The following is a 45,167-nucleotide window of genomic DNA, read 5'->3' on the forward strand; positions in this document are numbered from 1 at the left end:
CACAGGTCTCCTCGTTCCCTCGGGGACGCGTCGACGTTCCCCCGCGACCAGCGTAACGGCATCCGTTCGTGCGCCTCCGGCCCTCGAATGGGGACTTCTCCCCATGCCCGTCGGATCAGGCGGAGGTGACGGATGCGGCGCGGCGGCGTCCGACCCACACGACGAGGCAGGCGACGCCGATGATGGCGACCGCGATGCCGACGACGTAGCCGGCGACGCCGAGGTACTCGCCCGGGACCTTGTGCGGGTTGAGGAAGGGGTAGGGGTACCACCACTCTTCGCCGGTGGAGGGCGAGATGACCAGGTTGGCGCGGATCATCGTGTACGCGGCCCACACGAGCGGGAAGATCGCCGAGATGAACACGGTGCTCCACGGCAGCGCCCTGCGCCGAGGGGCGAAGAGCACGTCGAGCAGGAGCACCAGCGGGAAGACGACGTGCAGCACCTCGTTCGACCAGGGCACCGTGACGCCCTGGGGCAGCTCGATACCGCGCAGCAGGGTGTTGTAGACGATGCCCGTGACGATCATGTACGTGCTCGCGCAGACGAGCAGGATGGCGAGCCACGAGGGCTCCTTCTCGTCGTCGCGCCGGTGCCGGATGGCCCAGATCGCGGCGATGATGAACGTCACCGCGGCGATCACGTTGGAGTCGATCGTGAAGAAGCTGAAGAAGTTGGCCCAGATCGTGGGCAGGTGGCTTCCCCACGGGGTCGGATCGCTCATCGCGATCTGCAGGGTGAGTGACAGCTGGGCGATGACGGCCGCCAGGCCGAGCGCTGCGGATGCCAACCGGACGTACGGCCACCAGGTCTTCATACTTCCTCCCGCGCACACACTATCGACATGCGGAGAAACCGCGTCTGAGCAGGCAGGCCGCGCTGGCACCGGGGCGACGGATGCCGTTCCCGCGGCCGAACGCACTCCCTTCGGCCGTCTGCGCCGCATCAGGCCGAGCGAAGGGCGATCGGCCGAACGACGTGACGGGTCAACTCCTCGGTCGCCGCCAGCGCATGCGGGTGACGAGCACGCCGAGCAGGCACAGTGCTCCGCCGAGGAACATGAGCGGCGTGGGGACCTCGCCGAGGATCGCCCACGACAGCAGGATCGCGATGGCCGGTACGACGTAGGTCGTGGCCGAGGTCTGCCCCGCGGTGCTGCGCTGCAAGACGTATGCCCAGGTGGTGAAGGCGATCGCCGTCGGGAAGACGCCAAGATACACGACCCACAGCGTCGAGTCGAGGGGAGCCGTCTGCACGGCATCGATGAGACTGCCGGTCCAGGGGAGGAGTGCGAGCGTGCCGGCGACAGCGCCGAGGAACGTCAGCGTCGTCGCATCCGATCCCGCGTTCAGCAGGCGCTTCTGCAGCAGTGTGCACCCCGCGTACATGACCGCCGCGAGCAGGGCGAGCAGCAGCCCCGTGAGGTCAGGTCCGGCGGACGTCGAGGAGTTCATGCCGATCAACACGACCCCGAGGAACGCGACCGGCGCGCCGATCAACAGTGGCTTCGGAAACCCCTCGCGCAGGAAGAGTCCGCTGAAGACGACGACCATGAGCGGTGCGAGGTTCACCACCATTGCCGCGGTGCCCGCGTCGAGCGTGCGCTCGGCCGCGTTGAGAGCGAGGTTGTAGACGCAGAACCAGCCCACGCCCCACACGGCGATCAGCCACCAGTTCCTGCGCGCGGGAAGACGGATGCCGTGGCGCACCGCGATGACAGCCAGCACGAGACTGCCGACGGCCATGCGCAGCAGCGCGAGCGCCCCGGGGTCGAAGTGCGGACCCGCTCCGCGGATGCCGATGAACGCCGACGCCCACAGCACGACCGTGACCAGCGCGGCCGCGAGCACGAGCGGGCCCTGACGGCGCGGTGTCGCGAGCGTCGTGTCGCCCGGGAGATCAGTCTTCGGCATCCTCCGATCGTGGCACCGGCCGCCGACATCGGTCGATGCGCGCGAGCGACAGCATCCGTCGGTTTCCCGCCAGACCAGCCGTGGTCACGCACCGCCGAAACAGCCCCGAAACCACGCTTCGGTAGGATGGGACCGCCCGAAGAGGGCCAGCTCATCAGCCGGTGCGAACCCGGCGTCAGCAAGGGGGACACCCATGCCAGGAATCGTGATCGTCGGCGTCCAGTGGGGCGATGAGGGCAAGGGGAAGGCCACCGACCTGCTCGGTGAGCGCACCGACTGGGTGGTGAAGTTCAACGGCGGCAACAACGCCGGGCACACCGTCGTCGTCGGCAACGAGAAGTACGCGCTGCACCTGCTGCCCTCCGGCATCCTGTCCCCGGGCGTCACGCCCGTGATCGGCAACGGCGTCGTCATCGATCTCGAGGTGCTGTTCAGCGAGCTCGAGGCGCTCGGCGCCCGCGGCATCGACGTCTCACGGCTGAAGGTGAGCGCGAACGCGCACATCATCACCGCCTACCACCGCACGCTCGACAAGGTCACCGAGCGCTTCCTCGGCAAGCGCAACATCGGCACGACCGGCCGCGGCATCGGCCCGGCGTACGCCGACAAGATCAACCGCGTGGGCATCCGCGTGCAGGATCTGTTCGACGAGAACATCCTGCGTCAGAAGGTCGAGGGCGCGCTCGACCAGAAGAACCACCTGCTCGTCAAGGTCTTCAACCGCCGTGCGGTCACGGTCGACGAGATCGTCGAGGAGCTGCTGTCGTACGCCGAGCGCCTGCGCCCGATGGTCGCCGACACCGGCTACCTGATCGCCGAGGCGCTCGACCGCGGCGAGGTCGTCGTGTTCGAGGGCGGCCAGGCCACCATGCTCGACATCGACCACGGCACGTACCCGTTCGTCACCTCGTCGACCGCGACGGCGGCCGGCGCGGCATCCGGTTCGGGTGTCGGCCCCGGCGCACTCGACCGCATCGTCGGCATCGTCAAGGCCTACACGACCCGGGTCGGCTCTGGTCCGTTCCCGACCGAGCTGTTCGACGAGCAGGGCGAGTGGCTGCGCTCGCGCGGCTTCGAGTTCGGCACCACCACCGGGCGCCCGCGCCGTGTGGGCTGGTACGACGCCCCGATCACCCGTTACGCGACGCGCGTCAACGGCATCACCGACCTCGTGCTCACGAAGCTCGACATCCTCACCGGCCTCGAGGAGATTCCGGTGTGCGTCGCCTACGACGTCGACGGCGAGCGCTTCGACGAGGTGCCGGTCAACCAGACCGACTTCCACCACGCGACGCCGATCCTGGAGTACTTCCCCGGCTGGTCGGAGGACATCTCCACCGCGCGCACCTTCGACGACCTGCCGAAGAACGCCCAGGACTACGTGCTCGCCCTGGAGGGCATGAGCAACACCCGCATCTCGGTGATCGGCGTGGGCCCGGAGCGCGACCAGGTCGTCGTCCGCCACGACCTGCTCGACTGATCCGCGCATGACCCGTTTCTGGCTCGGCGGCTACGGTGCCGCGATGGGCGGCTCCGCCGACGGCATCGGCCTCCTCGCCGGCGACGAGCAGACGCCGACGAAACTCTCGTACCGCGGCGCGGTCACCGAGACCCCGTCGCCGTCCTGGCTCGCGCAGCATCCCACCCTCGACGTCGTCTACGCGGCGCTGGAGGGGGATGCCGCGGTGCAGGCGTTCCGCCGCACCGGCGAGTCCACGCTGCAGCCGCTCGGCGAGCCGGTCGAGGCCGGTCAGTACGTCTGCCACGTCGCGGTGTCGCCCTCGGGCGGCTGCCTCGTGGCGAGCTGCTACGGCGACGGCCGCGTGGTGCGCATCGGGATCGCTCCCGACGGGAGCCTGGTCCCGGATGCCGCGAACAAGGCCGCCGAACTCCGCGCCGCCCTGCTCGGCGAACCCGCCGAGACCTCGGCCCCGGCGGGCGTCGCGGCCGCGGCACCCGACCCCTATGCGGGTGCGCTCACGGCGACCGGCGATCCCAGGGTGTCGCATGCCCACGCCGCGGCGTTCCTCGCCGACGGACGCATCGCCACGACCGACCTCGGCTTCGACCTCGTACGCATCTGGCGGGCCACTGGCGGCGGTCTCGTGCTCGACCACGAGATCGCCCTGCCGCAGGGCACCGGTCCGCGGCACATGGTCGTGCACCCGAGCGGGCACCTGCACGTCGTGACCGAGTACTCGTGCGAGGTCTTCACGCTGGCCGCCGGTCCTGACGGCACCTGGAGCGTCGTGTCGTCGGTGCTGTCGAGCCCGATCGCGCAGGTCGGCGTCGACTTCCCCGCCGAGCTCGCTCGCACCCGCGACGGTCAGTTCCTCTACACGGCGCTGCGCGGCAGCAACACGATCGCCGCCCTGCGGGTGCGCGGAGCGGGCGAGAGCCTCGAACCGGTTGCTCTCGCCGACGCGGGGGTCGACTGGCCGCGGCATCACCTCGTGCACGAGGGCAAGGTGCTCGTCGCGGGGCAGCGCTCCGACACGATCGCGCTGCTCGACCTCGACGAGCGCACGGGCGCGCCCCTCGGCATCCGTCATGAGGCGCAGGTCCCGACGCCGACCCACTTCCTGCCCGTTCGCTGACGCTGGCGCCCTCCACTTCGCGTGCCGACCCGCCCGGATCGGCGGCCGCGGAACAAACACCGTGACTCGGCGTTGGTTCTGAGCAAGACTGGCCACGGAGAGGGGCATCGCATGACTGCCGAGAACACCGACGAATACGACCTGATCGTGCTGGGAGGCGGACCGGTGGGCGAGAACGTCGCCGACCGTGCCGTGCAGGGCGGTCTGACCGCGATCATCGTGGAGAGCGAGCTCGTCGGGGGCGAGTGCTCCTACTGGGCGTGCATGCCGTCGAAGGCTCTGCTGCGTCCGGCTCAGGCGCTGCGCGCGGCCAAGAAGGTCGGCGGCGCGGCCGAGGCCGTCACGGGCGAGCTCGACGTGCGCGCGGTCTTCGACCGCCGCGATTCGTTCACGAGCAACTGGTCGGACGACGGACAGGTGAAGTGGCTCGACTCGGCGGGCATCGATCTGGCCCGCGGCCACGGACGGCTCACGGGCGAGCGCGAGGTCACGGTGACGGATGCCGAGGGCGGCACGCGCGTGCTGCGAGCGCGTCATGCGGTCGCGATCAGCACGGGGACGGATGCTGCGGTGCCACCGGTCCCTGGTCTGCGCGAGGCCGAGCCCTGGACGAGCCGGGAGGCGACGAGCGCCGAGGAGCTGCCCGAGTCGCTCGCCGTGATCGGCGGGGGCGTGGTGGCCGTCGAGATGGCGACCGTCTACGCGTCGCTGGGCACGAAGGTGACCGTGATCGCCCGCAGCGGCCTGCTCGGCGCGTTCGAGCCGTTCGCGGGTGAGCGGGTGGCCGCGGGGCTCGCGGAGCTCGGCGTCGACGTGCGCACCGACACGGGCACCGCGAACGTCGCGCGCACCGACGACGGTGTGGTGATCGACCTCTCCGACGGTTCGACGGTCACGACCGCCGAGGTGCTCGTCGCCACCGGACGCACTCCGCGCAGCGGCGACATCGGCCTCGACACCGTCGGCCTCGAGCCCGGCCGGTACATCGAGGTCGACGACACCTTGCGCGTGCCCGGCTCCGACTGGCTGTACGCCGTGGGCGACGTCAACGGCCGCGTGCTGCTGACGCACCAGGGCAAGTACCAGGCGCGGGCGGCGGGCGACGTGATCGCGGCGCGCGCGAAGGGGGATGCCGTCGACGACGCGCCCTGGGGTCGTCACGTCGCGACCGCCGACCACGCCGCTGCGCCTCAGGTCACGTTCTCGTACCCCGAGGTCGCGTCGGTCGGGCTCACCGAGGCCGAGGCCCGCAAGGCCGGGCACGAGGTCGCCGTGGTCGACTACGACCTCGGCGGGATCGCCGGAGCGAGTGTCTACGAGGACGGTTTCGACGGTCACGCGCGCCTCGTGATCGACGCCGAGCGCGACGTCGTGCTCGGTGCCACGTTCGTCGGACCCGAAGTCGCCGAGCTCGTGCAGGCGGCGACCGTGGCGGTCGTCGGCGAGGTGCCGATCTCCCGCCTCTGGCACGCCGTTCCGGCGTATCCGACCATCAGCGAGATCTGGCTGCGCCTGCTCGAGGAGTACGGCAGGCAGTCCGCCTGATCGCGCTGCCGGCGCGGAGCAATCCGTTCCGACCCCCGTGCCGAACAGGCGGGGGGACATTGTTTCCCACATTGACGACCCCTCGCGCAACCCCGAGCAGATGTCGTACACCTCGGTTACGCTCATACCCACATCCCAGGAGGCAGGATCATGAAGGCTGTACTCGCAGGAACCGTCATCGCCGAAGCAGACGAGAGTGACCTCGCGCGCATCGAAGGCAACTGGTACTTCCCGCCCGCATCGATCACCGAGGGCGCGCTCGTCGAGAGCCCGACGCCGTACACATGCCCGTGGAAGGGCGCAGCGCAGTACTTCTCCGTGCAGGCCGGCGGCGAGCTGCACGAGGACTACGCGTGGTCGTACCCGACCCCGTACCCGTCTGCGTTCGACAGGGTGGGCAAGGACTTCTCCGGCTTCGTGGCCTTCGATCCCCGCGTGCAGATCGAAGCATGACCGCCGTGTGCCGGCGCCGGGGCGCCGATGCCCGACTCGTCGATCGACCGACTGGAGTACAGCCATGATCGAATTCCGCAACGTCACGAAGAAGTTCCCCGGTGGCGCCGTCGCCGTGAACGACTTCAGCCTGGTTCTGCCATCGCGTAAGACGACCGTCTTCGTCGGGTCGTCCGGATGCGGCAAGACCACCTTGCTCCGCATGATCAACCGCATGGTGGAGCCGACCTCGGGAGAGGTCGAGATCGACGGAGAGAGCGTTCTGGCGGGCGATCCCGTCGCTCTGCGCCGCAGCATCGGCTACGTGATGCAGAACTCCGGCCTCATGCCGCACTTCACGGTGATCGACAACGTCGCCACGGTCCTCCGCCTCAACGGCGTGAAGAAGGCCGATGCGCACAAGCGCTCGCGCGAGCTGCTCGACACGGTGGGCCTCGATCAGGCGCTCGCCGAGCGCTACCCGAGCCAGCTGTCGGGCGGGCAGCAGCAGCGTGTCGGCGTGGCCCGCGGGCTCGCGGCCGACCCGAACATCCTGCTCATGGACGAGCCTTTCGGCGCCGTCGATCCGATCGTCCGCGCCGACCTGCAGCAGGAGACACTGCGTCTGCAGCACGAGCTCGACAAGACCGTCGTGTTCGTGACTCATGACATTGACGAGGCCTTCCTCCTCGGCGACCAGGTGGTGATCCTCGACAAGGGTGCGCGCATCGTGCAGGTGGGCAGCCCCAGCGAGATCATCGAGAACCCGGCCGACGACTTCGTCGCCTCGTTCATCGGCGCCGACCGGGGCCGCCGCGCGCTGCACCTCAAGCAGACTCCGCACGGCACCGTCGTCGTGGACTCGGAGGGCCGCACGCAGGGTGCGATCGTGGCGGATGCCGAGACGTCCGACGGTCCGCTTTCCGGCCCCGACACCGCCGCCCTCGACGCGGTGCAGGGCGGTCACCCGTGAACTGGGTCGGCGACAACCTCGGGCTGATCCTCGATCTCACCCTGGTGCACCTGCGCCAGAGCATCATCCCGATCGTGCTCGGTTTCGTGCTGTCGCTGCCGCTCGGCTGGGTCGCCTGGCGATTCCGTCTCGTGCGCGGACCGATCATCGTGCTCACGGGCCTGCTGTACACGATCCCCTCCCTGGCGCTGCTGATCCTGCTGCCGGCGACGCTCGGGTACTCGGCGACGGAGGAGCCGAACCTCGTCGTGGCGCTGACGATCTACGCCATCGCGATCCTCGTGCGCGCGGTCTCCGACGGGCTCGATTCCGTCGACGACGACGTGCGCCAGGCGGCGACGGCCACGGGCTTCGCGCCGTTCCGCCGCTTCTGGGCCGTCGAGTTCCCGCTCGCCGGACCCGTGATCCTCGCCGGACTGAGGGTCACTGCCGTGAGCACGATCTCGCTCGCCACGGTGGGCACGCTCATCGGTGTCACGAACCTGGGCTACCTCTTCACGAACGGTCTCGAGCGCCGCATCATCGCCGAGGTGTTCGCCGGGGTCATCGCGGTCGTGATCATCGCGCTCGTGATCGACCTGATCCTGCTGCTGCTCGGACGCGCCCTGATGCCGTGGACCCGCGTCGCGACCAAGACGCCAGCCGCTCGCGCCATCGCCGTGGGGGCTCCCGCATGAACCTCTTCCTCGAAGCCTTCGCCTGGATGTTCGCCCCCGAGCAGTGGACGGGCAATTACGCGCTGCCGAAGCTGCTCGGCCAGCACCTCGCGCTCACCGCGATCTCCGTCCTGATCGCCGCGGCCATCGCGCTGCCGATCGGGTGGCTCATCGGTCACACCGGAAAGGGGCGCGAGATCGCCGTCGCGGTGTCCGGCGCGGCCCGCGCGATCCCCGCTTTCGGACTCCTGATCCTCCTCGTGCTGCTCCTCGGCGTGCTGCGGATCCCCGAGGCCGCCGTCATCACCTTCGTCCTGCTGGCGATCCCGTCGCTCCTCGCCGGGGCCTACACGGGACTCGAAGCCATCGACCGTCGGGTGATCGACGCCGCGAAGTCGATGGGCATGACGGGATGGCAGGTGTTCTGGAAGGTCGAGGTGCCGCTCGGGCTGCCGCTGCTGGTCGGCGGCATCCGATCCGCGCTCCTCCAGGTGATCGCCACCGTGACGATCGCCGCCTACGTCAACCTGGGCGGTCTCGGCTACCCCATCATCCAGGGCATCCCGCTGCGCCGGTTCGACCAGGTGCTCGCGGGCGCTCTCCTCGTCGCCGTGCTCGCTCTCATCGTCGACCTGATCCTCGCCGCCGCGCAGCACGCCGCGGTCCCCGCCGGGCTCCGCGCCGGGCGTCCGACACGGCGACGTGCCCGCGCGGACTCCACCGCGACGGCATCCGCTCCCGCCACCGCCTGATCCGGCGGTTCGACTCACACGAACCCTTCGTCACACAGCAGCAGTACCCAGAGAAGAGGAATCCCATGTTCACAGCACGAGGCAAGCGCTCGGTCTTCGCCGTCGGCCTGGTCGCCGCGGCGGCTCTCGCACTGTCGGCCTGCTCGTCGAGCAACCCGCTCGACGAGCCCAGCGACTCCGGCGACAGCTCGGGCAGCGGCGACACCATCGTCGTCGGCTCGCAGGCGTACTACTCCAACGAGATCATCGCCGAGATCTACGCTCAGGCGCTCGAGGCCAAGGGCTTCGACGTCGAGAAGAAGCTCAACATCGGTCAGCGCGACGCGTACATGCCCGACGTCGAGTCCGGCGCGATCAACGTCTTCCCCGAGTACACGGGCAGCCTGCTCGAGTACCTCTCCGACGACGAGGTCACCGTCACGAGCCCCGAGGACGTCTACACCGCACTCGGCGACGCGCTGCCCGAGGGCCTCACGGCGCTCGACTTCGCCGAGGCCACCGACCAGGACTCCTACACGGTGCTGAAGAGCTTCGCCGAGGAGAACGACCTGAAGACGATCGGCGACCTGAAGAACGTGTCGTCGCAGGTGACGATCGGCGCCGCTCCCGAGTTCGAGCAGCGTCCGTACAGCCCGGCTCGCGCCAAGGAGGTCTACGGCGTCGATCTGACGTTCTCGGCCACCGGCCAGACCACGCTCGAGTCGCTGCTCGCCGGTTCGATCCAGGTGGCCGACATCTACACGGCCGACCCGGCGTTCGAGACCGAGGACATCGTGGCCCTGGAGGACCCCGAGAACCTCATCATCTCGTCGAACGTCGTGCCGATCGTCTCGAGCGACATCGCCGATGAGGTGTCGGATGTCCTGAACGCGATCAGCGCGAAGCTCACCGGTGAGGAGCTCGTCGCCCTCAACGTGCAGAGCACGGTCGACCAGAAGTCGTCGGCCGACATCGCGAAGCAGTGGCTCACCGACAACGACCTCATCTGAGTCGCAGAGCCTGACGGAAGTGCCCGGGTCCCAGGACCCGGGCACTTCTGCGTCCCCGTGCGTGCGCCGCGCGCCGCCCGCGGTCCGTGCGCCTGTGCCGTGCCACCCTGCCTGCGTCGGGACCGGGTCGGCTAGACGCGGGCGTCCTGCCTCGGCACCCACACCTGCTTGATGATGATGAGGATGGATGCCGCGACCGGCACCGCCACGAGCGCTCCGAGCAGGCCGAGCAGCGTGCCGCCTGCGAGCGCCCCGATCACGACGAGCGACCCGGGGATCGAGATCGCGCGGTTCATGACGCGGGGCGTGATGACGTAGGCCTCGATCTGCATGTACACGAGGTAGATGATCGCGAACACGAGCGCGGCGACGGGGTTCGTGAACAGCGCCAGACTGGTTCCGATGATCCAGAACAGCACGGATCCGACGAGCGGGATCAGGGTGATGCAGAACGCGACCGTGGCCATGAGCGGCGGGAACGGCAGACCGAGGAACAGGTACAGCAGGAACGCCAGGATCGCGTTGCAGAACGCGAGGATCACCATTCCCATGACGTAGCCGCCGACCGAGTCGGTGATCTGGTCGGTGATGTCGCTCGCCCGCGCACGGTCGCGCGCCGGGGCCAGGCGCAGCAGACCGGACTTGATGGTCGGCAGGGTGGCGACGAAGTACAGGGTGAGCACGAGCACGACGATGATGCCCGAGATGGCCGAGGCGATGCTCGCACCGACCTGCAGGGCTCCGCCCCCGATCACGGCGATGTTGCCCGGGTCGGTCAGGAACTTCTGCACGTCGGCGACGAGGTCCTCGAACTGGTCGCCGAACTGCCGCTCCAAGGTCGCGTAGATGTCGGACCGGGTGAACTCGGCGATCATGCCGGGCACCGAGCGGACGAAGCCCGCGATCTGGTCGACGACGATCGGCACGACCATCCACAGCAGCAGACCCGCGACGACGATCAGTGCCAGGATCACCGCCACGACCGACAGTGCGCGCGAGAGTCCGCGGCGTTCGAGGAACCGCACCGACGGATCGAGGCCCAGAGCCGCGAAGAGTGCGAGGGCGATGTAGATGAGCACGGTGGAGAGATTCGACAGGGCGAGGCCGAGCAGCACGGCCGCGAGACCGCCGAGCGTGACGAGGAAGCCGAACACGAACGGACGGTCGATGCGTGTCCAGAACGAGCGACTGGGCGTCATCGGCTCGACGACCTCGGCGGGGGCAGCGGTCGGCGCCGTGACGGCGTCGGCGCCGGCATCCTCCGTCGCCGCAGATTCCGTCTCGGCCCTCTCGATCCCGGCGGAAGACGGGGGGATCTCCGTCCGTTCGGATGCCGCGCCCTCCGCGCTCTCGGACCGGGACCGCTCGTCATCGCTCATGTGCTCACGATAGCGGCCGGGGTGGCTGCGCCTTCGGCATCCGTCGTCACCCGCAGGGTGGTTCAGGCCCGTGTTTCCGTAGAGTAGGGGCATGAACGCCGCCGAAGATCCCCGGGCTGAACTCCTCCGACTGCGCTCGAGCATCGACAACATCGATGCCGCTCTCATCTTCATGCTCGCGGAGCGTTTCCGTGCCACGCAGCAGGTCGGCCGACTCAAGGCGGAGCACGAGATGCCGGCATCCGATCCCGGGCGTGAGGAGCAGCAGGTCGCGCGGCTGCGGGCGCTCGCGGAGGAGGCGCATCTCGATCCGGAGTTCGCGGAGAAGTGGTTCAACTTCGTGGTGGCCGAGGTGATCCGCCATCACACGGAAGCCGCCGAAGGGCGGTGACGGGTCTTCCGGGCGAGCGACGGTGTGTGCAGCACTCACTCGCCCGGAACCCGACTTAGTTCATTGACTAAACTATGTAAGAGGTTACGCAGACGGTCCCGAACTGTCAACCGTTCTCCCCCACAGGAATCGCCCCATGCTCAACGCCGATGACGCACTCGACACGCAGGCGGCGGTACGGCGTGCGAACGTGCGCAGGGCGCTGCAGCTCGTGTTCGACGCCCCCGGCGTTCAGACGCGCGCCGGCATCTCGCGCGCCACGGGGCTCACCGCCGCCACGGCGTCGTCGCTCGTCGCCGAGCTCCTCGACGACCGCCTGGTCGTCGAGGGCGCGCAGGCCGCGAGCACCGGCGGGAAACGTGCGACGACGCTCGACATCGACGTCGACCACCACCTCATCCTCGTGGTGATCCTCCGGCCCACGGATGCGAGGATCACCCTGATCTCGCTCGCCGGAGGAGAGGTCGACGCACGGCGCGTGGACTTCACCGACGGCTCGCGCGAGCGGGTGCTGGCGACCGCGCTCTCCGCGGTCGCCGACGACTACGGCGACCGCCTCCTCATCGCCGCAGTGCAGCTGCCGGGCACCACCGACGGACGCACCGTGCTCGAGAGCGTGCAGCTGGACTGGCGCGACGTTCCGCTCGCCGAACGCCTCGAGACGGTGCTCGGCGTACCGGTGCTCCTCGTGAACGACGTGGATGCCGAGGCGATCGCCGAGGCGGGGGCCGACGGTCCGCGCTCGGGTCATCGACTCTTCATCCACGTCGGCGGCGGCATCGGCGCCGCGGTCACGCTCGACGGCGAGCTGGCGCCAGGGCCCCGCCATCGGGCCGGCGAGATCGGCCACGTGCAGGTGGTGTTCGGCGAGGCGGCCCGGGCCTGCCGCTGCGGTCGGACCGGATGCCTGGAATCCGCCGCCGCACTCGGGCCGATGCTCGGACAGGACTTCTCGGACGCGCTCGACGTCGACGAGATCAGGGCGCTCGTGGCCCGCGCCGACCAACGCGATCTCGACGAGGGCGCCCGCGCTCTGGCCAGGGCGATCAAGCTCCTCAGCGCCTTGCTGGATCCCGCCGAGATCGTGATCGGCGGACCGGGGGCCGTGCTCGGCGACCGCTTCCTCGACCTGGTCCGCGCGGAGACCGACTACGCGGCGACGGGCACCGCGCGGGTGCCCGTCCGATACGCCGATCCGGCGATCTCCCTTGCGGCAGGACCCGCGCAGGCCGCCCTCACGGCATCCCTCGGGGTGCGATGGATGCCGCCGCAGCTGCCGCGGCGGGTTCTGCAGTGAAGAGCCCTCTCGGCGGACACCCCGACCCTGCCCGGCCGGAGAGGTGACGAGCCTCGAGCCGCCTACTTGACACTGCCGGCGGTGAGGCCGCCGACGAGGCGCTTCTCGATGAGCATGAACAGGATGACGACGGGCAGGATGGCGACGATGGAGACGCCGAACACGTACTGCCAGCTCGTCTCGTACTGACCGACGAACTTCGTGAGGGCGACGGACAGCGGCTGGTTCTTGTCGGTGGAGAGGATGACGAGAGACGCGGCGAACTCGTTCCAGCAGGCGACGAACGTGAACACGATCGCCGTGACGATGCCGGGCCAGACGAGCGGCAGGTTGATCTTGAACAGCACGGTGAAGCGTCCCGCGCCGTCGATCTGCGCGGCCTCGTCGACCTCTTTGGGGATGCCGGCGAAGAACGAGTGCATGATCCACACCGCGAACGAGAGGTTGAAGGCGGCGTTGATGAAGATCATGGCTGCCCAGGTGTCGCCGAGGCCGAGGGTCGTGAACTGGCGGAAGAGCCCGGAGGTGAGCACGGCCGGCTGCAGCATCTGCGTCACGATCACGAGGAACAGGAACACCATGCGGCCGGGGAACCGGAAGCGTGCCGTGTAGTAGGCGGCGGGGAGCGAGACGAGCAGCACCAGCAGGGTCGCGAAGACGGCGATGATGATCGTCGAGATCAGGTTGTACGGCAGCGGCGTCTCGGGAGTCGACCACATCGTGATGTAGTTCTCCCAGTGCCACTCGACGGGCAGATAGGTCGGGTCGACGGAGCGGATCTGCGGCTTCGTCTTCACGGAGCCGAAGAACATGATCAGGTAGGGCAGCACGAAGATCGCGAGCACGAGGAAGCCGGCGGCCGTGCGCAGGATGACGCGGGGCAGTGTGACCTGGTCCGCGGTGTACCGGCGCCTGCGGCCGGGTATGCGAGGGGCGGGCGTGGAGCCCGAGGTGGTGACGAGGGCGGTCTCGGTCAGGGTCACGATCAGACCTCCTTCATGGGCTTGACGGCCTTGACGTAGATCGCGACGATCACGATCACGATGAGGAAGGCGACGACCGACAGCGCGCTGGCGACATCGACCTTCTTCTGCAGCTCGATGTACTTGAAGATCATCGTCATGATCGTGTCCGCGCCGTAGCCGGGGATCGACCCCGTCATGACCTTGAGGATCGGCAGGGAGTTGAACACGTTGATGATGTTGATGAGCACGGCGACCGCGAGGGCGCTGCGCAGCTGCGGGACGATGATCGTCCAGTAGGTGCGCATGGCTCCGGCGCCGTCCATCTTCGCCGCCTCGAGGGTGTCGGCCGGCACCGTCTGGAGGCCGGCGAGGATCGTGTAGGTCGTGAAGGGCAGCGACACGAAGATGGCGATGACGATCGACCAGGCGAACGCCGTGGCGGGGTTCTTGGTCCACCCGTAGCCCACGGCGTCGTCGGAGAGGCCGATGTCGTAGAGGAACTTGTTGAACACCCCGAAGTACGGCTCCAGGCTGTAGTAGAAGACCATCGTCGTCATGACGACGGACGCCGCCCACGGGACGATCACGGCCATGCGCACGGTCTGTCGTCCGGGGAAGGCCTTGTTGAGGATCTGCGCGAGTCCGAGGGAGATCACGACGGTGAAGCCCACCACGACCACGACCCACACGATCGTGCGGAAGAGGATCGGCCAGAACTCGGCGAAGCCGAACACGGTGACGAAGTTGTCGAGCCCGACGGAGCCCTTGTCGAGACCCGACAGGGAGATGTCGCGCGTGGAGTTGTAGAACATGACGCCGGCCGGGAACAGCACCACGCCGATGATGAGCAGCAGTGCCGGCGCGATCCACGGCAGTGCCTGCAGGAGATCCTTCCCGCCGGGGCGCCCACGTGCGGCGCCCCGGCGGGCGGGGGTGCGGGGGCGGCCGGTGGCCGCCCCCGGGAGGGTCTGGGACTCTGTCGTCTGGCTCATGGGAATCCCCGAACCTCACCTTCCGCGGGGCTCAGCCCGCGTCGACCTGCGCCTGGATCTCGGTCAGCACGTCCTGCGCCGGCTTGGTCTGCAGCTGGCCGAACAGCGACTTGAACGCGCCGTCGGTGGCGGACCACTTCGGGTTCGTCGACGGGTAGAACTGCGCGTCGGGGAGCACGTCGAGGAAGGGCTTGAGGGCCTCCTCGCCGGACAGCTGCTCCGCGCCGGACTTCGTGACGGGCAGGAAGCCCTCGGCCTGCACCCACGGCACGTACACGTCGGCCGAGTAGTAGTAGTCGAAGAACTTGGTGATCGCCTCCTGCTTGTCGCCGTCGTTCTGGAACGCCATCAGCTGGTCCATGACGCCGAGCGTGAACGGCGAGCCGTCCTTCGTCGGGATCGGGACGATGGAGTAGTCCAGCTCGGGGTTGCCCTCCTCGATCTGACCGACCGTGGGCGGCAGGCCCACCTGCATCCCGATCTTGCCCTGGATGAAGATGTCCATCAGCGGCGACCGCTGCGTGGAGCCGGGGTCGGCCTGGGTGGCGCCGGCGTCGATCATCTTCTTGATCTGCTCGGCACCGGCGAGGTTCTCCGGGGTGTCGATCGTGATCTCGGACGCGTCGCCGAACGAACCGCCGCCGCCCCACAGCCACACGGCGGCCTCGGCCTGGGCCTCCTCGGAACCGAGCGGCATGCCGTAGCCGGCGACTCCGCCGCCGAGCGCCGAGACCTTGGTCGCGGCATCCAGCAGCTCGTCCCACGTCTTCGGGGCCTCGGTCACGCCCGCCTGCTGCAGCAGCGTGTTGTTGACGAACAGGGCGCGTGCCGACGCGATCAGCGGCAGCGCGTAGGCGGTGCCGTCGACCTCGGCGTTCGCGATGAACGCGTCCTGGAAGTCGGCGATGGTGTCTTCCGACACGACGTCGGAGACCGGGTAGAGCAGCTCGTCGCCCACGAAGCCGGCGAACGGACCGCCGTTGTAGATGTCGGGTGCCTCGCCGGCCTGGATCTTCGTCGAGATGACCTTCTCGAGGTTGTCCCACGACTGCACCTCGAGGTCGACGGTGATGTCCGGGTTCTCCTTCTCGAACCCTTCGATCACGTCTTCCCACAGACCCTTAGTCGCATCGGAGTAGCTCGGGACGAGCAGGCTCAGGGTGTTCGCGTCGTCTCCGCCGCCGCCCCCTCCCGAAGAACCACCGAAACCGCAGGAGGTGAGCGTGAGTGTGGCGGTTGCCGCGAGTGCGACGGCGCCGAATCGCAGTGACTTCTTCATCTGTGTGGCATTCCTCACTGTGTCAGGAACCGCTCGGATGGAGCGGAGGGTCGCACAGCCGCGAGTACAGCACGCGACAGTGCGTGGTCGCCTCCCCGGAAGGATCGGCGTGGAGTTGTTCGATTATTTGTCAGGCGAATAAACAAATCAAGAGGAATCTTGCAGACCCGCTTGGTTAAGAAATACTATGATCGGAACAACTCCAAAACAATCACAATGTTGCATCGTTCGCCTCACTCGTCCCGGAGGACGCCATGACCGAGAACCTTCCCGGCGCACACATGCGCGCAGAGCTCACCTCGCAGCCCGAGACCTGGGCTCGCGCTGTCGAGCTGCGCGACGAGCAGAAGCGCCTCCCTGCCGCGGGCGAGCGCATCGCCGTCGTCGGATGCGGCACCTCCTGGTTCATGGCGCAGGCCTATGCGGCGCTCCGTGAGGGGTCGGGCCAGGGCGAGACCGATGCGTTCGCGGCATCCGAGGCCTTCGTCGACCGCGGGTACGACGCCGTCGTGGCACTGACCCGGTCCGGCACGACCACCGAGGTGCTCGAACTCGTCGAGCGCGTGCGCGGACGGGCTCGCGTGATCGGCGTCATCGGCGACGAGACGTCGCCGCTCGTGTCGCTCGTCGACGAGGCCGTGCTGCTGCCGTTCGCCGACGAGAAGTCGGTCGTGCAGACGCGCTTCGCGACGACCTCGCTCGCCCTCCTCCGCGCCTCCCTCGGCGAAGACCTCACGTCCGCGATCGACGACGCCGCCGCCGTGCTCGCCGCACCCGACGACGACGGGCTCGGGGATGCCGAGCAGTACACCTTCCTCGGTCGCGGCTGGACCGTCGGCCTCGCGCACGAAGCGGCTCTGAAGATGCGCGAATCGTCGCAATCGTGGACCGAGTCGTACGCGTCGATGGAGTACCGGCACGGTCCGATCGCCATCGCCGCTCCCGGTCGCGTGACCTGGCAGTTCGGCGACGCCCCCGAGGGGCTGGCCGCGCAGGTCGAGGCCACCGGCGCGCGTTTCGTGCAGCATCCGATCGACCCGCTGGCCGATCTCGTGCGTCTGCACCGGGTTGCGCTCGACCGCGCTGTCGCCCGCGGCCTCGAGCCCGACCAGCCGCGCAATCTCACGCGATCCGTCATCCTGGATGCATGACCTCAGCGACACCGGAGCACCCGATGACCACGCCTGATGCCGGGGACGTCGAACGCCCGGGCGCCGCGCGCTCACTGGGCGCGGGTGCTCCGGTGCTCGCCTTCGACGTCGGAGGCACCGACATCAAGTCGGCGCTGTTCGATGCAGACGGCACGGCGCTCGATCTGCGCCGCACCCCGACGCCCGGTGCGACCGGCGACCGCACGGCCGTGGTGATCGAGCGGCTCGGCGCGCTCGCCGCCGAGTACGCATCCGCGCACCCTGACGTGCTCCCGCGAGCCGTCGGGCTCGTGGTGCCTGGCATCGTCGATCCGGATGCCGGTATCGGCGTCTTCGCCAGCAACCTGGGCTGGCGCGACAGCCCGATCCGTGACCTCGCCTCGACCCGTCTCGGGCTGCCCGTCGCGTTCGACCACGACGTGCGGGCGGCGAGCTGGGCCGAGAACGTGCTCGGCGGCGCGCGGGCCTACGACGACTCCGTCGTGCTCGTGATCGGCACCGGCATCGCCGGCGCACTGATCATCGGCGGCGCCCCGTACACCGCGGGTGGATACGCGGGGGAGATCGGGCACTCCCCGATCGCCGACGGCCCCGTCTGCCCGTGCGGCGCGCGCGGATGCCTGGAGGCCGTCGCATCGGCCGGCGCGATCACCCGCCGCTACGCCGAGGCCACCGGCGTCACCCCCGACGGCGCGAAGGACGTCATCGCCCGCGCCGCCGCCGGGGATCCCGTCGCCGTCGAGATCTGGGAGTCGGCGCTCGACGCCCTCGCCCTTTCGCTCGCCCAGCTCACGGCCGTGATCGCCCCGCAGGCCATCGTGATCGGCGGCGGGCTCTCCCGCGCCGGCGCAGCGCTGTTCGACGAACTCCGCGACCGCCTCGCGGCACGACTCAGCTTCCACCGCATCCCCGACCTCGTCCCCGCCGAGCTCTCCGGCAACGCCGGCATCCTCGGTGCCGCCCTCCGCGCACGGGAGCTCGCATGATCCTCACGGTCACCCCGAACCCCGCTCTCGACCTGACCTGGCGCGTCGACCGCCTCACGGTCGGGGCGACCCACAGAGCGGATGCCGGTGCGGCGCGTGCCGGCGGCAAGGGCCTCAACGTCGCGAGAGTCGCCCATGCGCAGGGCGCCTCGACTCTCGCCCTCACGACGGCCGGCGGGCGCAGCGGTATCGCGTTCTCGGCCGAACTCGCTGCGAGCGGTGTGCCGCACCGCGTCGTGCCGGTCTCCGCGGCGACGAGGCAGAGCGTCGCGATCGTCGACGAGGAGCTCGGCGACACCACGATCATCAACGAGCGGGGCGTGAACCCCGCCGACACGGAGTGGGCGGCGCTGTTCGGAGAGGTGGTCGATGCGCTGCCGAGCGCGCGCGTCCTGGTCGTGTCGGGGAGTCTGCCGCCCGGCGCCCCCGAGTCCTTCGTCCCCCTGCTGATCGGCACGGCCCGCGACGCGGGTGTGCCGACGATCGTAGACACCTCGGGGCCGGCGCTGCTGCATGCGGCGGATGCCGGAGCATCCGTCCTCAAGCCGAACGCCGCCGAGCTCGTCGAGGCGACAGGCATCGCCGACCCCGTCGATGGCGCGCGGTCGCTCATCGCGCGCGGCGTCGAGCTGGTGCTGCTGTCGCTCGGAGCCGACGGGATGCTGGCCGTCACCGCATCCGAGGTGCTGCACGCGCGTCTCGACGCCCCGCTCGCCGGGAACCCGACGGGGGCGGGCGACGCCGGCGTCGCCGCGTGCGCCGTGCTCTTCGCGGAGGGCGTGCGCGACCCCGACACCGTGCTGCGCCGTGCCACATCGTGGTCGGCTGCCGCGGTGCTCATGCCCCTCGCCGGCGAGATCTCCGACGACTGGCGTGCTCTCGAAGACCGCCTCGTCGTCGCCTCCTACACCCCCGCCCTCCGAGAGGACTCCCCGTGACACTCGTCTCCGCCCGCGAACTGGTGACGGATGCCGCGACCCGCGGCACCGGGATCGGCGCGTTCAACGTCATCCATCTCGAGACCGGGGAGGGCCTGGTGCGCGCGGCGGAGGCTGCCCGATTGCCGGTGATCCTGCAGATCTCGCAGAACTGCGCCGACTACCACGGCGGTCTCGAACCGATCTCTCTGGCCACACTCGCGCTCGCCCGTCGCGCGAGCGTGCCCGTTGCCGTGCATCTCGATCACGCGGAGCGCCCCGAGCTCGTCGACGAGGCCGTGGAACTCGGCTTCGGCTCGGTCATGTTCGACGGCGGCGCTCTGCCCTACGACGAGAACGTGGCACTCACCGCGGCCGTCGTCGAACGCGCCCACCGCGCCGGTGTGTACGTCGAGGGGGAGCTCGGCGAGGTCGGCGGCAAGGACGGAGCGCACGCCCCCGGCGTCCGCACCGATCCGGAGGAGGCCCGCGCTTTCGTCGCGGCGACCGGAGTCGACGCGCTCGCGGTCGCCGTCGGCTCGTCGCACGCCATGACGGACCGCACGGCATCCCTCGACCTCGACCTGATCTCGCGCCTGAAGGCCGCGCTCGACGTGCCCCTCGTGCTGCACGGCTCGTCGGGCGTCGCCGACGACGTCATCGCCGCCGCCGTGCGCGCCGGCATGACCAAGATCAACGTCTCGACGCACCTCAACGGGTTCTTCACCAGGGCCGTGCGCGAGAAGCTCGCCGCCGATGAGCGGCTCGTCGACTCGCGCAGATACCTCGCGCCCGCGCGCGACGCGCTCGCCGCCGAGGCGGCACGGATGCTGCAGCTCTTCGCGCTCGCCTGACGAGACGAGCCCGGCGGTGGCGCGCGGCGTCGTCGCGGGGCGACCGCGACCCGTAGACTTTCGCTGAATTCGAGCTGCGGCGCGGGCGCCCTCCCGTCGACCGCGAGGTCCGATCCGACTGACCCGGAGGTGTTGTCGCGATGAAGCGTGCGGCGCGCCTCGAGGCGATCCTGGAGATGCTCGCGGGTCAGGGCGAGGTCGGCGTCGACGAGCTGGTCGAGCGGTTCGAAGCGTCTCCCGCGACGATCCGCCGCGACCTCGACAGTCTCGCGGCCCGCCGCCTGCTCACCCGCACGCACGGTGGCGCCGTGGGGCAGTCCGTCGCGTACGAGCTGCCCATCCGGTACAAGAGCCACCAGCAGACCGGTCACAAGGAGCGGATCGCCGCGGCGGCGGCGCGCCTCGTCGAGCCGGGAGCCGTCATCGGTCTCTCCGGCGGCACCACCACCACAGCCATCGCGGGAGCGCTCGCGGCCCGGGACGACCTCTCGGGCGTCGGCGTCACCGTCGTCACGAACGCCGTGAACATCGCTGCTCAGCTGGCGATGCGCCCCGACATCAAGGTCGTGGTGACGGGCGGTGTGATCCACTCGCGCAGCTTCGAGCTCGTGGGCCCGTTCGTCGAGCAGCTTCTCCGCGGAGTGCGCCTCGACATCGCCTTCATCGGGGTGAACGCGATGGATCCCGTCGACGGCGCGCGCACGGATGACGAGCGCGAGGCGGCCGTGAACCGCATGATGGCGGAGCGCGCACAGCGCGCAGTGATCGTCGCCGACTCGTCGAAGGTCGGTCGCGGGTCTTTCGCCTCGATCGGCGGTGCCGACCTCTTCCAGACCCTCATCACGGACAGAGGGCTCTCATCCTCCCTGCGCGAGGAGTTCGCGGCGGCAGGCTATCGCGTGGTCGTCGCTGACTGAGTCGCCGTCACCGCAGCGGCTTCGCCCTCGGTGCTGATCGGCCGGTGCCGCGACGGGTCCCCTCCCGTCGCGGCATCGGGTCGATCCGCACTCCGTCGGCGGATGGTGGGGATGTCGCGACCCCTCTCGCGACATCCCCGAGGTAGATGGTGTCCATGTCGTCTCTCGCACTCCCCAGTGCACGAGGTTCCCCATTTCCGACTGCGCCTCCCTCGCGCTCCGCTTCCGGAGCCCTTCGCGTGGCACCCTCTGCAGATCAGGAGAGGGCGCACCCTCCTCTGATACATCGAGTGGAGAAAATCTCTAGAACCCGTCGCCGTGGCAGTGGAACGGGGCGCGGAGACCCGTGGACTCGGATGCCGCGGCCAGTGCCACTGCCGGAGCATCGCCGCCCGCGAGCCGGAGGTGCAGGGCGGCGAGGAGCTCGCAGGCCACGTCGTCGGCGACCACGACCGGGGCTGCGATGACGCAGCGGGTGCCGGCGTGCAGCCAGACGCGCGTCATGCCCAGTGCCTCCTCACCCCAGTGGACCGATGATCGCCCGAGCTCGCACGCCGACAGCACGACCGTGTCGGGCGGGCGTGGGATCAGGTCGACGTCGTATCCGAACAGCGTGCCGTCGACGAGCTCGAAGCCTGAGAACAGCGGGTTGTCGACGGCGTGACGGCCGTGCGCGGCGATGTGCAGCACGTCGGTGCGCCCGGCGAGCTCGGTGATCGCGTCGACCCGAGCCTCCTCGCCGGCGAACACCTCGGCCGTGCCCCAGGCGCTCGCCGCCGTGCGGACCTCCTCGCCCGCGCGGGCGACGCGAGGCCCGGCTGCGAAGCCTGCACGGGCTCGCCGCCGCGGCGCACGGTCCTCCAAGAGGCGCGACACCGAGGTGGCGATCGTGAACGGGATGCCGGACAGCCCGGGGAGCATGGCCCACGGGATGCCGCCGAGGATGCCGGGGATCGTCAACGCCAGCCGTGACGCCTGCGGGGCGGCGGCGCGCGCGGGCGCGAACAGCGACTCGTCGAGCGCGCGCAGCCGGTCGTCGAGGGATCGGCCGACGGTCGCCGCCATCGGGCCGCCGTGCGTGAGGGCGGCGACGTCGAGGTCGGCGCGCAGTCCGTCGAGGGCCGCACGGATGCGCGGCCAGGGCAGCTCGACGATCGACGCCCCTGCCGCCGTGACGACCGTGCAGAGCAGGTCCGTCCCCGTGTACACGTAGGCGAGGACCGCGGTCTCGTCGTCGAGCCGCGCCCTGGTCGTCGCGAGGTCGAGGCGTCCGCGGTGGGCGCCGGCGCCGGTCGACGACCACTGCCGGTCACGCACCCGGTCGCGCAGCGCTCTCACCCGGGCATCGGCGGTCCAGTCCGAGCCGGCGAGGTCGGCGCGCAGCATCCGCAGTTCCGCGAGGTCGGCCGCGAGATCGGCGTCGTGCGGCGGACGGACCGGGGCGACCCGCTGGCTCAGGTGCCTCGCGCGCTCCGACCACTCGAACAGCACGCCCGGATCTCGCGTGCGAGCGGCCGCCCTGAGCCCCGTGAACATCAGCTCGGTTCCGTGCATCGCCACCGACGCCTGCAGGTCGAGGGCGCCGAACGACTGTTGCCAGGCGGTGAGCAGGTCGAGTCCGGCGGCCGCGGCGCGCAGGGCGGCGGCATCCTTCCCCGCCTTCGCCGCCCGCACCGCCCGCACCTCGTGGGCGCGCAGCCGCAGCGGTGTCGGGGTGTCGTCGGCGAGGCGCGGCATCCGTCCCTCGCCGACGAGCCGCGAGGTGAGGCTCAGCGCGGTCGCCTCCGAGCGGAAGCCGCCCGCCGTGAGCGCGCGCTCGGTGCGCGCGAACGCGGCGGCGTCGACAGCGCGCTCCGGGTGCGCCCGCAGGGATGCTTCAAGGCGCACGGCCTCGGCCCGCGCCGACCATCCGTCGCTGCCGAGGGCCGCGAACCGGCGCGCGGCTCTCGCTGCGGTGCGCTCGGCGGCTGCGGCGTCGTGCCGCAGCAGCGACCGCGCGAGGTGGAACTCGGCCTCGCCGCGTGCCTGACGCATGCGCTGCGTCCCGAAACGTGTCGCGACCTCGTCGAGCAGCGCTTCCGCCTCGGTGGTCAGCCCGGCGTCGCGGAGCACTTCCGCGCGGTCGAGGTCGCTGATCGCTGCGGCCAGGTCGCTCGTGGCGGCGAGCGTGGGGCGAGAGGCGGTCATGAGCTTCAGCGCCGTGACGAGATCGCCGCCGAGCAGCGCGGCGTATCCGAGGTTGTGCCGCGCCTCGGCGAGAGGTTCCTCCTCTCCGAGCGTCTCGTATACGGCGATGGCGCTGCGCAGGTCGGCGGTGCAGTCGTCGAGCCGGTGCCGCTGCATCCCGACGATCGAACGGCTCATGAGCAGGTTCGCGCGTTCGATCGAGTCCTCGTCGAGCGCGTCGATCGCCCGCGTGAGCGCCTGATCCGCCTCGTCGAGTCGTCCGCCGTGCATGAGCAGCGTGCCCAGCTGGCCGTCGAGCACGGCGACGGTGTCGGTGCGCAGCCCCGGTCGCGCGAGGGCTTCGCGTGACAGGCGCTCGGCCTCGCCCGGCGCACCGGTCTGCGCCAGCACGTACGCCATCGTGCCGTCGATGCGCGCGCGCAGGTCGGCGTCGTCGCCGACGCGGGCGGATGCCGTCACGAGCGCGCGCCGCGCCCGACCGAACCGCCGCGAGTTGGCCGCGTCGACGCCACGCTGATGCAGCTCGCGCGCAGACAGGGGCATCATCCCAGAATGCCGGTCGACAACGCGGCGCGGAAGGGTCGTGACGGCATCCGTCGCCGGACGCCGTCACGAGCGGCTACTCCCGCGGAGCAGGCAGGGTCTTCAGCACCGCGGCCACCGCCTTCGCCGCCGTGGCCGTCGAGACGCCTTCCCGCGGGACGGAGCCGAGCTGCGCCGCGACGCGCCCCGCGACATAGGGTGCCGCGAACGAGGTGCCGCTCCAGATGGCGAACCCGCCGCGGTAGTCGTCGGGGTCGATCGTCTCGCGACGGAGTCCGTCGACATCGGCCCTGCACGACGCCTGCTCGCCGCCCACGAACGCCGGCGACGTGCTCACGACCGCCGCCCCCGGGGCGTACACCTGCACCCAGGGTCCGACGTTCGAGAACAGCGCGACCGAGCGCGCCGACGGGTTCAGCGCCCCGACCGACACGAGCGGCGCGTCGTCGTCGTGCGGGATGCCGTTGTCGGACCCCGGCCACGGCCACAGCGACGCCGGGAACGACGGTCGGTCGATCGCGTCGTTGCCCGCCGAGCACACGACCACGCACCCCAGCTCCCTCGCCTTCGTCAGCAGGGCGGTGAGGGTGGTGCTGAACAGGCCGTCCTGCGGGGTCTCGTGGTAGTAGCCGAGCGACAGGTTGAGCACGTCGATCGGATGCCCGGTCGACGGGTCCTCCCGGTGCCGCCGCAGCAGCTCGACCACCTGCGCGACCGTCGTGAGGAACGTGCTCTCGTCGATCACCCCGAGTGCGCCGGCCATGCGCACCGACAGGATGTCGGCATCCGGAGCGCTCTGCCGGATGATCCCCGCGATGAACGTGCCGTGCCCCGCGACCGCGTCGATCTCGCCGTCGAGCTGGCCGTACAGGTCGGGGTAGCGCTCGGGGTCGGCGTCGTCGGTGAGGCCCACGGGCACGCCGTCGAGCTCGACGTGCCGGGTGACGACGTCGTCGGGCAGCCAGTCGTGCACGCCGCACCCGGTGTCGAGCACGGCCACGACAGGGCGTCGCCCGCGTTTCGGCGACGGGCCGCGGCGCGGTGCCGGGCCCAGCCAGCTCACCGGCTGCCGGGCGCCGCGCCCCGGTTCGAGGTAGTCGTCGCTGCCGCCCACCCCGGCGCCGCGCACCGGGTTGGTGCGGCTGAAGGGATTCGTGCGGCTGAAGGGGTTCGTGCGGCTGAACGGGTTCAGGCCGACCGGGTCGATCGACAGCACGTGCTCGAGGCTCGTGCGCGGCATCGACGACCTCGTGCGCCTCCTGGCGCGCTGCAGCACTCGCCATGCGTCCGGCGGCACGGGCGATTCCCCGCGCGCGGGTTCATCGGGGGTCGTGAGATGCGCGCGCAGGAAGCCGGGCACCCCCGGCAGCAGATCGTCGGCGTACAGGCGCGACTCCGGTGACTCGACGTCGAGCTGCCAGCCGAAGGATGCCGCGGCCTCCTGCAGCGCCTTCACCTCGCCGTCGTACGCCTCGTGGTCGTTGTCGCGGTCGAACGTGATGAGCAGTCGCTCGGGCAGATACGCGGTCGGGAAGGCACGGACGCCCCCGACCGGTTCGACGTTCGGATCGAGAGCCGTCCCGCGACGGATCGACCCCTCCGCTCTGTCCTGCCAGCTCCAACCCCTCGGCTGCTCCATGGTCGGTCGTCCCCTCCTCGCGGGCGCACCCGCATCCTGTGCGGGCGGGCCCGCGGTGTGTGCGGGCGGACCCGCGGTGGATCACAACTCGAACTGCGGTGTCGACAGCGTGCGTTCCTCGTCGCCGACCGTGGTGGTGAGGCGCACGCGGGTGAACCCGTCTGGCACCTCGTCGAACGTGAAGCGCCCGGTCTCGCTGGGCGTGACGCTGCGGACGCGGTCGTTCTGGGCGAGCTCGACCACGGCGGCCGCCGTGTCGACCCACCCGTCGATGCGGTGGCGGCCGCTCGCCGTGCGGGTCACGTGCAGCAGGATGCTCGTCGTGCCGTCGCTGAACTGCAGGGTGAGCGCGTCGGTGCCGCTGCGCACCGCGCCGAGCGGCTGCTCGACGAGGGTCAGCAGCGCGTACTCCTCGCTGAGGCCCTCGGCGGCGACGGCCGCGATCATCCGGTCGATGAGCGTCGCAGGCACCGGATCGACGTCCCGCCAGAGCGCGCGCAGCCGCGCGAACAGCTCAGCATCCTCCTGGTCGTGCTCGCTCACGGTGCGCCCTCGGTCCGCGTGGTCGGGGCGTCGAGCAGCGCGCGCAGCTTGGCGAGGCAGCGCTGCCGGGTGGGTCCGATGCTGCCGACGGGCATCGCGAGGTCGGCGGCCAGACGGGTGTAGTCGGGACGGTCCTCGAACGCGATCACGCGCAGGAGCCGCTGGCACCGGTCGGCGAGGAGGCGGACGGCCGCCCACAGGCGCCGGTTCTGATCGCCGGTCGCGGCGTGCTCCTCGGCGGATTCCTGCTCGGGGAGCAGCGCGTCGAGAGCATCCGTCTCGGTGGTGTCGATCCGTCCGTGCGCTTTGCCCGCCCGCCAGGCCTCTCGCCTCGCGGTCGTCGTGAGCCAGGCGGCGATCGCGCGCGACTCGGTGATCGAGCGCCCGCCGCGCACCAGCTGCATCCAGGTCGTCTGGATCACGTCCTCGGCGAGCGTGCGCTCGAGTCCGTAGGCACGCACGACGTGCCAGAGCACAGGCGTCATCAGCCGCACGAGGTCGTCCATCGCGCGGCTGTCGCCGTCCCGCCATGCGTCGAAGTATCCGGCGGCGAGCTTCCAGCGTGCCGCGCCGTCGTCCGGTGCAGGATCGAGGCCGGCTCCGGGTGGGCCGTCGATCATGAGACTCATTGTGATCACACCTCTCAGGAGTGCGGCAAGAGGCTGCTGATACATGGACTCGGTCGATCTCCCGCACCGGGTCGTCGACGGGCCGACGTCGGGGAGCGGATACCGTGGAGAGGTGACCGTCCTCGCCGTCCTCCTGTTCCTCAACGCCGCCTTCAACGCCCTCGTCTGGCCGCGCTTCTACACCCGCATCGCGAAGGATCCCCGCGCTCGGGATGCCGCGGGCAAGCCCACGACCTTCCTCACCGTGCACGTGGTGCTGATCTCGATCGCCCTCGTGCTCGCCCTCGCCTCGGCGCTCGCCGGCATCGCGGCGCTGACCGGGTCCCTGTAGCGGCCGCCTCGGTCAGGCCGACTCGTACCTCTTCGCGTGCTCGGCCCACCGCGACTCGACCGGAAGGGCGCGCAGCGCGCGGTTGCCGACGGCGAGGGCGACGGATGCCAGGCACAGGCCGGCGCAGACGAGCAGCGTCCCCTCCCGTCCGAGCCAGGCGAGCCCGAAACCCGCGACGAGCGGGGCGAGAGGCAGCGCCCCCATCGCGAGCACCCCGGCCGCGCTGTTCGCCCGCCCGAGCAGTCGGCTCGGCGTCGCCACCATGAAGTAGCCCATCATCCCGGCGTTGAGTGCGGGCAGCAGCAGCACCGATGCCCCGAGCACCGCCACGATCCCCCAGGGCTGATCGACCCAGCACAGCACGACGGTGCCGACCGTCGCCGTCGCCAGACCCGCGATGGCGATCGCGCCCGCGCCGAACCGCGGCACGAGAAGGGGAGCGACGATGGCCCCGCCCAGCATGATCGCACCGACGGCCGCCCCGAGGGTGCCGATCAGGACCTCGGAGTGACCGGCCTGCTGCAGCGCGTAGATGACGGTCGTGATCGCGGCGTTGAACCCGAGGTTGATCACGGTGACGGTGAGCAGCACGCCACCGAGATCGGGCCGAGACAGCAGCCAGGAGAACCCCTCGCGCAGCTCGCTCCACGCGCTCGCGGGGGTTGCGGGCGCGTCGCCCTCACGGTCGTCGGGCTCGACGGGGGGATCGGATGCCGCGGGCTCGCCGCGCCGCAGCATCCACGCCGTCGCGCCGGCGACGAACTGGCAGAGCGTCATCGCCGCGCCGATCGCCCAGCCGCCCAGGCTCAGGAGCAGCCCGCCGAGGGGGCCTCCGGCGAGCTGCAGTGCGGCGTCACGGCCCTGGTTCGCGGCCTGAGCCCTGCCCATGGCGTCGTCGGGCACGATCTCCTTGATCGCGCTCTCGCCGGCGACGTCGAAGACGCCGCTGCGCGCGGCGAGCAGCACGTTGGCGATGAGCAGGGTCGTGAAGGTCAGCGCATCGGCGAGCGCGAACGCGGTGAACGCGCCGGCGAGCAGCACGCCGAGGAGCGATCCGACGATCATGAGGTCGATGCGTGCGTGCCGGTCGGCGAGGATTCCGCCGGCGAGGGTGAAGACGACCTTCGCGACCATGCCGGCACCGCCGATGATGCCGGCCTGGGCGGGGTCGTCGGTGACGATCAGCGCGAGCAGCGGGACCGCGAATCCGAACAGGGCGGCGGCGAGTCCCTTGCTGGTGTCGCTCGCGAGCCAGATGAGATAGCGCGGGCTGCGCCAGAGGCTCGTGGGGGTCGTCGCAGTGGTCATGAGCGCCAGCGTAGAAGGCCGCCGAGAATTGCGCAACATTTCTTGCGCAACTTTCGGTGCGCGTATGATCGGACCATGACCGGAGGAGCGCAGGGAGACGATCCCGTCTGGATGACCTCCGCCATGCTCAAGGCCTACGCCCACCCCCTCCGCCGCCGCATCCTCAAGCTCCTCGCCCGCCACGACCACATGCGCGCCGCCGACATCGCGGCCGAGCTGGACGTGCCGGCGAACCGCGTGAGCTTCCATCTGCGCGCCCTCGCCGACGCCGCCCTCATCACCGAAGCCCCCGAGCACGCCCGCGACCGCCGCGACCGGGTCTGGACCGCCGTGCGAGGAGCCATGAGCGTCGGCGACCCCGACCACCCGGTGGCCGACGAGGAGCTCGGCGGAGCGGTCGTGCAGGCCGTCGCCGCAGAGCACCAGGACCTGCTCCAGCGCGTCGTCGCGTGGGCGCCGGAGTACTACGGCGGTCGCTCGCCCGGCATCCGCGCCGTGTTCCAGCAGCGCACCACACGGCTCACGGAGGCCGAGTTCGAGGCGCTCCTGCACGAGTTCGACGAGGCGTTCGAACGGGCAGAGGCCGCCCATGACGAGAACGACCCCGACGGCCGCTTCTGGCAGGTCGACATCGTCGCCGCCGACGACACGATCTGAGCAGGAGGCCCCGGCTCAGTCGTCCGACTCGTCCCTGGCACCGCTCACGATGAGGATGCGGCGCAGATGCATGGCCGACAGCACGCCCGTGCCCATGGTGCTGCCGACGTCGATCGTGCGGTCGTCGACCCGCTCGAGCAGCAGGCGGATCGCGCGCGCGGCGTCGCCGCGGAGGCGGTGGGCGTCGGCCGTCGTCGGATCGTCGAGGGCGATCGCGTCCGCGACGGCATGGCAGGCGGCCGACAGCGGCTCGGGCAGCTCGGGGTCGAGGCCGAGCGAGCCGGGGCGATCCCAGATCGTGTCGGCCGTGGCGTCGGCGATGTCGCGGATCAGGTGCGCGATGCGGTCGAGTCGTCGCAGATCCTCGTGGATGTGCTGCGTCTCGCCCCGACGCCCTCGCGCGCGGGGGTTCACGCGCCGGCTGTCGTCGGCCTCGGCGAGCGCGGTGCGCAGCGACGCCGTCGTGTCGGCGAGCGACGCGGCATCGTCCGCCCACTGCTCGTGCTCCGGCGGCCACGACTCCGTGATCGCGTAGCCGATGTCGTGCAGGTGGTCGCTGAGCTGTCGTCGGAAGGCGTCGACGCGCGCCGCCGCGACGAGAGTGGTGGGCGCGGGGGCGATCACGACGTTGACGATCAAGCCGACGACCACGCCGACCGCCATCTGGGCGAGGTATCCGAGCGAGTAGTCGTCGGCATCCTGACCTCCGACGATGAGCACGAAGAGGGCGGCGATCGGGACGTACTCCTTGCCGACGCCGAACCAGCCCGTTCCCGACAGCAGCACGCCGACGCCGACGACCACCGGGATGGTCCACCACGTGGGGCCCACCGTGAGCACGACGACCGTGGCGAGGCCGATGCCCGCGACGAGGCCGAGCAGGGTCTGCAGGCCCGACCGCACCGAGCCCATCAGCGTCGGATACATGCTCACGAGCGCGCCGAGCGGGGCGTAGTACGGGTACTCGTCGGTGACGCCGGGCATGTGTGGGGCGATCCACCAGGCCAGTCCCACGGCGAGCGCGGTCTTCGCCACGAGCAGCAAGCGCGCGGGCTGCACGGCCTCGCGCAGCGACTCCACGATCGCCGGTCGACGTTCGCGGATTCGCGAGCGGATCTTCGTCACGGCATCCTCTCGGTCGTCCTCCCCGCATGCCGACGGTAGTCGCTCGCCCGGCGCCGGCGAACGGGGTTGCCTCGCCGGTGCAGGCCGGGTAGGGCGACCCGGCCGTCTCTGTTCGCACAGTTCGGGGGCCGACACGCCGGATGTCGGACGGATGCCGCGAAGCAGTCCGCCGTGTGGCGTGTCGGCCCCCGAGGCGGGTCAGCCGGCGGGACGGGAGAAGCCCCGAGTCAGGGCTTCGCCCTCCGGAACGCGAGGAACGAGACGACCGAGAGCACAGCCACGATCACGAGTCCCCACAGCGCGAGGCCGAGGGCGCCCAGGTCGCCGATCCCGCGTCCGACCTCCAGCCACAGCTCCAGCCGGGTCACGAGGAACACGAGGGCGAGGAGCACGAGTGCCAGTCCGACGCCCACGACGGTGAGCACCACCGGGCCCCAGCTCTTGAAGATCGTCGCCCCCGTGAAGCCGAGCATGAACAGGAACAGGGCGAGGGTGAAGAACACCACGAACGCGCCGGCCGGCCCCGCCTCCCACAGCCAGGGCAGATGGAAGACGTACCCGTTCACGCCCCAGCCGTTGGTCGCGAGCTCGATCGCCCCACCGAGCAGGAAGACCAGGCTCAGCAGCGCGCTGCCGAGGACCGCCGTCGCGAGGGTGCCGAGGAAGAACTCCCTCCTCGTGATGCTCATGGCCTGCGAGAACGGGAAGGTGAGGGTCATCGCCGAGATCCCGATCGCGAAGAAGTACCAGAGCGGGGCCTGCCCGCCACCGCCGTACTTCGGGCCGTCGACCGGAATCATCGCGTAGATGAGCACCGAGATGACGACGGCGGAGCCGAGCACGATCAGCGGAACCCAGATGAACGTCTGGCGGTTGATCAGCTGCAGGCGGATGACGTTGAGTGTGCGTCGCATCAGCGGACTCCTTCCTTCACGGCGGCGTCTTTCGTCGCTGATTCCGCCTTCTGCGTGAGGCGGACGATCAGCTGCTGCAGCGAGACGGGAGCCAGATCGAGACCGGATGCCGAGATCTCGGCGCGCTCGGCGGGCGACACGTGTCCGAGCACGGTGATCGACGCCACGCGGCCGAGCGACTCACGGTGCAGCACCTCGCGGCCGGAAGCCCAGGCGTCGACCTTCTCCGCGTCGCCGACGACGGTCACGGCGCGGTCGCGCACGGCATCCGTGTCCTCCTCGAGGAGGATTCGACCGTTGTCGATCACGATGACCTTCTCGATGAGGTTCGAGACCTCGTCGATGAGGTGCGATGACAGGATGATCGTGCGCGGATGCTCGGCGTAGTCCTCGAGCAGGCGGTCGTAGAAGATCTGCCGCGCCACCGCATCGAGACCCAGGTACGGCTCGTCGAAGAACGTCAGCTCGGCGCGGGAGGCGAGACCGATGATGACTCCGACGGCCGAGAGCTGCCCGCGAGACAGCTTCTTGATCGTCTGCTTCATCGGGAGCTGGAACTCCTCGATCAGCTCATCGGCCAGCTGATGGTCCCAGTTGCGGAAGAACAGGCTCGCGGCCTTGAAGGCGTGACGCGGATACGCGTCGTCCGGGTACTTCTGACTCTCGCGCACGAAGCAGATCCGGTCGAGCACGTGCGCGTTCTCGTACGGGTGCTCCCCGAAGACCCTGACGTCGCCGGAACTGGCGAAGTTCTGCGCGGTGAGGATCGACATGAGAGTCGTCTTGCCCGCGCCGTTGCGGCCGAGCAGCCCGTAGATCGAGCCCGCCTCGAGACGGAGCGACACGTTGTCGAGTGCACGCTTGTCCTTGTAGCGCTTGGTGAGGTTCTGCACCTCGATGACGGCGGTCATGCGGGGTTCTTCCCTTCTGTGGAGGCCGCCCGCTCGGTCAGCAGGGCGGCGAGGTCGGAGGCGCTGAGGCCCAGGGTGCGGGCCTCGGCGAGGAGCGGGTCGAGGTAGCGGTCGGCGAACGCGGCCCGGCGTTCGCCGAGCACGATCTCCCGCGCGCCCTCCGCGACGAACATGCCGATGCCGCGGCGCTTGTACAGCACTCCCTTGTCGGTGAGCATGGCGACTCCCTTCGCTGCCGTGGCGGGGTTGATCCGGTAGAAGCCGGCGAGTTCGTTTGTCGAAGGCGCCTTGGTCTCCTCCGCGAGCGAGCCGTCGATGATCGAGTCCTCGATCTGCTCGGCGATCTGGAGGAAGAGCGGCTTGCCTTCTTCGATCACGAGTCCTCCGCTGTTGTTGTTTGGTTAGTTACTCGACTAGGTAACCATCTAACCCGGCGCATGTCAACGGCGCGTGTTCCGGTGCGGGTCGTCACGGCATGCTGCGCGGGCCCCGGGTCGGTGAGCGAGCGGAGCGAGATGAGACGTCGGTCGTCAGGCGCGCGGGCTCCCGACGTACATCGACCCGTGCAGTTCGGCGACGTGGTCGAAGGCGAGGCGGCTCGCGGCCGCGGCATCCCGAGAGCGGAGCGCATCGACGAGACGCGCGTGCTCCTCGTTCGACTCCCGCAGGTAGTCGATGCGGTAGGGGATGAAGTAGGCGTAGAGCTCGTGCGAGACACGCTGGTGCAGGTCCGCGGCGCCGGCCGCCCCCGCCATCCGCACGAGCACCTCGTGGAATGCGGCGTCGGCGGTGCGGAACCCCGTCCAGTCGGGCACGGACCGCATCTCCTCGACGAGGGCGTCGAGCTGCGCCAGCGCCTCCTCGTCGGCGGAGGCACTGGCGATCGCGGCGAGCCCTGCCTCGAGCGCGGCGCGCTGGTCGATCAGAGCGTGCACGTGCGCGGCATCCGCTCTGTAGGCGTCGATCTCGACGACCGTGCCGACCGCCGGTGCGTCGGCGATGAACGTTCCGCCCGCGTGGCCCTTGCGTCGCACGACGACGCCCTCGTCGCTCAGCGCACGGTACGCGCGCCGCACGGTCATCTCGCTGACCTCGAACGCCCGCGCCGTGTCGTCGGTGCTGGGCAGGCGCTGCCCCGGCGTGAGCATGCCCAGCTCGACCGCCAGCGAGATCCGTGCACGGACCGTGTCGACGGCCGTCGTGCGGCGGATCGCGCCGAGCGCCGGGGAGGCCAGGTCCATCGTCATCGTCTCTCGGTCGGCACCGGTCGGCCGGGACGCGCCCGGCTCAGCCTGCCGCGCGATCCTCCGCGCGGTCCGATGCGGCGGGTTCCTCGACGAGCTCGGCGTCGAGGCGGAACCGCCTGCCCCACACGATACCGACGACCATCGCGACCACGGGGATCAGTGCGAGCACGGTGCTCACGGCCACGCTGCCCCCGGTCACGAGCGTGAAGTTCGACAGCACGAGCCACAGCGCGAACGCGAGTCCGACGACAGACAGGATCGGGAAGACGCGCGCCTTCATCGACCGACCGGATGCCAGCTCGGGGCGTCGTGCGAAGAACACGAGCACGGCGATCGAGGTCGTCAGCATGAGCAGCACCATGCCGACCGTCGCGACCCCCGCCATCGAGCCGAACACCCCGACGAGCGGGTCGAGGCCGAGCAGGGCGAGAGCGGCCAGCACGATCGCGGCGGTGATCGTCTGCACGATCGACGAGAACGCCGGGGAGTGGTGGGTGGCGTGACGGCGTCCGAGACGGGCGGGCAGCACCGCCTTGTGCGCGAGCGTGAACTGGTAGCGGGCGATCACGTTGTGGAACGAGAGCACGCAGGCGAACAGGCTCGTGATGAGCAGCACCTGCACGATGTCGCGCAGGATCGGTCCGAGGTACTGGGTCGTGGTGTCGAGCAGCAGGTTGCCTTCGCCGGCGAGGGTCTGCTGCGCCACCGCGACCGCGTTGCTCGCGCCGACACCCGTGACCAGTGCCCAGCACGAGATGGCGTAGAAGACGCCGATGATGATGACCGCGAGGTACGTCGCGCGGGGGATGGTGCGCTCGGGTGACCGGGCCTCGTCGCGGAAGACGGCCGTCGCCTCGAATCCGATGAACCCGGTGAGCGCGAACAGCACGGCCACGCCGATGCCGCCGGTGAAGACGTTCGCGGGATCGAAGGTCTCGAGCGCGATGCCCTCGGCGCCGCCTGTGGCGAAGATGACGACGTCGAGCACGACGACGACGAGGATCTCGAGGGCGAGCGCGATCCCGAGCACCTTGGCGCTCAGCTCGATGTGCCGGTATCCGAGCACGGCCACGATCGCCATGGTGGCGAACGAATAGAGCCACCAGGGCAGGCTCGGTCCGCCGAAGAACGTGACGAGGTCGTCGACCGCCCACCCCATGTACCCGTACACGCCGACCTGGATCGCGGTGTACGCGACGAGCGCGGTGAACGCAGAGCCGAGTCCGAACCGCGATCCGAGTCCGGCGGTCACGTACGAGAAGAACGCGCCGGCCTCCTTCACGAACGGTGTCATCGTGACGAATCCGACGGAGAACACGAGCAGGATGACGGCCGCGAGGGCGAAGCCGATCGGGGCGCCGGCGCCGTTGCCGGAGCCGATCGCGATCGGCACGTTGCCGCCGATCACGGTGAGGGGAGCGGCGGCGGCGATCACCATGAAGACGATCGCGCCGGTGCCGAGCTGGCCGTCGAGGCGCTGGCGCGGCTCGGCGATGGGGGAGACGGTCATGTGGTCTCTTTCGACGAGCATCCGGAGGGGATGCGGGAGAGGAGGGGGTCAGTACAGATCAGTGCGGCGGTCGGCGAGGTACGGGTTCTCCCGTCGCGCGCGTCGCGTGGCCTCGGGATCGATCGTGGCGATCAGGAGGCCGGTGTCGGTGGGTCCGAGGGAGTCGAGCACGACGCCCTCGGGGGAGACGATGCTGCTGCGGCCGACGTACGTCAGGTCGCCTTCGGTGCCGGTGCGGTTGACGTAGACGACGTGCACCTGGTTCTCCCACGCCCGCACGGGGATGAGCCGTTCGGCGATGTGCGCGTAGGGCTCCATCTGCGCGGTAGGGACGATGACGGCATCCGCCCCGCTGAGGGCCGCCGCGCGGACGGTCTCGGGGAACTCGACGTCGTAGCAGATCAGCACCGAGATCATCACGCCGTCGATGTCGATCGTGGGCGGAAGGGTGTCACCCGGCACGAAGAGGCTGCGATCGAGGTCGCCGAAGAGGTGGGTCTTGCGATAGCGGAGCAGCTCGGCCCCGCTCCGGTCGATCGCGACGAGGGAGTTCGTGATGCCGCCGTCGGGCAGTGTCTCCGGCAGGCCGGCGATGATCGCGATGCCTTCCGTGCGCGCGATCTCCGCGATCCGCTCGACGAGCTCTGGCGCGGCGAGCGGGGCGAGTGCGTCGCCGATGTTGTAGCCGGTGACGAACATCTCGGGCGTGACGAGCATGTCTGCTCCCCGCGACGCGGCATCGCGAGCCGCGTCGGCGATCACCGCGAGGTTCGCCTCGACATCGCCGGCGATGCCGTCGTGCTGCAGTCCGGCGATGGTCAGGGTCATGCGGGGGCTCCTCGGGTACGTCGTCGTGATCCATCTAATAGATCAATGTGATCCATTAGATGACCATTGTGTGACGATCGTGTTTCCCCCGCAAGAGGCAGGCGGGAGTTCCGACGGGCCGCCTCGCAGAGCGCTGCTGCACGAACGCCCGCTCGTAGGCTGGACGGGTGGAGTTCCCCTTCAGCCGCCTGCGTCGTCGCCCCGACGTCGAGGCTGAGAACCTGCAGGCGTACGACGCGACCGACCTGCTGCTCGTCGACCGGGCGCTCGCCTCTGGCATCCCCGGCACGGAGATCGCGGTGATCGGCGACGAGTACGGAGCGATCGCTCTGCCTCTCGTCGCCGCGGGACTCGAGGGCGTTCGCGTGCATCAGGACCTCGCGTCCGGCCGTCGCGCGCTCGATCTCAACGCCAGCGACCTCGGACTCACGGGGTACGCGTCGCACGAGCTGGATGAGTCGCTGCTCGCGGGGGCGAGACTCGTGCTGCTGCAGCTGCCGAAATCGCTCGCCGAGCTCGAGGAGATCGCGGATGCCGTCGCGCGCCGGGCCGCGCCCGACGTGGTGCTCGTCGCGGGCGGCCGCGTCAAGCACATGACCCTCGCGCAGAACGATGTGCTCGCGCACCGGTTCGCGGCCGTGCAGGCGCAGCGGGCGGAGCGGAAGTCCCGGCTCGTCATCGCCTCGGAACCGCAGGATGCCGCGGGCGAGCCGCCCTTCCCCGTCGTCCGGCAGCATCACGGGCTCACGCTGGTCGCGCACGGCGGCGCCTTCGCCGGTGCGAAGCTCGACATCGGCACACGCGTGCTGCTCGACGTGCTCGGCCTGGACCAGAACGCCTCGGCTGCGGTCGACACCCCCGACGATGCGGGCGCCTCCGCGTCGGTCGTGGACCTCGGCTGCGGCACCGGCGCGCTCGCCGTGTCGTACGCGCTCGCGCACTCTTCGGCCCGCGTGATCGCGACCGACCGCTCCGCCGCGGCGGTCGCCTCGGCACGGGCCACGGCCGCCGCGAACGGCGTGGCCGACCGGGTCGAGGTCATGCACGACGACGCGGCATCCGCACTCCCCGACGGGATCGCCGACGTCGTGCTGCTGAACCCGCCGTTCCACCTCGGCACGAGCGTCCACACCGGGGCGGCGACCCGGCTGTTCGAGGCCGCCGCGCGCATCCTCCGCCCCGGCGGCGAACTCCTCACGGTCTACAACTCGGCGCTGGGCTATCGCGCGGAACTGACCCGTCTCGTCGGCCCGACCGAGCAGATGCACCGCACCCCGAAGTTCACGGTGACGCGCAGCATCCGCCGCTGACGGCAGCCGGGGAAACGCCCGAGAAGCGGCAAGCGACGCGGTGTCCGAAAGCCGCGCAATCCCCCGGTCAGGTCAAGAAAGTCGAGCGCCCTCACAAATGCGGATTTGCCCCTGACCGGCCATTTCGTTACGTTGGTCTGTGGGCCTGACGGCCCGAAGACCAGTCCGCGACCGCGTCCTTCTTTCGAATGTGCTGTGCTGCGAAGAGGCGTGGGCGTACGGTCGATGCTCTATCGCGGTGGATCCGAAATCCGCCGTCCGCGCCGCCACAGCACCACGTCGAAACGGCCGGGAGCGTCACCCGGGCGTAACCGAAGCAGGCTCAGCCACCCGAAGGCGAGCCGCGGGGGAAACGTGTCCGAAATCGCTCTTGAAGCGCGCAATCTCTACAAGGTGTTCGGTCGGAATCCGAACCAGGCCGCTCGACGGCTGAAGGCCGGCGAGAGCCGCACCGACGTCGCCGAAGCGGGAACTGCAGCCGTGATCGACGCCAGCTTCACCGTGAAGCGCGGCGAGATCTTCGTCATCATGGGCCTCTCCGGCTCCGGCAAGTCCACCATCATCCGTATGCTGAACGGTCTCCACGAGGCCACCGACGGCTCGGTGCACGTCGGCGGAGACGCCATCACCGGCATCCCCGGTTCGCGCCTGCGCGAGATCCGCCGCGACCGCATCTCCATGGTGTTCCAGCACTTCGCGCTGCTGCCGCACCGCACGGTCGCCGCGAACGTCGCCTACCCGCTTGAGCTCAAGGGAGTCGGAAGGTCCGAGCGCCTCGCGAAGGCCGAGGAGATCCTGTCCCTCGTCGGCCTCGAGGGTCAGGCAGACAAGCTCCCGTCCGAGCTGTCCGGCGGAATGCAGCAGCGCGTCGGCATCGCCCGTGCGCTGGCCGCAGACACCGACATCCTCCTCATGGACGAGGCGTTCAGCGCCCTCGATCCGCTGATCCGCCGCGAGATGCAGGAGCAGCTGCTCGAGCTGCAGGAGAAGTTCCAGAAGACCATCGTGTTCATCACGCACGACCTCAACGAGGCCATGTTCCTCGGTGACCGCATCGCCGTGATGCGCGACGGCCGCATCGTGCAGATCGGCACACCCGAGGACATCCTCACCGACCCGGCCAACGACTACGTCGAGCAGTTCGTGCAGGACGTCGACCGCGCCCGCGTGCTCACGGCTGGCAACGTCATGGAGCGCCCGCGCCCCGTCGTCGCCGAGACGGCCGGACCCCGCACCGCGCTCCGCCAGATGCGGGATGCCTTCATGTCGGCGACCTACGTCACGGGTCGCGACCGCAAGCTGCTCGGCATCGTCACCGACCGCGATGCCGTGAAGCTGGTGCGCAAGGGCATCACCACGCTCGAGTCGATCCTCAAGCCCGTGCCGCAGAGCGTGAGCGTCGACGAGGTCCTGATGAACCTCTTCGTGCCCTCGGTCGAGTCGCCGCTGCCGCTCGCGGTGGTCGATGCCGACGGGCGCCTCGTCGGCGTCATCCCCCGCATCACCCTCCTCGCAGCCCTCGGCCCCGGACCCGGCGCGACCGGCGAGCTCACGCTCCCGCTGCTGCCCATGCCGCAGGCCGAGATCGACGCCGTGCTGGATGACGGGTGGACCGCCGATCCGGGGGGCACGACGACAACGGGAACGCAGATGACAGGGGAGGTGCGCTGATGGACGGCTTCCGACTTCCTCTCGGGACCTGGGTCGCATCCGGCGTGGACTGGATCAAGACCAACCTCGACGGCCTCCTCGACGTGGTGTCGTTCGTCGTCACCTCGCTCGTGCAGGGTCTGACCTTCCTGCTGCTCCTGCCGTACTTCTACGTCGTGATCGTGATCGCCGCGCTCATCGCGTGGCTCGTGCGGTCGTGGCAGCTCGCGATCGGCACCGTGATCTCCTTCACCCTGATCGTCGCGATGGGCCTCTGGGTCCCCGCGATGCAGACGCTCGCCCTCGTGCTCGTCGCCGCGCTCGTCGCCGTGATCATCGCGATCCCTCTCGGCATCTGGTCGGCACGCAACGCCACTGTGCGCGCGGTGCTCAAGCCGATCCTCGACTTCATGCAGACGATGCCCGCGTTCGTGTACCTGATCCCCGCCATCGTGTTCTTCAGCATCGGTGTCGTGCCCGGGCTCGTCGCGACCGTGATCTTCGCCCTGCCTCCCGGCGTGCGACTCACCGAACTCGGAATCCGCGGCGTCGACTCCGAGACCGTCGAGGCCGGGCAGGCGTTCGGTGCGAAGCCGGGACAGATCCTGCGCGGCATCCAGCTCCCGCTCGCCATGCCGACGATCCTCGCCGGCGTCAACCAGGTCATCATGCTCGCCCTGTCGATGGCCGTCATCGCCGGCATGGCCGGAGCCGACGGGCTCGGCAAGATGGTCGTCGAGGCCATCTCCACCGTGAACATCGCCAAGGGCGTCGAGGCGGGTCTGGGGGTCGTGCTCATCGCCGTCTTCCTCGACCGCGTCACCGCGGCCCTCGGCACGCTCGGACGCAACCGCGGGTCGCTGCTCGCGCTGATCCGCGATCGCCGCGCGCAGCAGCGCGCTGCCGCGATCGAGGCGGCGCCGGCATCCGCCCCGGCATCCGCGTCCGTCGAAGAGAAGGAGCTCCAGAATGCGTAATCGCAGGCTCATCACCGTCGCGGCGCTCGGCGCCGCGGCATCCCTCGCCCTCGCCGGGTGCGCGAGCGACGGCGCCGGTGGCACGATCGAACTCGCCGGTGGCGGGTCGGATGCCGCGGGCGGCGGGGATAAGGGCACGATCACCCTCGGCTTCCTGCCCTCGTGGACCGACGGCCTCAGCACCGCGTACCTGCTGCAGGATCAGCTCGAAAAGCTCGGGTACACCGTCGAGATGAACACCCTCACCGAGGCGGGGCCGCTGTACACGGGCCTCGCACAGGGCGACGTCGACATCTTCCCGTCGGCGTGGCCCGAGATCACCCACGCCGAGTACATGGCGACGTACGGCGACTCGATCGAAGACCTCGGCACGTACTACGACAACGCGAAGCTGACGATCGCGGTGCCCGAGTACACCGACATCGACTCGATCGACGAGCTCGCCGCCGCGAGCGACAGGTTCGGCGGCAGGATCTACGGCATCGAGCCGGGCGCCGGACTCACCGGGCAGACCCAGAAGATGATGCCCGAGTACGGCCTCGACGGCTACGAGCTCGTCACCTCGTCGACCGCTGCGATGCTCACCGAGTTGAAGTCGGCGACCGAGAACGAGAAAGACATCGTCGTGACGCTGTGGCGTCCGTTCTGGGCCAACGACGCGTACCCCGTGAAGGACCTCGAAGACCCCAAGGGCGCCATGGGCGAGGCCGAAGGACTGCACTTCCTCGGAACGAAGGGCTTCGCCGCGCAGTACCCCGAGGCCGCCGCGCTCATCGAGAAGATCCAGCTCGATGACGCGCAGTACGGTTCGCTCGAAGACCTCGTCGTGAACGAGTACGGCGAGGGGCGCGAGGCCGAGGCCGTCGACGCATGGCTCGAAGAGCACGGCTCCGAGTTCGACTGGGTCGTCGACTGACCTGATCCTCCGTGCCTGACGCACCATGGGCGGGGATCCACGACGGATCCCCGCCCATCGCTGTCGGTGCTGCGGAAGGAGATCTCGCGTTCTCAAGGAGCGGCTACGTGCATCCGTCCCTCATTGCGAGAGATCTCCTGCACCGCGTGCGCGCGCAACCCCCTTCGACCCCGGAATCGCCGGACGTAGCCTGACCCCATGGACGGGTTCGCGGCGGTCGACTTCGGGTTCGCCCGCGAGGTGCTGCAGCGCGGGATCGCGGCGCTCTACCTCGTCGCGTTCGTCTCGACGCTGAACCAGTTCCGGCCGCTGCTCGGCGAGCGCGGGCTGCTCCCGGCGCCGACGCTGCTCGACTGGCTCGGCGACGAACCGTCACGGCGGCGGATGCTGCATCCCACCCTCTTCCTGCGCATCCGCTACACCGATCGACGCCTCGCTGCGCTGTGCTGGTGCGGCATCGCGATCGCGGGTCTGCTCGTGCTCGGCATCCCTCAGCTCGCTCCGCCGTGGGTGCCGATGGTCGCGTTCCTCGCCCTGTGGCTGGGGTACATGTCGGTCGTGAGCATCGGGCAGACGTTCTACTCGTTCGGGTGGGAGATGCTGCTGCTCGAGGCGGGGTTCCTCGCGGCGTTCCTCGGCTCGCACGACCAGCCGCCGCCGACCGTCGTGATCGTGCTGTTCTGGTGGCTGCTGTTCCGGGTCGAGTTCGGCGCGGGCATGATCAAGATCCGCGGCGGACGCGAATGGCGGGACCTCACCGCGCTCATGTACCACCACGAGACGCAGCCGATGCCGGGGCCGCTCAGCCGTCAGGCACACCTGCTGCCGCGGTGGTTCCACCGCGCGGAGGTCGTCGGCAACCACGTCGCGCAGCTCGTCGTGCCGTTCTTCGTGTTCGCTCCGCTGCTGTCGATCTGGGTGCCGGGGCCGGTTCCGCAGATCGTCGGCACGACTGCCGCGCTCGTCATGATCGCGACGCAGCTGTGGCTCGTCGCGACCGGCAACTTCGCATGGCTGAACTGGGTGACGATCGTGATCGCGTTCTCGGCGGTCGGGCTGCCGGGGGTGGGCGCTCCCGCCGGTGACGAGACCGATGCGCCGTGGCCCGGTATCCCCCTGTACTGGTTCGTGATCACGTCCGCCGTCGGCCTGCTGGTGTCCGCGCTGAGCTGGCCCGCCCTGCGCAACCTCTTCGCACGACGCCAGCTCATGAACGCGAGCTTCAACCGCTGGCAGATCGCGAACGCCTACGGCGCGTTCGGCACGGTCACGAAGGAGCGGATCGAGCTGGTCGTCGAGGGGTCGACCGACGACGACGCGCTGCTGTGGCGCGAGTACGAGTTCAAGGGCAAGCCCGGCGATGTGCGGCGCGCGCCAGGTCAGTTCGCGCCGTACCACCTGCGGCTCGACTGGCTGATGTGGTTCCTGCCGCTCGGGCGCTCGCTCGACGACTGGTTCACGGTGTTCCTGCTGCGACTCCTCGAGGCGGACGCGCCCACGCTCGCCCTGCTGCGCTCCGATCCGTTCGAGGGGGAGCGGCCACGGTGGGTGCGAGCGGTGTCGTACCGGTACCGCTTCGCGACCCGCGCCGAGCGTCGGGCGCACGGGGTGCGGTGGATGCGGACCCGTCAGGCCGTGGTGCTCGGTCCGCTCGGGCTGCGGTGAGGCCGCGGCATCCTCTCTGCTGTGCGTCCGACCGCTGAGCGCGGCGAAACGCCCCGGCCGGACGCAGGGTCCGGACGGAGCGTTCCGCCTCGCTGGGCGAGGTCAAGAGATCTTCTTCCTGTACGTCACGATCGCGAGCACGTACGCCACCACCAGGATGCCGATGCACCAGGCGAGCGCGACCCAGATGTCGTTCCCGACGGGCTGCTCCGCGAACAGCGCCTGGATCGTGTTCACGATCGACGTCACCGGCTGGTTCTCGGCGAACCAGCGCACCGGCCCCGGCATCGTGTCGGTCGGCACGAACGCCGAACTGATGAACGGCAGGAAGATCAACGGGTACGAGAACGCGCTCGCCCCGTCGACGGTCTTGGCGCTGAGCCCCGCGATGATCGCGAGCCACGTGAGTGCCAGCGTGAACAGCAGCAGGATGCCGATGGCCCCGAGCCAGGCGAGCACGCCGGCGCCGGTGCAGAATCCCATCGCGAACCCGACCCCGAAGATGATCGCGAGGGTGAGGGCGTTCGCGGTGAGCGACGTCAGCACGTGCGCCCAGAGGACGCTCGACCGCGCGATCGGCATGGAGTGGAAGCGCTCGAAGATGCCGCTCTGCATGTCGGTGAAGAGCCGGAACGCCGTGTAGGCGATGCCCGACGCGATCGCGATCAGCAGGATGCCGGGGAGCAGGTAGTTCACGTAGTTCTCGGAGCCGGTGCTCGTGCGCAGCGCCCCTCCGAAGACGTACACGAACAGGAGCATCAGTGCGATCGGGGTGACCGCCGTGGTGATGATCGTGTCCGGACTGCGGAAGATGTGCCGCATCGAGCGGCCGGTGAGGGTCGCCGTGTCCGCGGCGAAATGCGTGGTCATGCTGCGGTCTCCTTGTCTGTGTCGTGCGCGGGTGGTCCGATGAGCGTGAGGAAGATCTCCTCGAGGGTGGGCTGCTTCTCGACGTATTCGACCTTCGCGGGAGGCAGCAGGGCCTTGAGCTCGGCGAGGGTGCCGTTCGCGATGATGCGGCCCTCGTGCAGGATGCCGATGCGATCGGCGAGGTGCTCGGCCTCGTCGAGGTACTGCGTGGTGAGGAGAACGGTCGTGCCGGAGTCGGCGAGGCGCTTCACGACCTCCCACACCTCGATGCGTGCCTCCGGGTCGAGACCGGTGGTGGGCTCGTCGAGATAGATCACCTCGGGGTCGCCGACGAGGCTCATGGCGATGTCGAGTCGCCGTCGCATACCGCCGGAGTACGTGCCGACCTTGCGGCTCCCGGCATCCGTCAGACGGAACGTGGCCAGCAGGTCGTCGGCGACCTTCCCTGGGTCGGGCAGGTGTCGGAGCTTCGCGACGAGGGCGAGATTCTCGCGCCCGGTGAGGATCTGGTCGACGGCGGCGAACTGCCCGGTGAGGCTGATGGACTCGCGCACCCGCAGCGGCTCGGCGGAGACGTCGAATCCCCGCACGGCGGCTGCGCCGGCATCCGCTCGCAGCAGCGTCGACAGGATGCGCACCATCGTGGTCTTGCCGGCGCCGTTCGAGCCGAGGAGGGCGAAGATCGACCCCTTCTCGACCTCGAAGGAGACGTCGCGCAGCACGTGCAGGTCGCGGTACGACTTCTCGATGCCGCGGACGGCGATGGCGGGCGTGGTCATGATCGACTCTCCTTCTTCTTGGCGTCGTCGACGGCCTCGACGAGGCGCGCGCGCTCCTTGTCGACCCACTGCGAGCCGCCGTACGCCTCGGCGTAGCTCTCGGCGTACTCGACGGGGTCGTCTCCGACGATGTCGGCGATGGGGGTTCCGTCGACGGCTGCGCGCTCCCACAGGTCGGCGAGGTCGAGGAAGATCCGCACGAGGGTGTCGCCGTCGGTGATCCCGCCGTAGTACATCGTGTAGCGGTGCTGGGCGTTGGCGACGGTGCGGTAGGGCTCGGGCAGGGCGTCGATGCGCTTCTTCGCATCGCGGTACTGCTTCTTCTGCTCGAGGGATCCGGTGATGAATTCGAGCCACTTGGCGGCCATGTCAGTTCTCCTTGTCGGTAGTGGTGTTCGTGGTGTTCGTGGTGTTCGTGGTGTTCGTGCTGCGCGCGGTGGTGCTGTTCAGCTGCTCGATGCGCTGGGCGAGGAAGGTCCAGGTCGACCAGAACTCGTCGAGCTCGTGGGTGCCTGCGGGGTTGAGGGAGTACACCTTGCGGGGGGGTCCCTTCTCGCTCGGCACCTTCTCGACGTCGACGAGCTTCTTCTGCTCGATGCGCACGAGGAGCGCGTAGATCGTGCCCTCGGCGATGTCGGTGAATCCGTGATCGCGCAGTCGTGCGGTGATCTCGTATCCGTAGGCCGGCTGCTCGGCGAGGAGGGCCAGGACGATGCCCTCCAGAGTGCCCTTGAGCATCTCGGTCATCTGCTTGCCCATCGGCTCTCCTTTCTGTGATCCGGTACTCAGTGTTACTGGCTACCGGTACAAAGTAACACTGAGTACCGGTACCTAGCAACACCGAATACCGAAGTCCTCCGGGAGGTGCGCGGGGACCTGGTCCGGCCCAGGGGCATGCGTCATCGACCCCGCACGCGCGCGACGCGACGGGGCGGCGGGGGAGCGTCAGGCGAGGCGGGCGGCGGCGACCTGTGCCTCGAGCAGCGGCAGCGCGCGCGACGCGGCCGGACGGATGCCGAGGGCTGCGGTGAGTCCCAGCGCCAGCGCCGCGTGGCCTGCGGAGTTCGGGTGGAACGGGTCGTTCATCAGGCCCCACGGCACGCCACCCCCGCCGAGCTCGGTGAAGCGCGCGTTCTGGTCGACGAGGGCGACGTCGTCGAGCGAAGCGGCGGCGCGCACGGCATCCGAGAACTCCGCGATCCGCTCGCGACCCGCCGCGTTCGGCACATCGATCGACGGCGGCGTCTGCAGCACGACGATCGCGCCGAGCTCGCGCACGCGCGCCACGAACTCGCGCAGGGACGCCGTGAATGCCGCGGGTTCCACATGCGGGCTGCCGGGCAGCGTCGACATGTCGTTCGTGCCGATCATGAGCGTGACGACGTCAGGACGCCACGACGAGACGCGACGCTCGAAGTCGCCGAGGATGTCGGGCAGCCGGTGCCCGCTGATCGCCGAGTTGACGATGATGTCGCGCGTGCGGCCGAGGTCGCCGCGGATCAGCTCGTGCAGGTGCTCGGCGTAACTGCGTCCGCCCTGCGTGTGCACGAGTCCGTGCGTGATCGAATCGCCCGTGATGACCCAGTTCAGCGGCTCTGCGCCGGTGAGGACATCGGCGAGGCGGGCGAGGTCGGATGCTGCGG

At 69.9% G+C, this 45,167-nt stretch carries 45 protein-coding genes; 22 read left to right on the forward strand and 23 right to left on the reverse strand.

Annotation, left to right across the window (positions count from 1 at the left end):
- Positions 1 to 115: 115 nt before the first annotated feature.
- Together RAC69_RS15380 and RAC69_RS15385 are read right to left on the reverse strand one after the other, a co-directional pair.
- Complete coding sequence (locus tag RAC69_RS15380) at positions 116 to 817, reverse strand: Pr6Pr family membrane protein (protein ID WP_375087593.1); 702 nt, start codon at positions 815 to 817, stop codon at positions 116 to 118.
- A gap of 169 nt (positions 818 to 986) precedes the next feature.
- Complete coding sequence (locus tag RAC69_RS15385) at positions 987 to 1,913, reverse strand: DMT family transporter (RefSeq protein ID WP_375087594.1); 927 nt, start codon at positions 1,911 to 1,913, stop codon at positions 987 to 989.
- A gap of 193 nt (positions 1,914 to 2,106) precedes the next feature.
- On the opposite strand from RAC69_RS15385, the gene RAC69_RS15390 reads away from it, so the two are divergent.
- From RAC69_RS15390 to RAC69_RS15425, 8 genes are all read left to right on the forward strand, one after another.
- Positions 2,107 to 3,393, forward strand: coding sequence for an adenylosuccinate synthase (locus RAC69_RS15390; RefSeq protein ID WP_341936037.1), 1,287 nt, complete (start codon positions 2,107 to 2,109; stop codon positions 3,391 to 3,393).
- A gap of 7 nt (positions 3,394 to 3,400) precedes the next feature.
- Positions 3,401 to 4,510 (forward strand): lactonase family protein, encoded by a 1,110-nt coding sequence (locus tag RAC69_RS15395; RefSeq protein WP_375087595.1) that lies wholly within the window; start codon positions 3,401 to 3,403, stop codon positions 4,508 to 4,510.
- 111 nt (positions 4,511 to 4,621) lie between these two features.
- Entirely contained in the window at positions 4,622 to 6,055 is a 1,434-nt protein-coding gene (locus RAC69_RS15400) for a dihydrolipoyl dehydrogenase family protein (RefSeq protein WP_375087596.1), read from the forward strand.
- A gap of 150 nt (positions 6,056 to 6,205) precedes the next feature.
- Positions 6,206 to 6,508 carry a DUF427 domain-containing protein gene (locus RAC69_RS15405; protein WP_341936034.1) on the forward strand — a complete coding sequence of 101 codons (303 nt, stop codon included), beginning with the start codon at positions 6,206 to 6,208 and terminating at the stop codon, positions 6,506 to 6,508.
- A gap of 64 nt (positions 6,509 to 6,572) precedes the next feature.
- Positions 6,573 to 7,460 carry an ATP-binding cassette domain-containing protein gene (locus tag RAC69_RS15410; protein WP_341936033.1) on the forward strand — a complete coding sequence of 296 codons (888 nt, stop codon included), beginning with the start codon at positions 6,573 to 6,575 and terminating at the stop codon, positions 7,458 to 7,460.
- Positions 7,457 to 8,137 (forward strand): ABC transporter permease subunit, encoded by a 681-nt coding sequence (locus tag RAC69_RS15415; protein WP_341936032.1) that lies wholly within the window; start codon positions 7,457 to 7,459, stop codon positions 8,135 to 8,137. The genes RAC69_RS15410 and RAC69_RS15415 overlap by 4 nt, the downstream gene beginning before the upstream one ends.
- The gene (locus tag RAC69_RS15420) at positions 8,134 to 8,868 is read left to right on the forward strand and encodes an ABC transporter permease (protein ID WP_375087597.1); all 735 of its coding nucleotides are present in this window, start codon (positions 8,134 to 8,136) and stop codon (positions 8,866 to 8,868) included. Before RAC69_RS15415 ends, RAC69_RS15420 begins: the two co-directional genes overlap by 4 nt.
- Before the next feature lie 65 nt (positions 8,869 to 8,933).
- Positions 8,934 to 9,857 (forward strand): ABC transporter substrate-binding protein, encoded by a 924-nt coding sequence (locus RAC69_RS15425; protein WP_375087598.1) that lies wholly within the window; start codon positions 8,934 to 8,936, stop codon positions 9,855 to 9,857.
- Positions 9,858 to 9,988: 131 nt separating this feature from the next.
- Here the strand turns inward: RAC69_RS15425 and RAC69_RS15430 are convergent, their stop codons facing one another.
- A complete protein-coding gene (locus RAC69_RS15430) occupies positions 9,989 to 11,236 on the reverse strand; it encodes an AI-2E family transporter (RefSeq protein ID WP_375087599.1) in 1,248 nt (415 codons plus the stop codon).
- A 91-nt stretch (positions 11,237 to 11,327) separates the two neighbouring features.
- On the opposite strand from RAC69_RS15430, the gene RAC69_RS15435 reads away from it, so the two are divergent.
- Both RAC69_RS15435 and RAC69_RS15440 read left to right on the forward strand, forming a co-directional pair.
- Positions 11,328 to 11,627 (forward strand): chorismate mutase, encoded by a 300-nt coding sequence (locus RAC69_RS15435; RefSeq protein ID WP_375087600.1) that lies wholly within the window; start codon positions 11,328 to 11,330, stop codon positions 11,625 to 11,627.
- A 136-nt stretch (positions 11,628 to 11,763) separates the two neighbouring features.
- Positions 11,764 to 12,924 (forward strand): ROK family protein, encoded by a 1,161-nt coding sequence (locus tag RAC69_RS15440; protein ID WP_375087601.1) that lies wholly within the window; start codon positions 11,764 to 11,766, stop codon positions 12,922 to 12,924.
- A 62-nt stretch (positions 12,925 to 12,986) separates the two neighbouring features.
- Here the strand turns inward: RAC69_RS15440 and RAC69_RS15445 are convergent, their stop codons facing one another.
- Genes RAC69_RS15445 through RAC69_RS15455 form a run of 3 tightly spaced genes read right to left on the reverse strand, consistent with a single transcriptional unit; the run spans position 12,987 to position 16,160 of the window.
- Positions 12,987 to 13,907: a carbohydrate ABC transporter permease gene (locus RAC69_RS15445; RefSeq protein WP_375087602.1), complete on the reverse strand. Its 921-nt coding sequence runs from the start codon at positions 13,905 to 13,907 to the stop codon at positions 12,987 to 12,989.
- Between the two features lie 2 nt (positions 13,908 to 13,909).
- A complete protein-coding gene (locus tag RAC69_RS15450) occupies positions 13,910 to 14,881 on the reverse strand; it encodes a carbohydrate ABC transporter permease (protein WP_375087603.1) in 972 nt (323 codons plus the stop codon).
- A 31-nt stretch (positions 14,882 to 14,912) separates the two neighbouring features.
- On the reverse strand, positions 14,913 to 16,160 hold the full coding sequence (locus RAC69_RS15455) for an extracellular solute-binding protein (protein WP_375087604.1): 1,248 nt from the start codon (positions 16,158 to 16,160) through the stop codon (positions 14,913 to 14,915).
- A gap of 254 nt (positions 16,161 to 16,414) precedes the next feature.
- Between RAC69_RS15455 and RAC69_RS15460 the strand changes: the two genes are divergently transcribed.
- The 5 genes from RAC69_RS15460 to RAC69_RS15480 all read left to right on the forward strand — a co-directional run bounded on the left by RAC69_RS15460 (position 16,415) and on the right by RAC69_RS15480 (position 20,985).
- A complete protein-coding gene (locus RAC69_RS15460) occupies positions 16,415 to 17,311 on the forward strand; it encodes an SIS domain-containing protein (RefSeq protein ID WP_375087605.1) in 897 nt (298 codons plus the stop codon).
- A complete protein-coding gene (locus RAC69_RS15465; RefSeq protein ID WP_375087606.1) occupies positions 17,308 to 18,297 on the forward strand; it encodes an ROK family protein in 990 nt (329 codons plus the stop codon). The genes RAC69_RS15460 and RAC69_RS15465 overlap by 4 nt, the downstream gene beginning before the upstream one ends.
- Complete coding sequence (locus RAC69_RS15470) at positions 18,294 to 19,235, forward strand: 1-phosphofructokinase family hexose kinase (protein ID WP_375087607.1); 942 nt, start codon at positions 18,294 to 18,296, stop codon at positions 19,233 to 19,235. Before RAC69_RS15465 ends, RAC69_RS15470 begins: the two co-directional genes overlap by 4 nt.
- Positions 19,232 to 20,068: a ketose-bisphosphate aldolase gene (locus tag RAC69_RS15475; protein ID WP_375087608.1), complete on the forward strand. Its 837-nt coding sequence runs from the start codon at positions 19,232 to 19,234 to the stop codon at positions 20,066 to 20,068. Before RAC69_RS15470 ends, RAC69_RS15475 begins: the two co-directional genes overlap by 4 nt.
- A 140-nt stretch (positions 20,069 to 20,208) precedes the next feature.
- Positions 20,209 to 20,985, forward strand: a complete 777-nt coding sequence (locus RAC69_RS15480) for a DeoR/GlpR family DNA-binding transcription regulator (protein WP_375087609.1) — start codon at positions 20,209 to 20,211, stop codon at positions 20,983 to 20,985.
- A gap of 303 nt (positions 20,986 to 21,288) precedes the next feature.
- Here RAC69_RS15480 and RAC69_RS15485 read toward each other — a convergent pair whose 3' ends face one another.
- From RAC69_RS15485 to RAC69_RS15500, 4 genes are all read right to left on the reverse strand, one after another.
- Positions 21,289 to 23,715: a CHAT domain-containing protein gene (locus RAC69_RS15485; RefSeq protein WP_375087610.1), complete on the reverse strand. Its 2,427-nt coding sequence runs from the start codon at positions 23,713 to 23,715 to the stop codon at positions 21,289 to 21,291.
- A gap of 76 nt (positions 23,716 to 23,791) precedes the next feature.
- Positions 23,792 to 25,354 (reverse strand): S8 family serine peptidase, encoded by a 1,563-nt coding sequence (locus tag RAC69_RS15490; protein WP_375087611.1) that lies wholly within the window; start codon positions 25,352 to 25,354, stop codon positions 23,792 to 23,794.
- A gap of 81 nt (positions 25,355 to 25,435) precedes the next feature.
- Positions 25,436 to 25,897: a hypothetical protein gene (locus tag RAC69_RS15495; RefSeq protein ID WP_375087612.1), complete on the reverse strand. Its 462-nt coding sequence runs from the start codon at positions 25,895 to 25,897 to the stop codon at positions 25,436 to 25,438.
- Positions 25,894 to 26,517: an RNA polymerase sigma factor gene (locus RAC69_RS15500; protein ID WP_375087613.1), complete on the reverse strand. Its 624-nt coding sequence runs from the start codon at positions 26,515 to 26,517 to the stop codon at positions 25,894 to 25,896. Before RAC69_RS15500 ends, RAC69_RS15495 begins: the two co-directional genes overlap by 4 nt.
- A 121-nt stretch (positions 26,518 to 26,638) precedes the next feature.
- On the opposite strand from RAC69_RS15500, the gene RAC69_RS15505 reads away from it, so the two are divergent.
- Entirely contained in the window at positions 26,639 to 26,857 is a 219-nt protein-coding gene (locus tag RAC69_RS15505; RefSeq protein ID WP_375087632.1) for an SCO4848 family membrane protein, read from the forward strand.
- 12 nt (positions 26,858 to 26,869) lie between these two features.
- Here RAC69_RS15505 and RAC69_RS15510 read toward each other — a convergent pair whose 3' ends face one another.
- On the reverse strand, positions 26,870 to 28,165 hold the full coding sequence (locus tag RAC69_RS15510) for an MFS transporter (RefSeq protein WP_375087614.1): 1,296 nt from the start codon (positions 28,163 to 28,165) through the stop codon (positions 26,870 to 26,872).
- 75 nt (positions 28,166 to 28,240) lie between these two features.
- On the opposite strand from RAC69_RS15510, the gene RAC69_RS15515 reads away from it, so the two are divergent.
- A complete protein-coding gene (locus RAC69_RS15515) occupies positions 28,241 to 28,822 on the forward strand; it encodes an ArsR/SmtB family transcription factor (RefSeq protein ID WP_375087615.1) in 582 nt (193 codons plus the stop codon).
- Positions 28,823 to 28,837: 15 nt separating this feature from the next.
- Here RAC69_RS15515 and RAC69_RS15520 read toward each other — a convergent pair whose 3' ends face one another.
- From RAC69_RS15520 to RAC69_RS15550, 7 genes are all read right to left on the reverse strand, one after another.
- Entirely contained in the window at positions 28,838 to 29,947 is a 1,110-nt protein-coding gene (locus tag RAC69_RS15520; protein ID WP_375087616.1) for an aromatic acid exporter family protein, read from the reverse strand.
- Positions 29,948 to 30,174: 227 nt separating this feature from the next.
- A complete protein-coding gene (locus tag RAC69_RS15525) occupies positions 30,175 to 30,861 on the reverse strand; it encodes a hypothetical protein (protein WP_375087617.1) in 687 nt (228 codons plus the stop codon).
- Positions 30,861 to 31,772, reverse strand: a complete 912-nt coding sequence (locus RAC69_RS15530) for an ABC transporter ATP-binding protein (RefSeq protein WP_375087618.1) — start codon at positions 31,770 to 31,772, stop codon at positions 30,861 to 30,863. Before RAC69_RS15530 ends, RAC69_RS15525 begins: the two co-directional genes overlap by 1 nt.
- A complete protein-coding gene (locus tag RAC69_RS15535) occupies positions 31,769 to 32,149 on the reverse strand; it encodes a GntR family transcriptional regulator (protein ID WP_375087619.1) in 381 nt (126 codons plus the stop codon). The genes RAC69_RS15530 and RAC69_RS15535 overlap by 4 nt, the downstream gene beginning before the upstream one ends.
- A gap of 153 nt (positions 32,150 to 32,302) precedes the next feature.
- Positions 32,303 to 33,013, reverse strand: a complete 711-nt coding sequence (locus RAC69_RS15540; protein ID WP_375087620.1) for a FadR/GntR family transcriptional regulator — start codon at positions 33,011 to 33,013, stop codon at positions 32,303 to 32,305.
- Between the two features lie 46 nt (positions 33,014 to 33,059).
- Positions 33,060 to 34,529 (reverse strand): APC family permease, encoded by a 1,470-nt coding sequence (locus RAC69_RS15545; RefSeq protein WP_375087621.1) that lies wholly within the window; start codon positions 34,527 to 34,529, stop codon positions 33,060 to 33,062.
- A gap of 48 nt (positions 34,530 to 34,577) precedes the next feature.
- Complete coding sequence (locus tag RAC69_RS15550) at positions 34,578 to 35,357, reverse strand: carbon-nitrogen hydrolase family protein (protein WP_375087622.1); 780 nt, start codon at positions 35,355 to 35,357, stop codon at positions 34,578 to 34,580.
- 167 nt (positions 35,358 to 35,524) lie between these two features.
- On the opposite strand from RAC69_RS15550, the gene RAC69_RS15555 reads away from it, so the two are divergent.
- From RAC69_RS15555 to RAC69_RS15575, 5 genes are all read left to right on the forward strand, one after another.
- Complete coding sequence (locus RAC69_RS15555) at positions 35,525 to 36,667, forward strand: class I SAM-dependent methyltransferase (RefSeq protein ID WP_375087623.1); 1,143 nt, start codon at positions 35,525 to 35,527, stop codon at positions 36,665 to 36,667.
- Positions 36,668 to 37,021: 354 nt separating this feature from the next.
- Positions 37,022 to 38,338, forward strand: a complete 1,317-nt coding sequence (locus RAC69_RS15560) for a glycine betaine/L-proline ABC transporter ATP-binding protein (RefSeq protein WP_375087624.1) — start codon at positions 37,022 to 37,024, stop codon at positions 38,336 to 38,338.
- Positions 38,338 to 39,294, forward strand: coding sequence for an ABC transporter permease (locus RAC69_RS15565; protein ID WP_375087625.1), 957 nt, complete (start codon positions 38,338 to 38,340; stop codon positions 39,292 to 39,294). Before RAC69_RS15560 ends, RAC69_RS15565 begins: the two co-directional genes overlap by 1 nt.
- Positions 39,287 to 40,210, forward strand: a complete 924-nt coding sequence (locus RAC69_RS15570; RefSeq protein ID WP_375087626.1) for a glycine betaine ABC transporter substrate-binding protein — start codon at positions 39,287 to 39,289, stop codon at positions 40,208 to 40,210. Before RAC69_RS15565 ends, RAC69_RS15570 begins: the two co-directional genes overlap by 8 nt.
- A 198-nt stretch (positions 40,211 to 40,408) precedes the next feature.
- Positions 40,409 to 41,875, forward strand: a complete 1,467-nt coding sequence (locus tag RAC69_RS15575) for a lipase maturation factor family protein (protein ID WP_375087627.1) — start codon at positions 40,409 to 40,411, stop codon at positions 41,873 to 41,875.
- Positions 41,876 to 41,977: 102 nt separating this feature from the next.
- Here RAC69_RS15575 and RAC69_RS15580 read toward each other — a convergent pair whose 3' ends face one another.
- The 5 genes from RAC69_RS15580 to RAC69_RS15600 form a co-directional block, all read right to left on the reverse strand.
- Positions 41,978 to 42,745, reverse strand: a complete 768-nt coding sequence (locus RAC69_RS15580) for an ABC transporter permease (protein ID WP_375087628.1) — start codon at positions 42,743 to 42,745, stop codon at positions 41,978 to 41,980.
- Positions 42,742 to 43,524 carry an ABC transporter ATP-binding protein gene (locus tag RAC69_RS15585; protein WP_375087629.1) on the reverse strand — a complete coding sequence of 261 codons (783 nt, stop codon included), beginning with the start codon at positions 43,522 to 43,524 and terminating at the stop codon, positions 42,742 to 42,744. The genes RAC69_RS15580 and RAC69_RS15585 overlap by 4 nt, the downstream gene beginning before the upstream one ends.
- Positions 43,521 to 43,892, reverse strand: a complete 372-nt coding sequence (locus RAC69_RS15590; RefSeq protein ID WP_144875791.1) for a DUF1048 domain-containing protein — start codon at positions 43,890 to 43,892, stop codon at positions 43,521 to 43,523. Before RAC69_RS15590 ends, RAC69_RS15585 begins: the two co-directional genes overlap by 4 nt.
- Before the next feature lies 1 nt (position 43,893).
- Entirely contained in the window at positions 43,894 to 44,283 is a 390-nt protein-coding gene (locus RAC69_RS15595; protein ID WP_375087630.1) for a PadR family transcriptional regulator, read from the reverse strand.
- A gap of 186 nt (positions 44,284 to 44,469) precedes the next feature.
- Positions 44,470 to 45,167: SGNH/GDSL hydrolase family protein (locus tag RAC69_RS15600; RefSeq protein ID WP_375087631.1), on the reverse strand; the 698-nt coding region annotated here is incomplete at its 5' end.

The organism is Microbacterium sp. LS_15 (assembly GCF_041954735.1).
Classification (GTDB): Bacteria; Actinomycetota; Actinomycetes; order Actinomycetales; family Microbacteriaceae; genus Microbacterium.

Coding starts and splice junctions, on each gene's coding strand:
- RAC69_RS15380 (WP_375087593.1), bottom strand. CDS start 817: ATGAAGACCTGGTGGCCGTACGTCCGGTTGGCATCCGCAGCGCTCGGC.
- RAC69_RS15385 (WP_375087594.1), bottom strand. CDS start 1,913: ATGCCGAAGACTGATCTCCCGGGCGACACGACGCTCGCGACACCGCGC.
- RAC69_RS15390 (WP_341936037.1), top strand. CDS start 2,107: ATGCCAGGAATCGTGATCGTCGGCGTCCAGTGGGGCGATGAGGGCAAG.
- RAC69_RS15395 (WP_375087595.1), top strand. CDS start 3,401: ATGACCCGTTTCTGGCTCGGCGGCTACGGTGCCGCGATGGGCGGCTCC.
- RAC69_RS15400 (WP_375087596.1), top strand. CDS start 4,622: ATGACTGCCGAGAACACCGACGAATACGACCTGATCGTGCTGGGAGGC.
- RAC69_RS15405 (WP_341936034.1), top strand. CDS start 6,206: ATGAAGGCTGTACTCGCAGGAACCGTCATCGCCGAAGCAGACGAGAGT.
- RAC69_RS15410 (WP_341936033.1), top strand. CDS start 6,573: ATGATCGAATTCCGCAACGTCACGAAGAAGTTCCCCGGTGGCGCCGTC.
- RAC69_RS15420 (WP_375087597.1), top strand. CDS start 8,134: ATGAACCTCTTCCTCGAAGCCTTCGCCTGGATGTTCGCCCCCGAGCAG.
- RAC69_RS15425 (WP_375087598.1), top strand. CDS start 8,934: ATGTTCACAGCACGAGGCAAGCGCTCGGTCTTCGCCGTCGGCCTGGTC.
- RAC69_RS15430 (WP_375087599.1), bottom strand. CDS start 11,236: ATGAGCGATGACGAGCGGTCCCGGTCCGAGAGCGCGGAGGGCGCGGCA.
- RAC69_RS15435 (WP_375087600.1), top strand. CDS start 11,328: ATGAACGCCGCCGAAGATCCCCGGGCTGAACTCCTCCGACTGCGCTCG.
- RAC69_RS15440 (WP_375087601.1), top strand. CDS start 11,764: ATGCTCAACGCCGATGACGCACTCGACACGCAGGCGGCGGTACGGCGT.
- RAC69_RS15450 (WP_375087603.1), bottom strand. CDS start 14,881: ATGAGCCAGACGACAGAGTCCCAGACCCTCCCGGGGGCGGCCACCGGC.
- RAC69_RS15455 (WP_375087604.1), bottom strand. CDS start 16,160: ATGAAGAAGTCACTGCGATTCGGCGCCGTCGCACTCGCGGCAACCGCC.
- RAC69_RS15460 (WP_375087605.1), top strand. CDS start 16,415: ATGACCGAGAACCTTCCCGGCGCACACATGCGCGCAGAGCTCACCTCG.
- RAC69_RS15465 (WP_375087606.1), top strand. CDS start 17,308: ATGACCTCAGCGACACCGGAGCACCCGATGACCACGCCTGATGCCGGG.
- RAC69_RS15470 (WP_375087607.1), top strand. CDS start 18,294: ATGATCCTCACGGTCACCCCGAACCCCGCTCTCGACCTGACCTGGCGC.
- RAC69_RS15480 (WP_375087609.1), top strand. CDS start 20,209: ATGAAGCGTGCGGCGCGCCTCGAGGCGATCCTGGAGATGCTCGCGGGT.
- RAC69_RS15485 (WP_375087610.1), bottom strand. CDS start 23,715: ATGCCCCTGTCTGCGCGCGAGCTGCATCAGCGTGGCGTCGACGCGGCC.
- RAC69_RS15490 (WP_375087611.1), bottom strand. CDS start 25,354: ATGGAGCAGCCGAGGGGTTGGAGCTGGCAGGACAGAGCGGAGGGGTCG.
- RAC69_RS15500 (WP_375087613.1), bottom strand. CDS start 26,517: ATGATCGACGGCCCACCCGGAGCCGGCCTCGATCCTGCACCGGACGAC.
- RAC69_RS15510 (WP_375087614.1), bottom strand. CDS start 28,165: ATGACCACTGCGACGACCCCCACGAGCCTCTGGCGCAGCCCGCGCTAT.
- RAC69_RS15515 (WP_375087615.1), top strand. CDS start 28,241: ATGACCGGAGGAGCGCAGGGAGACGATCCCGTCTGGATGACCTCCGCC.
- RAC69_RS15525 (WP_375087617.1), bottom strand. CDS start 30,861: ATGCGACGCACACTCAACGTCATCCGCCTGCAGCTGATCAACCGCCAG.
- RAC69_RS15530 (WP_375087618.1), bottom strand. CDS start 31,772: ATGACCGCCGTCATCGAGGTGCAGAACCTCACCAAGCGCTACAAGGAC.
- RAC69_RS15540 (WP_375087620.1), bottom strand. CDS start 33,013: ATGGACCTGGCCTCCCCGGCGCTCGGCGCGATCCGCCGCACGACGGCC.
- RAC69_RS15545 (WP_375087621.1), bottom strand. CDS start 34,529: ATGACCGTCTCCCCCATCGCCGAGCCGCGCCAGCGCCTCGACGGCCAG.
- RAC69_RS15550 (WP_375087622.1), bottom strand. CDS start 35,357: ATGACCCTGACCATCGCCGGACTGCAGCACGACGGCATCGCCGGCGAT.
- RAC69_RS15565 (WP_375087625.1), top strand. CDS start 38,338: ATGGACGGCTTCCGACTTCCTCTCGGGACCTGGGTCGCATCCGGCGTG.
- RAC69_RS15570 (WP_375087626.1), top strand. CDS start 39,287: ATGCGTAATCGCAGGCTCATCACCGTCGCGGCGCTCGGCGCCGCGGCA.
- RAC69_RS15575 (WP_375087627.1), top strand. CDS start 40,409: ATGGACGGGTTCGCGGCGGTCGACTTCGGGTTCGCCCGCGAGGTGCTG.
- RAC69_RS15580 (WP_375087628.1), bottom strand. CDS start 42,745: ATGACCACGCATTTCGCCGCGGACACGGCGACCCTCACCGGCCGCTCG.
- RAC69_RS15585 (WP_375087629.1), bottom strand. CDS start 43,524: ATGACCACGCCCGCCATCGCCGTCCGCGGCATCGAGAAGTCGTACCGC.
- RAC69_RS15590 (WP_144875791.1), bottom strand. CDS start 43,892: ATGGCCGCCAAGTGGCTCGAATTCATCACCGGATCCCTCGAGCAGAAG.
- RAC69_RS15595 (WP_375087630.1), bottom strand. CDS start 44,283: ATGGGCAAGCAGATGACCGAGATGCTCAAGGGCACTCTGGAGGGCATC.